The organism is Arthrobacter sp. L77, assembly GCF_000816565.1.
GTDB lineage: Bacteria > Actinomycetota > Actinomycetes > Actinomycetales > Micrococcaceae > Arthrobacter_D > Arthrobacter_D antioxidans.
On the sequence record NZ_JWSU01000001.1, the window covers coordinates 1 to 56,516 of the forward strand.

Consider the following 56,516-nt stretch of genomic DNA (forward strand, 5'->3'; position numbering starts at 1 on the left):
CCGGGCCCGGGACGGGACGGGTCCGAGCACACACCCGGTCCATGGGGAGGCAGACGCATACCTCCGCCACGTTCTGGGTGGATCCTGCGGCGGGGGCGTAGGTGGCGGGGTGGCCACGGCGGTACCACTCGGTGATCCCGCCGGCGACATTCACGGTGGTGTACCCGTGTCCGTCGAGCATCCGCGCAGCCTGGCTGCTGCGCTTACCGGAGCCGCACACCAGGTACAGCGTGGTGTCGGTGGGTCCGCGAGGCGCGAGGGCAGTTGATCCAGCGGGATGTTCAGGCTGCCGGGGATGAGGGCCGTGGGATGCTCTTCCCTGCTCCGCGCATCCACCAGTGCGGCGTCGGACCAGAGGCCGGCGAGGCCGTCGGCTGTAATGGTACGCACTGGTGCGGGCGGGAGCGCCCGCGTCAGGCCTGTGGCGTGGTTGCATCCGCACGGAGTGTGTCCAGGTCCAGGTTCTTCACGCCCTGGATGACTTCCTCCAGCCCCGTGGCGTTCAAGGCCCCCGGCTGGGAGAAGACCAGCGTCTTGTTCTTGAAGGCCATCAGGGTGGGGATGGAGGTGATGCTCGCTGCTGCGGCGAGGGACTGCTCCGTTTCGGTGTCCACCTTGGCGAAGACGATGTCCGGGTGCCTTTCCGCGGCGGCCCCGTAGGTGGGGGCGAACATGCGGCAGGGTCCGCACCATGCTGCCCAGAAGTCGACGAAGACGATGTCGTTCGTCTCCAGGGTCTCAGCGAAGCTTTGTTCCGTGACGTCGATGGTTGCCATGGTTTTTCGTGTCCTTCCGGGTTCTTGGGGCGGGGGCTGTGCGGTTGTGGCTGCTCAGGTGGTTGGGAGGCCTGCGCGGGTCCAGGCGGTCATGCCGCCTGTCATGGTGTCGGCGGTGAAGCCGGCGCCGTTGAGGGCGTCCGCGACGCGGGCGGAGCGGTTCCCGCTGCGGCAGACGGCGATGATCGGGACCGAGGGATCGAGTTCGGACAGTCGCGCCTGCAGCTGGCCCAGGGGGATGTGCAGGGCGCCGGGGATCATGCCTTCGACGATCTCGAAGTCCTCGCGGACGTCGAGGATGCGGGCCGTGGGGCGCCGTTGCTCGGTTTCGGTGATGGTGATGTCAGCCATTGGATTCTCCTTCCGGTGTGGTGGTGTCAGCGGACGGTTTCGCCGGCGTGCCGCCAGGCCGTCATCCCGCCGCGGAGGGAATAGGATTCGTAGCCCTTGGCTGCCAGCAGCTGTGCTGCCGATGCGGAGCGGACCCCGGACTGGCACATCGCGATCACCGGCCGGCCCTGCGGGATTCCGGCGGTGCCTGCCTGGAGTCGGTCCAGGGGGATGTGCCTGGCCTTCGGTGCCCGACCGGAGCGCCATTCCTGGGTGGACCGGACATCGACGAGGGTGGCGCCGGAGTCCAGGAGTTCCTTGGCCTCGGCGACCGAGATCGTCGCGTAGGGCTTGGTGAAGGCTTTCTTCAGGAAATCGATGAGTCCCATGGTGTTCTCCTGTCAAGGGGGTTTCAGGCGGTTGAGGGAACGGTGTCAGGCCGGCCGCTGCGTTTGCGCAGCGGGCATGAGCTGATGAAGAACCAGCAGATGCCAGCGGTACCTGCGGCGAGGGCTGCGATCCCGGCGGCGATGAACCACCGGAGGTCGGCTGGGGCCTGCTGGATGAGGACGAAGGTTCCCATCATGAGGACAAACCAGCCGAAGGCCTTGCGCAGGGCGGCTTCGGGAATGCGGCCGGCCAGCTTGGATCCGGCAAGGGTGCCGACGATGGCAGCGGCGGTCACGCCGAGGGTGATGCCCCAGTCCAGCTGAACCGTGGTGAGGTAGCCCGCGAGCCCCGCGAAGGACTTCATGGCGATGACCACCAGCGAGGTGCCCACGGCGACGGACATCGGCAAGCCGCCCAGGAGCGCCAGGGCCGGGACCACAAGGAATCCTCCGCCCGCGCCGACGAGGCCGGTGACGAGACCGACGACGGCGCCGTCCAGCAGCACTCTTCCAAGGGGGAGCTCGTGCTTGACCGGCGGCGCGTCGCCGTTCTTCTTCCGTCCACGAAGCATGGCCACGGAGGTCGCCACCATCATGATGGCGAAGGCGATCAGCAGGATCTGACCCGGGATCTGGCCGCCGAGCAGGCCGCCCACGAATGCGCCGGCCATGCCGGCCGCACCGAAGATCAACCCGGTCCGCCACATCACCCTGCCTCCGCGGGCGTGGCTGATCACGCTCACGGCAGAGGTGACTCCGACGACGAAGAGCGAGGCGGCTATGGCTTCCTTGGCTTCGAAGCCGGCCACGTAGACCAGGATCGGGACGGTCAGGATCGACCCGCCGCCGCCGAGGACGCCGAGCGACAGTCCGATGAGGACCGACAGGGCCAGGACCAGGATCAGGGTGGCGGTCATTACGCGGCGGCTTCCGAGCTCTTCGTGGTGGCGACGGGCAGGGTCAGGATGGCGCTTTCGCGGGTGGGATCCGTTGCGGCCCTGTTCCACGGCATTGCCGAAAGCGCCTGGCCCATGGCGCAGGTGTTGGTCGCCGCGGAAAACGTCAAGCCCGTCCCGATGGCGCCGGCGAGCATGCGGATCTTGGGCGAGATGAACTTCCCGCCCGCCAGGCCCAGGACAACCAGGGAGCCTGCGGCGAGCCGGACCTGACGCTCCAGATCCCAGCGATCTGCGCCCTTGACGACGTCGCCGCCGGCAGCCGCGAAGCCGGGCGCCCCACCGGTCAGGACGTAGGTGCCGTCCATGCCGGACGTGCCGAGGCGTTGGCGTGCCTGCTCGGCGCGAACTCCGGACTGGCAGACCAGGACCACGCGGGAGCCCAGGCGTGCGGCGAGCTCATCGGTGTGCTCGGACAGCAGCGGCAGGGGCACGTTGTAGGAGCCCTTGATGTGCATGGATTCGTACTCGGCGGCCGATCGGACGTCGATCACGATGAGGTCCTCGTGCTCGGTGATCCAGGTGCGCAGGGTCTCGGGAGCAAGGGCGGTGACGGCCGGAGCCGTGGAAGGGGAAGTCATTGCTGGCCTCTCGGTAGGGGAAAGATGAATACCCCCCCGAGTATTGCAGATACCCCCGGGGGTAGTCAAAATACCCCCAGGGGTATAACTTCGAGTCCCTCGACCCATGGAGAAGCCGTGGAACTCAATCCCTCAGAACTCACGCCCGTCATCAACCGGCTGAAGCAACCCCGGAGCCGGGGCTCGCCGCCATGACCCGCATGCTCGACCGGGCAGCGTCAGCCATCATCGCCACGGGTCTGGGGCAGTGCATCCGTCCAGCAGGACGCGGGCATGGACTCGAAGGACCGGGAGAAGCTGTTCCTGTCGCTCGCCTGACCGGCACCGCATCCGAGAATGCCAGGAAAGGTCAGGGAGTCCACACGCCACACCCCATCTCTCGTCCACGGGCCTGGTCCCCGCGAGATCTTCCGGACCGTCATCACGGACGAGCGGATAGGCCGGCAGTCCTGCACCTGAGCAGGTGCAGGACTGCCGGCCGTCCACCTCTGTGGTGTTGCCGACCGCCACACGCGGTGCTGCGGTCGACTCCTGTCAGCGGCTACTTCGTCCGTTTCCGAACGACGACGGTCCACTTCGTCGTCGGATGTCGTCGGATGTCGTCGGATGCAGTCGGCGAAGAATGCTGCCGTGCGCCCCGGGTGCGGAGGACAGCGGACGCGACCCGATGCGGAGGCCGGTGCGAAGTGCGGGTCTCCCTGGCGGGGTCGGGCTCAGCGCCGAGCCGGAGGAATCTCTCCACTGCCCCGGATGATGAGCGTGGTGGGGACGATGCACGTGCGAGGTGCCGCCTCTTCGCCGTCGAGCCGTCCGATGAGCCGTCGTGCTGCGGTATGGCCGATGTCCTCGGGGTTCTGGGCTACGACGGTGACCCCTGGATCGAGGAGGTCGGCGAGCTGGAAGTCGTCGAACCCGACGAGTGCCGTTGTCCGGTGTGCCCCGCGGGCACGCATCCCCCTGATCGCGCCGATCGTGACCAGGTTCTGACTGGTGAAGACTGCCGTGGGTGGCGTGGGGGAGTCGAGCAGCGTGAGCATCGCCTGCGCGGCCGAGCGTTCGTCGTGAAGATCCTCGATGACGGGGATGTCCCCGGTGGGAACACCTGCTCGACCGAGGGCATCGAAGAATCCGAGGCGCCGCTGGGTCGCCGTGTAGATATCACTGCGATCTCCCAGATAGGCGATCCGTCGATGACCGTGCTCGAGAAGATGGTTGGTTGCCGTCATGGCTCCCTCGCGGTTGTCGCTCACGACGCAGTCGCCGGTGATGCCCGCCGGTTCGCGGTCGACGAAGACGATCGGGGTGCCGTGCTGCATCTCTGACGCCAGATACGACTGGTCACGGGAGATCGTGGTGAGGATCAGGCCATCGACGCGCCTCCGCAGGAAGGCGGTCACGGACGCCTGTTCCCGCTCCGCGTCGTCATCGAGGCTGGAGGCGAAGACGGCGATGCCGCGCTCCAGGGCCAGGTCCTCGATCGCGCGGTGCATGGCTCCGGCGAAGGGGTTGTCCACGCTGCTGACGAGCAGGCCCAGTGTCCGGGTGCGTCCGTCTGCGCGTCGCAGATTCCCTGCCTGTTCGTCGGGGTGATAGTTCAGCGATCGTGCAGCATCCATCACTTTGGCGATCGTCGCCGCCGAGACGTTGGGTTCCTGGTTGATGACACGTGACACAGTCTTGATTCCCACGCCGGCCAATGCAGCGACATGGCGCATCGTAGGCCGTGACCGCGGAGGGTGCTGGGCGCCTTGTCCTGACATCGATGTCACGTTTGATGCTCCATCATTTCTGAATGGTTGACTGTGAGCCAGATCATAGTCTATATCTGACGTGACATCGTTGTCAGGGAGCAGCTCCCGCCACCTAAGGAGATTCAAGGATGAATCGAATGACATCACAGCCATCCCACTCGTTCCGTCGGCGTGTGACGACAGCGGGTTCGATCGTGACCCTCTCGCTCCTGGCCCTCACGGCCTGCGGAGGAGGAGACTCGTCCTCCACCTCCGGCGATGCCGCTGCGTCCGGTTCGGCAGAGGGGCCGATCGGCGTCTCGCTCATCGTCAAGACCACGACCAATCCCTTCTTCGTCGCCATGCAGGAAGGCGCAGAGGCTGCAGCCGACGCCGAAGGGGTGGAGCTGACGCTCGCTGCCGGTGAGGAGGACGGTGACGAGGACACCCAGATCCAGGCGATCGAGAACGCCATCTCCAAGGGGGACGCAGGCATCCTCATCACGCCCAACGGTCCCGCTGTCGAGGACGCGCTCCTTCGTGCACGCGATGCGGGTCTGTTCGTCATCGCCCTCGACACCCCGCCGACGAATCCGGACGCCGCAGACATCACGTTCGCCACCGACAACTTCGTCGCGGGCCAGGAGATCGGGAAGTGGGCCGCCGCCAAGCTGGACGGCGAGAAGGCCACGATCGCCCTGATCGATCTCTTCGATGACAAGATCGTCTCCGTCGATTACAACCGCGACCAGGGCTTCCTCGACGGAATGGGCATCGACACCGCGGACGCCGAGAAGAACGGGGACGAGGAGAAGACCGGTTCCTACAGTGGAGGCGAGTACGAGATCGTCGGCAATGAGGCCTCCCAGGGCGCCGAGGACGGCGGCCGCACCGCGGCAGAGACCCTGCTGAGCGCCAACCCCGACATCAACGTCGTCTACACCATCAACGAACCGGCCGCATACGGCGCATACGAGGCCTTCAAGGCCGCGGGCAAGGAAGACGTCATCGTCGTCTCGGTCGATGGTGGCTGTGCGGGCGTGGGGCAGGTCGACGAGGGCATCATCGACGCCACCAGTCAGCAGTACCCCGTCAAGATGGCCGAACTCGGTGTGCAGGCGATCGCCCAGCTGGTCGAAACCGGTGAGGCGCCCGAGCCGACGGACGGCAAGGACTTCTTCGACACCGGCGTGGCCCTGGTCACCAACGAGTCCCAGGACGGCCTCGAGTCCATCGACGCCGCTGCTGCCAGCGACATCTGCTGGGGATAGAACACCTCTCGACACGGTCGGTCCGCGGGTCAGTATCCTCCCGCGGACCGACTGTCAGTCACGACCAACGGAGTTCCTCCATGAACCAGCCAGTAAGAACTGCACCCGCGTCGGGCAGTCACGACCTCGCCAGCGAGTTCCTCGACCGCACCACACCGCTCACACGAGTGCGCAACACCCTGCATCGCTATCCTGCCCTCAGCCCCGCCATCGTGCTGGTCATCGCCATCATCGTGTTCGGCCTGCTCAACGAACGCTTCCTCGCCCCGGCCAACCTGTCACTGATCACCCAGCAGGTCGCGGTGGTCGGCACCCTCGCGGTCGCGCAGACCCTCATCATCCTGACCGCCGGCATCGACCTCTCCGTGGGAGCGGTCATGGTCCTGAGTTCCATGGTGATCGCCCAGACCACCTCGCAGAACGGCGTTCCGGGGTTCGTCGGACTGCTGCTCGGGTTGGTGGTCGGCCTCGCCGCGGGGGCGTTCAACGCCTTCCTCGTCACCAAGTTCCGCCTGCCGCCCTTCATCGTGACCCTCGGCACGCTGAACATCTTCATCGCCCTGACCCTGCTGTACTCGTCCGGCGCCACCGTCCGAGGATCGGAGATGCCCGGCGTGCTGACCGCCACCGGGACGACCTTCAGCATCGCGGGCGTAAACATCACCAACGGCGTCGTCCTCATGCTCATGCTCTACATCGCCGTCGCCCTCATCCTCGGGAAGACCGCGTGGGGCCGGCACGTCTACGCCGTCGGCGACGACAAGGAAGCCGCACGCCTTGCCGGTATCCGTGTCAATCGCGTCCTCGTCAGCGTCTACCTCGCTGCCGGCGCCATCCTCGCCGTCGGCGCCTGGATCCAGATCGGCCGCAGCAATGCGGCATCGCCCAATGCCGGTGCCGACCTCAACCTCGATTCCATCACCGCTGTCGTCATCGGCGGAACCAGCCTCTTCGGCGGGCGGGGCACGGTCTGGGGCACCCTCCTCGGCGCCCTGATCGTCGGAGTGTTCCGCAACGGGCTCTCCCTCGCAGGCCTCGACGTTCTCTGGCAGACCTTTGCCGTGGGCGTCCTCATCATCATCGCTGTCTCCGTGGACCAGTGGATCCGAAAGGTACGCACATGAGCGACGCAGCAAGCGCAACCCTTCCCTCGCCGCCCGATGATCCCGGCCGCCGGCCCATCCTCGAGGCCCGCGATCTCGTGAAGACGTTCGGCAAAGTCGTGGGACTCGATGGAGTGTCCCTCGCGCTGTACCCGGGAGAGGTGCTGGCGATCATCGGGGACAACGGGGCCGGCAAGTCGACCCTGATCAAGTGCCTGACAGGAGCCGAGGTGCCGGACCAGGGCGAACTGCTGCTCGAAGGCCAACGCGTCTCCTTCAAGCGTCCCCAGGACGCGCGTCAGGCCGGCATCGAGACCGTCTACCAGAATCTCGCTGTGTCACCGGCCCTCGATGTCGCCGCCAACCTCTTCCTCGGACGTGAAGAACGCCGCAAGGGCATCCTCGGGTCCGTGTTCCGGGTCGTCGACACCAAAGGCATGCGGGAGAAGGCGCGAGCTGAACTCAACGAGCTCGGAATCAGCACCCTCCAGGACGTCACCGTGCCCGTGGAGAACCTGTCCGGCGGCCAGCGACAGGCCGTCGCGGTCGCCCGAGCCGCAGCCTTCGGATCGAAGGTGGTGGTCCTCGACGAGCCCACAGCAGCGCTGGGCGTGCGTGAATCGAAGCAGGTCCTCGAACTGGTGAAGAACCTTCGTGCCAAGGGCATCCCGGTGATCCTCATCAGCCACAACATGCCCCACGTCTTCGAGGTCGCAGACCGGATCCACATCCAGCGCCTCGGCAAATGCGCCACGACCATCACTCCGCAGAGCCACACCATGACCGAGGCGGTCGCCATCATGACGGGAGCACAGGCAGCATGACCGCTGACGCATCGGGCGCCGTCGTGCTCTACGCGGAGTTCACCGCACAGGACGGCAAGGCCGACGACGTCCAGGCCCTCCTCCTCGACCTCACGGGCAGGGTACGCGCCGAACCGGGGAACATCGTCTTCGACCCCCACCGCCGCACGGAGTCGCCGAACGACTTCTTCGTGTACGAGGTGTATCGGGACGATCAGGCCTTCCAGGCGCACATCACCGCCGACTACGGACGAGAGTTCAACGACGTCCTCACCGAACTCATCGTCGGTGACGGCTCTCGGCTGACGTGGCTCTCGCCTCTGGCATAGGTGGTCGAGGAGGCAGCGAGGTCCGGACCCCGACCGCTGACAACCGGGCCGGCGGTTGGCGCAGCATCACCAAGCGTGCAAACCTAGGCGGATGAGCGCGCTCCAGGACATCCCGACCACCGCCGGCCCGCTTTCGGCCTACGTCGCGCGACCCGACGGACCGGTGCGGGGCGGCCTCGTCCTCATCCACGAGGTGTGGGGGCTCGTCTCCCACACCCGGGATGTCGCGGACCGGTTCGCCCGCGAAGGCTACGTCGTCGTCGCGCCCGATCTCCTCGCCGATCAGGGCATCACCGAGGAGGCCACCGCCGGGATCGGCGAGGCCCTCTTCGGACCGGACGAGGCGGCGCGCAACGAGGCTCAGCCGAAGCTCCGTGCGCTTCTCGCACCGCTCCGGAGTCCCGCATTCGGGGCGCTCACCACGGAGCGCGTCCGGGCCTGCTTCACCTTCCTGCACGACGACGCCGCGGTGGCCGGACGCGTGGGCATCACCGGTTTCTGCTTCGGCGGGACCTACAGCTTCTCGCTCGCCGTCCACGAGCCGCGTCTGCGCGCCTGCGTGCCGTTCTACGGCCATGCCGACTTCTCGCGCGAGGAGCTGTCCCGCATCACGGCACCCGTCCTCGCCTTCTACGGGGAGGAGGACGAGGGCCTGATCGCCGGCCTCCCGGCGCTCGAGACCGCGATGTCCGAGGCGGGCGTCGACTTCACCGCCGTCAGGTATCCGGGGGCGGGCCACGCGTTCTTCAACGACTCCAACCGCTTCGCCTACCGCGCAGGACCGGCCGGGGACGCATGGGCCCGGACCCTGGACTTCCTCGCCCGCTACGTTGCCTGATCCGGGCCGCCCCCGTCGGGGTGAGATGCCACCGCACCTCCGACCCGCATACCTCGGACTGGTGTTCCTCGGCGGCATGGGTGGGACCCTCGCGCGGTTCGGGCTGTCCGAGGTCCTGCCGACTCCGTCGGGTCTCCCGTTCGGCATCTTCCTGATCAACATCTCAGGGGCATTCGCCCTGGGCCTGCTCCTCGAGGTCCTGGCGCGGCGGGGCCCCGATGCCGGCCGGCGTCGGGCGCTGCGGCTCCTGGTCGGCACCGGCTTCCTCGGCGGTTTCACCACCTACAGTGCGCTCGCCGTCGACTCCGCGCTCCTCCTGGACACCGGCCGGGTTGCGGAGGGCCTGGGCTACCTCGCGCTGTCCGTGGTCGTAGGACTCGGGGCGACGGCGCTCGGGATCGGCGCGGGACGACTGGTCCACCGTCGATCGCCGACGCTCTCGGGGGGACCATCATGAGCCTCGCCCTGGCGCTCGCGCTCGGTGCCGCGGGCGGGCTGGGCGCGGTGGCACGCTTCGTGCTCGACGGCGTCATCCGGGGTCCCCTCCGGGGAGTGGTCCCCATCGGCACCATGACGGTCAATATCACCGGATCCTTCCTGCTCGGCCTCGTGACCGCGCTGGGCCTGACCTCGGTCCTCCCGTCCGAGTGGACGCTGATCTGCGGCGTAGGCTTCCTCGGCGCCTACACCACCTTCAGCACGGCGAGCAGCGAGACGGTGCGCCTGCTCCAGGCGGAGCGTGTCGGCGCCGCGGTGCTCTCGGGAGCGGGCACGGCGCTGGCAGCGCTGGCGGCGGCCGGGCTGGGATTGTGGGTGGGGTCCCTTGGGACCGGGCTGGGCGGGAGCTGACGTCGTCTGCCCGGCGGGCGGGGCCGGAACCGCGAGGCCGAAACCGCCGGGCTGGGCCGAAACCGCCGGGCTGGGCCGAAACCGCCGGGCTGAAGCCGCCGGGCCGGAACCGCGGGGCCGGAACCGCCGGGCCGGAACCACTTGGCGGAATCGCCGGGTTGGAACCGCGGGGCCGAAACCGCGGGGCCGAAACCGACGGCCGGGGCTGGAACCACAGGACTGAAACCACCGCGCCGAAACCGCCGGGCCGGAACCGCCGGGCCGAAACCACGGGGCCGAAGCCGCCGGGCCGGAACCGCCGGGCAGGGGCCGGTGCCGCCGGCAGGTAGCACCTGGGAGGGTCGGCACCAGGATGGCGCAATGGCTGCGGCGTTCGCCCACGTCACCCCGCCCCTGTGTCCATCCTGTCGGGAGCAGTCGGCTGGTGGGACGGGCTGCACTCAGGTGCAGCGGAGAGTTCGCTGCGAACTGCACGTCCTGCCTGCCAGTACAGATTCCGTCGGGGGGTGCCGGTCCGTCGTCGATGAGCCGGTGGAGTGAACCACGGGATGCCACCACGGGATTCGACAGTCCACGAGTCCTCATGGATGACGTGGTGGTGACGCGAGCACAGCAACACCCCGTTGTTGATGCTGGTCGCGCCACCCTGCGACCACGGTGTCAGGTGGTGTGCCTCGCACCAGCTGGCCGGAATGAAGCAGTCAGGGAAGGCACACCCCTTGTCCCGGGCAACGAGCGCCCGCCGGAGGTGGGGAGGGAAAAGGCGTTGCGCACGTCCGAGGTCGAGCACCTGCCCGTCGCCGCCCAGGACCAGCGGCACGATGTCCGCATCACAGGCGAGCCTCCTGATGTTCCGTGCACTGATCTGTCCGGAGAAGATGGCGTCGCCGGCCCGCTCGGTCTCGCCCATCAGGTCCTGGTAGTCGATCGTTACCATCACCTGCGGACGATGCCCACCCGTTGCGGGCAGGCCGCCGGTCGACAGGGCGATCCTGCAGGCCGAGACCAGACCGTCGAGGAGTTGCTGCGCCCGGGTCGGACCGCCGTGACCGACCGACGGCTCCTGCGACGTGGGTGCTGTTCCGAATGCTGACGTGGCTGCTGACGTGGGTGCTGATGTGGGTGCTGCACGGTCTGGCACATCCGGTGCCGCGCCGTCGACAGGATGGTCGGCATGCCCCGAGGATCCCCGCGGGTTGGCGGCAGCGTTCATGACGGTTGCGAGCTGTTCGAACTGCTCGTCGGTGGCGCCGATCTCCAGAACGTGCAATCCATGGCGTCGTCCCTTGAGGAAGACGCCCTGACGCGCCCGAAGCACCTTCTCCGTAGGTTCCTGTCCGTCCTGGTCGAGTACTGATTCCCAGCGGCGTGCCAGGATGCGCAGGATGTCCTCGTCGGACTCGACCGCTTGCCGGGTGAGGTGCTGCTCCATCGACGCGAGCTGATCCGGCGTCGCGAAGGACTGCACCCGCTCGATCGCCTGCGCCACGATGGTAGCCGCACGCCCGCTGATGATGAGGGAGCCCACGGCGTCGCCCAGCGCCTCCAGTGGGGGAGGAAGCGGGTTCCCGGTGAGTGACACGCTCGGCAGCACGACCGCAGCCAGATGCAGACGGCGTCGTGCCTCGCTACGGCTGATGCCCAGCGTCTCCCGAAGGAAATCCGCGCAGTCCCTGAAGCCATGACCGGTATCGGTGGACGAAACGGACGAAACGGACGAGCTGGACGACGTGGCCCCAGGATCTTCCGCGACTGATGCCGCTTCTGCGGGAGGGGATGCGCCCGGGCTGCCGCCCTGTTCCGAGGCAAGGCCATGGTGATCGGCCACTCGGGCAGCGAGGATCTGCAGGTGATCGACGACTTTCGACACCTGCCCCACGTCGATGACGAACTGGAGGGCGTCCTGCCGTGACAGGAGATGGTGGTACTGGGCGAGCCCGAGTGCGCAGTCGCTGAGGACGCTACGGGCCTCCTCCAGGGAGGAAGCCGGCCGGGAGAAGTGCTTCATCGGTGTGACGGTCATGACTCGATATTATCGAACACGTATTCTAATAATCGAGGCGGGAGGGCCATTGTGGAGGGGTAGTGCAGCCCCGAATTCCACCCGGCTCCGCATGGTGCGCACAGGGAGATGAGTGGCTGTGCGACGCGGCCCGTCGATCGTCGCCTGCGGATCCCCCCGCCGAGCACGGCGAGCTCCCCCGGTGGAGCACCTGGTCGGGGCTGCGCACCGCGTAGGGCAGTCGCGCCGGTACAACGCCGGATGGATGGTACGCAGTGCCCCTGCCGATGCTGTCTGACCGGAACGACGGGCGGCCGCCCTGCCCACTACGCTGGACGGGTGCCCCAGGAAACCTTCGACCTCCGCGCGATCGCCGTCGGCGCCTACGGCCCGTCGCTGCTGTACGGGGTCGCCACCGGTGCCATCCTGCCGGTCATCGCGCTGACCGCGCGCGACCTCGGCGCGGACGTGGCGACAGCGGCCCTGGTCATCACGCTCTCGGGCATCGGCTCCCTCGTCACCAACGTCCCGGCGACGCTGATCGCCACGCGATTCGGCGAACGGAAGGCGCTCGTGGGAGCAGCGCTCTGGTGCGCGGCGGCCATGTTCCTCGCGCTTGCGGCCCCCACCCTGCCCGTCTTCGCCGCCGCCGTCTTCATGGTGGGGATGGCGGGTGCCGTGTTCGGACTCGCCCGGCAGAGCTACCTCACCGAGGCCGTGCCCGTGCACTTCCGCGCCCGGGCGCTGTCCACGCTCGGGGGCGTCACACGCATCGGGGTCTTCGTCGGTCCGTTCGCGGCGGCCCTCGCCATGAGCGCCGTCGGGCTCGACGGCGCCTACTGGGTGGGTGGGGTGGCGAGCCTCGCCGCGGCGGCCCTGAGCTGGCGTGTGCCCGAGCTCGACGCCCCGGGGCGGGTCGCGATGACGGCCCGGACGCCGATCGAGGCCGCACTCGTCCCGCCGACGGTGCGCTCCCTGATACGCAGTCACGCCCGGATCTTCCTCACCGTCGGGATCGGGGTCCTGCTGATCGCGGCGGTACGCGCCACGCGGCAGGCGGGCCTGCCGCTGTGGGCCGAGAACATCGGTCTGGACGCGTCCGCCACAGCCCTGATCTACGGTCTGTCGGGCGCGATCGACATGCTGATCTTCTATCCGTCCGGCAAGGTCATGGACGTCCGGGGCCGCCGCTGGATCGCGGTCCCGTGCATGCTCATCATGGGTGTGGCGCTCACGCTGCTGCCCCTCACCGGGGATGCCACGGGCCTGCTCCTGGTGGCCCTGCTCATCGGGTTCGGCAACGGCATCGGCTCGGGCATCGTCATGACGCTCGGAGCGGACTTCTCGCCGTCGCCCGGCCGTCCGCAGTTCCTCGGCATCTGGCGCCTGTTCACGGATGTGGGGACCATGGCCGGCCCCGGACTGCTCGCCCTGGTGACCGCACTCGCCACCCTGTCGGCCGGGATCTGGGCGACGGCGGTCCTCGGCTTCCTCGGGGCCGGGGTCCTCTGGTACTGGATCCCGCGGGCGGCGCCCGGGGCGGCCGAGCCGGCACGTTCCCGGCGCTGACGCGCGGGTCCACCGGGCGGTTCCTCCCACCGGGCGACCCGTGGGGTGGGCATGTTCGACCATGCCCACCGGGTGACGCCGTGGAGTGGGATCGACGCGGTGGTCCCGGACGCTACCGGGCGCGCGGCGGGCTGGTCACGCGGGCCTGGGCGGAGAAGAGCCACCCCGCGGCGGCCGCAAGGGCGAAGCCGGCTCCGATGATCCAGGTGAGCCCCCACCAGAAGAACAGCGGGATGTTGGCGGTGCCGGGCTCCGGGGCAGGCCCGATGGCCAGGACGGAGAGATAGAGCACCATGGACAGCGCAAGCCCGCCGATCCCCAGCACCCAGCACACCACCAGCCAGCCGCGTGATGACGCCCAGTGCGCTCCGTAGCCGTGCCAGTTGTTCCAGTGGTCGCCGGTCCGCATGATGATCAGGCCGCCGATGAGCGTCCACGTCCCGACGGCGAGGAGCGCGGCGACGACGTCCGCCGGGCGGTGCCAGAGGTTGATGAACGTGGCCGCGCCGGCGAGGACCGAGTAGGCGCCGCCGGCAGCCGCTGCGAACGGGCGCCAGCGCGGGGTCACGATGATGAAGACGGCGGCCGCCGCCGACGCCGCGAGCGTTGTATGCCCTGAGGGTAATGAATTGAAGGCCAGCGTCGCCACGCCCCGGTCCGGGCGGTCGAACACGATGTTCTTGAGCAGCTGCGTGGTCAGGTTCGCGGCGAGGATGACGCCGACGGCGGTCACCGCGGCCGCGATCCGCCGGCGCACCACGGCGACGAACAGGATGGCGGCGGCAGCGACGACCACCGAGACGAGCGGCAGGGTGTCGAGGAACCGCAGGAAGGGGAGCTGGGTGTCGGGCGCGGCGACGTCGGCCTCGCGCCAGGCGGACTCGTCCGCGAACTGGCCCCTGGTGGTCCTGACGAAGGCCCAGTAGGTCCAGCCGAGCGCCGACGCGCAGAAGACGGCGGCCAGCACGAACAACAGCGGCGATCGTGCTGCCCGCGCCGATCCGGAAGAGGTTCGCTGGGACGTCATCCCGTCCATCGTTCCATACGATCCGCCCGGCCCCGACACCGCCCCGTGACCTCCGCGGGGGCCGACGCGGGGGCCGCCGGCTCCCGTACCCTGAGGGCGTGCACACCTCGGACCCGCCCCCGTCGGACGCCCTCTCCCTGCCGACCCTCGACGAGGTGGCGGCCTCCGCGCGGATCGTCTCGGTGCCCATGCGCGTGAAGTTCCGCGGTGTCCTCGTCCGGGAGGCCCTGCTGGTCCGTGGGCCGGCCGGGTGGGGTGAGTTCTGCCCGTTCCTGGAGTACGACGACGCCGAATCCGCTCCATGGCTCGCGGGTGCCCTCGAAGCGGCGTGGTACGGATTCCCGGACCCGGTGCGGTCCGTCGTCCCGGTGAACGCGACGGTGCCGGCCGTCGGTGCGGCCCACGTCGAGGGGGTGCTGGCCCGGTTCGGGACCGTGAGCGCGGTCAAGGTGAAGGTGGCCGAGCGGGGGCAGTCGCTCGCGGACGACGTCGCGCGGGTCGCCGAGGTGCGCCGCCTCCTCCCCGACGCCGGCATCAAGATCGACGCCAACGGCGGGTGGACGGTGGAGGAGGCGCTCGACGCCCTCGACGCCCTCGGCCGGTTCGGTCTGCAGTACGTGGAGCAGCCGGTGGCGGACATCCCCGGGCTCCGCGCGGTCCGGCTCGAACTGCGCCGCCGGGGGGAGGCGGTCCTCGTCGCGGCGGACGAGAGCGTGCGGCGCCAGGAGGACCCGCTGCGGGTGGCACGGGAGGATGCGGCCGACGTCCTCGTCATCAAGGCTCCGCCGCTCGGCGGCGTGCGGAGGGCCCTCGACATCATCGGCCGCGCCGGGCTGCCGGCCGTCGTCAGCTCCGCCCTCGACACCTCCGTGGGCATCCGCGCCGGCGTGGCCCTGGCCGCCGCGCTCCCCTCACTGCCGTACGCGTGCGGCCTCGCGACGGTCTCGCTCATGGACGGTGACGTCGTCGAGGACTCCCTCGTCCCCGAGCACGGGTACCTCCCGGTGCGGGACGTCGAGGTCTCCCAGGAGCGGCTGGAACGCTACGCGGCCGGCGACGAGCGGCGGAGCTGGTGGCTGGACCGCCTGGCGCGGTGCTACGGGGTGCTCGCGGCGGCGGAGCCCCGCTGATGCGTGTTCCGGTCCCGTTCACCGGGGGTTCACCGACGGGCACCGCGGATGTTCAGGTGCCCTCGACAGGGTGAGGACGAACACTGTTCATCCTGTCGAGAGGTACCTCCATGACTGACACCGCGCGCCGCCTGCTGCCCATGCTCGGCCACACCAAGGGAAAACGCAGCGCCGTCACCTGCGCCCTGAAGTGTGACAATGCCTGTGCCGACGCCGTCTGCAACACGTCGGGCAACAACTACTTCCGTGACATCGTCTCGCGTGAGTTCTCACGCCGCAGCGCCCTCGGCACGGGAGCGGCGGGTGCCCTGACGCTCCTTGTCGGTTCCCAGGCCGGGGCCGGATCCGCCGTCGCGGCGCCCGGTGGACCCCGGGCGTCGAACGCACTGGCCTTCAACGCCATCGCACCCGTGGACGCGCTGGTGGACGACATGACCGTGCCGCAGGGCTACGGCTGGAAGCCCGTCATCCGGTGGGGCGATCCGATCTTCCGCACGTCGCCTGCCTTCGACGCGAACAAGCAGACCGCCGCCGCGCAGGCGCTGCAGTTCGGCTACAACTGCGACTACACCGACGTCCTCGAGATCGAGGGCAGCAAGGGCCGCCGTGCGGTGCTGTTCGCCAACCACGAGTACACGAACGAGAACATCATGGTGCCCCCGACGACGCCCGCGGCGGAGGTCCGGGGCATCGGCAAGGCGGCCCATGGGCTGTCCGTGGTCGAACTCGAGCGCAAGAACCGGAACAAGCCGTGGTCCTACGTCCAGGGCGCCCCGCTCAACCGCCGCTACCTGACCACCACCGCCTACGAGGTGACCGGCCCTGCCGCCGGGTCGGACCTGCTGAAGACCAAGGACGATCCGGCCGGCCGCAGCATCCTCGGCACGCTCGGCAACTGCGCCGGGGGAACCACCCCGTGGGGCACCATCCTCTCCGGCGAGGAGAACTTCAACGGCTACTTCGTGGCCGCAGGCACCAGCGACGGCGACCGCCGCTACGGCATCACCAGCAAGCCGACGGCACGCGGCTGGGAGATCGACGAGCCCCGCTTCGACACCCGCAACGCAGGCTACGAGAACGAGAAGCACCGCTTCGGGTACATCGTGGAAGTCGATCCGTTCGACCCCACGTCGACGCCGCGGAAGCACTCCGCGCTGGGACGCTTCAAGCACGAGGGCGCGAATGTGACCGTCGCCGCGGACGGCCGCGTGGTGGCCTACATGGGCGACGACGAGCGCTTCGACTACCTGTACAAGTTCGTGTCCACGAAGAAGGTCCAGCCGGGCAGCAGCCCCGCGGCGCGCAAGGCCAACATGACCCTGCTGAGCGAGGGTTCGCTGTACGTGGCCCGCTTCCAGGGCAACTCCGTCGCCGAGATCAACGGCACGGGCACGCTCCCGTCCGACGGCGCGTTCGACGGCGTGGGCGAGTGGCTGCCGCTGCTCATCGACAACACGTCCGTGGTCGCGGGCATGAGCGCGGCCGAGGTCTCCGTCTTCACACGGATCGCCGCGGACAAGATGGGCGCCACCAAGATGGACCGGTGCGAGGACGTCGAGCCGAACCCGCGCACCGGGAAGGTCTACGTGGCGTGCACCAACAACACGAACCGCGGCGTCGGCACCAACGCCGTCGCCGACGAGGCCAACCCCCGCACCGCGAACCGCGACGGGCACGTCGTCGAACTCACGGAGGCCGGCGGCAACGCGACCGGGACGCGCTTCACCTGGAACCTGCTGCTCGTCTGCGGCGATCCGGCCCGCAACCCCTCCACCTACTTCGCCGGCTATCCGACGGACAAGGTCTCCCCGATCTCCTGCCCCGACAACGTGGCCTTCGACTCTGCGGGCAACCTGTGGATCTCGACGGACGGCCAGCCGAGCACGGTGGGCTTCGCCGACGGCCTGTTCAAGGTGGGGCTCGAGGGCGCCGAGCGCGGCCGCGTGCAGCAGTTCCTCGCCGTGCCCCGCGACGCCGAGACGTGCGGCCCGATCATCCACGACCAGGACGGCAGCGTCTTCGTGGCGGTGCAGCACCCGGGTGAGGACGGCGACTGGGCCGCCCAGTCGTCGCTGTTCCCCGACTACGTCCCCCTGGGCGGCAACCCGCGCAAGGGCGACGCCGCGCTGCCGCGCCCGTCGGTCGTCCAGGTCTACAGGGCGTCCGAGGGTCGCCGCGACGAGGACCACAACGGACGCGGTCGTAAGCGGCAGGGCAAGCCGCGCCGCTAGCCGTTCCGCACGAGTGCCGGGACGGCGGACAGCCCGCTGATGCCATGAGGACGCGCCCCCACCCCCCGGGTGGGGGCGCGTCCTCGTCGGGGTGGAAGGATGGAACGGTGACAGACCCAGCGACCGGACCCGCAGCGACACCACTCGACTCATCGGCGTCGGCCGCACGTGCCGTCCGCGCCCTCGTGGCCGGCGGGGTGAGGGACGTCGTCGTCGCCCCCGGCTCGCGCAGTGCCCCCCTCGCCTACGCGCTCGCGGAGGCCGAGGCGGCAGGCCTCGTCCGGCTCCACGTGCGCATCGACGAGCGGTCCGGCGCCTTCACCGCCCTGGGGCTCGCGCTCGGCGCGCAGCGTCCGGCGGCGGTGGTGACGACGTCGGGCACGGCCGTGGGCGAACTCCTGCCTGCGGTCATGGAGGCGAACCACGCCGCGGTGCCCCTGGTGGTGATCTCCGCCGACCGGCCGGGCGAACTGCGCGGCACCGGGGCCAACCAGACCACGGTGCAGCCGGGACTGTTCGGCGTGCATGTGCGCGCGGGCGCGGACATCGCTGCGGGGGAGGACCCCACGGGCGCGATCGGGGACGCACTGCGCGCCGCCCTGGGGCATCCGGCGGACGGGCGGGCCGCACGGCCGTCCGGTCCCGTGCACCTCAATCTCGCCTTCCGCGATCCGCTGGTGCCCGGCGGGACCAGGGACGAGCCCGCCCCCGACGCCCGCCCCCTCATCGCCGCCCAGGCCCTCCGGGAGGAGACACCTGCCGCCCGTGCGGTGGACCCGACGGGGCCCACCGGCCGGACCGTCGTCGTCGCCGGTCACGGAGCGGGGGAACTCGCCGCGGTGTTCGCCGCGCACCTCGGCCTCCCGCTGCTCGCGGAGCCGTCCTCCAACGCACGGTTCGGCAGCAGCGCCATCGCCCCGTACCGGCTGCTCCTCGAGCACCTCGGCCCCGCCGTCACGCGCGTGGTGACCTTCGGGCGCCCCACGCTGTCCCGCCCGGTCACCGCACTGCTGGCACGGCCCGACGTCGAACACGCGCTGTACCTGCCCGTGCCGGTCGCCTGGTTCGAGGAGGGGCGGCGCCCCGAGCGCATCATCGGCACCCTGCCGGAGCTGCTCGCGTTCGCCGGGCGCGGCGAGGAGGGGTGGCTGCGGTCCTGGCGGGAGGCGGGCGCAGCGGCGGAGGCCGCGATCCAGTCGCTGCTGGCGGACGAGCAGCGCATCACCGGCCTGCACGTGGCCGACGCCGTCTGGGACCACACGGACGGGAACCTGGTGCTCGGCTCGTCCAACCCCATCCGGGACGTGGACCTCGTCGCCGCGACGGACTGGCATCCGCTGGAGGTCTTCGCGAACCGCGGGCTCGCCGGGATCGACGGCACCATCTCGACGGCGACCGGCGTGGCCCTCGCGGCGGGCATCCCCACGCGCGCGCTCCTGGGCGACCTCACGTTCCTGCACGATGTCGGCGGCCTGCTGCTTGGCAGCGGCGAACCGCAGCCCGATCTGCAGCTCGTGGTCCTCAACGACGGCGGCGGCGGGATCTTCGGCCTGCTCGAGCACGGGGCGGAGAGCACCACGGCGCGCTACGGCCCCGCCGTGGAGCGGCTGTTCGGCACGCCGCACACCGTGGACCTCGCCGCGCTCGCCGCCGCCTACGGGCTGCGCCACGAGCGGGCGGCGACGCTGGAGGAGCTGGATACGGCGATGGAGCGGCCCATCAGGGGCCGCTCCATCCTCGAGGTCCGGGCGGAGCGCTCGATGCTCCGGGACCTCCATGCGCGCGTCCGCCGGGCGGTGGCGTCCGCGGTGCGTCCTGCCTAGAGCACCTTCGAGAGGAAGAGCTTCGTCCGCTCGTTCTGCGGGTTCCCGAGCACGTCCTCGGGCTTGCCCTGCTCCACGACGACGCCGCCGTCCATGAAGACCACGCGGTCGCCGACCTCGCGGGCGAAGCCCATCTCGTGCGTGACCACCATCATGGTCATGCCCTCCTGGGCCAGCTGCTTCATGACCTCGAGGACGTCCCCGACGAGTTCGGGGTCCAGGGCGCTGGTGGGCTCGTCGAACAGCATCATGTCCGGGTCCATCGACAGGGCGCGGGCGATGGCCACGCGCTGCTGCTGGCCGCCGGAGAGCTGCGCGGGGAAGGCGTCGGCCTTCTCCGCGAGGCCCACCTTGGCGAGGTTGCGGTGGGCCACCTCGATCGCCTCGGCCTTGCCGCGCTTCTTGGCACGCTGCTGCGCGAGCGTCAGGTTCTTCAGGACGCTCAGGTGCGGGAAGAGGTTGAACTGCTGGAAGACCATGCCGATGCGCGTGCGCACGTCGTCGAGGTCCGTCTCGCTGTCCGTGATGTCGACGCCCTCCACCATGACCGTGCCGCTGGTGGGCTCCTCGAGCCGATTGACGCAGCGGAGCAGGGTGGACTTGCCGGAGCCGGAGGGCCCGATGACGCACACCACCTCGCCGTGGTCCACGTGGAAGTCGATGCCCTTGAGCACCTCGTTGGTGCCGAAGTTCTTGCACAGTGCGCGGACCTCGATCGCGGGGACCGCCGTGGAATGCGCAGGAGCCGATGCTGGGTGTGACACCGGAATCACCGGCCTCTCTTGTTGTGTCGTTCGAGCTTCGCGACGAGCTGGGTCAGCGGCAGCGTGATGACCAGGTACAGCAGGGCCGCGACCACGAGCGGCGTCGCGTTGGCCTGGCTGGTGAGGGCGTCCCGCGAGAACGTGGTCAGCTCACGGTCGCCGATGGCCATGCCGGCGATGAAGAGGAGCGACGTGTCCTTGATGAGGATGACCAGCTCGTTCGTCAACGGAGGAGTGATGATGCGGAAGGCCTGGGGGAGGATGACCGTGAGCATGGTCCACGGCCCGTTCATGCCGAGGGAACGCGCCGCCTCGACCTGCCCCTGGGGCACGGCCTCGATGCCGGCCCGGATGGTCTCCGCGATGTAGGCGGACGAGACGATGATGAGGGCGATCAGGCCCGCACCGGCATTCCCGCCGGGGGCTCGCCACTGGAAGGCGATGGGGATGGCGTAGGCGAACCCGAAGATGACCAGCAGCGCCGGGAGGCCGCGGAACAGTTCGATGTAGCCCGTCGCGAACCAGCGGTACGGCAGCACCGGGGAGAGTTTCATGAGCGCCAGCAGGAGGCCGAGCAGCAGTCCTCCGACGAAGGCGATGGCCGTGTAGACGACCGTGTTCTTCGCCGCGATCGTGACGATCTCGGGGAAGACAGCCAGGGCTACGTCGAGGTCGAAGAAGTACGCCCGGATCGTCGCCCAGTCGGCGGCGAGGAGCACGAAGACGACGACGGCGGCGAAGACCGCGTAGAGGACGCCTTGGGTGAGGCGTCTGCGGGTTGAACGTTTCACGCGGGGATCTACCTTCCTTCGGGAGGTGGCACCCGTGCGGCCCCGGAGTCGTCGGACATCCGGGGCCGCACGGGCAGGGTGGGGCTACTCCGCGAAGTAGGTGTCGTAGATTTCCTGGTACGTGCCGTTCTCACGCAGCGTACCCAGCTGTTCGTTGACAGCGGCGACGAGTTCCTCACTGCCGGTCTTGGCCATGATGAAGCCGTACTGCTCGTCGGTCGGCAGTTCCTCGGCGATCGTGAACGCGCCGTCCTCGGTGTGGCCGATGTTCACCGGGAGATCCTGCAGCAGGGCGTCGACGTTTCCGGCCTGGATGGCGGCGTACATCTCGGCGTCCGAGGGGAACTGGACCAGTTCCGCCTCGGGTGCGTTCTCCGCGGCGTAGGTGGCACCGGTGGTGCCCTGCTGGACGCCCACCTGCTTGCCGGCAAGATCGTCGATCGAGGCGATGTCCGAGTCGGTCGGCACGAGGATGGACTGCAGGGAGTCGTAGTACGGGTCCGAGAACGTGAGGTTCGCCTTGCGCTCCTCGGTAATCGTGACGGCGCTGGCGCCGATGTCGCACTGGCGGGCTCCGAGGACGGCGCCGCTCTGGAGGCCGTCGAAGCCGACGTCCTGCACGGAGAGCTCGAGGTCCATGCCCGCGGCGATCTCCTTCATGAGATCCATGTCGAAGCCGGTGTACTCGCCGTTCTCCTCGTACTCGAAGGGCGGGTAGGGGATGTCCGAGCAGACGGTGAGCGAGCCCTCGGAGACGAGGTTCAGGCCGGTCGCCTCGCCGGACCCGGCGTCGTCGGAGCCTCCGCCACAGGCGCTCAGCGCGAGTGCGCCGGCGGCCATGGCGGCCAGCAGTGCTGATTTCTTGGAAAGCATGGGTACCTCACTTGGGCGGACGGGGTGGAACGGGGAACGGTCCTGCTGATTCTAGCGTCAGGGAGAGGTGCATCACAGGCGACAGGGGTTGCCCGACGGTCACCGGGGTTCGGTCATCGGGACAGGCCGAGGGCCTCGATCATCGGCCTGAACTTGCTCCACGTCTCCGCGAGTTCGGCTGCGGGCTGCGAACCCTCCACGATTCCGCACCCCGCGTAGAGCCGCACGCGCGTGGGCGTCTCGACGACGGCGCCGCGCAGGGCGATGCCCCACTCGCCGTTGCCCCCGGCATCGATCCAGCCCACGGGCCCCGCGTACGGTCCGCGCTGCAGATGCTCCAGTTCGCGGATGAGTGCTCCGGCGACCGTCGTGGGGGTGCCGCAGACCGCGGCGGTGGGATGGAGCGCCTGGACCAGGGCGAGCGACGTCGGGACGCGGCCGTCCTCGTCCGCCGCCAGCTGCGCCGTGACGTCCGAGGCGAGGTGCCACACGTTGGGCAGCTGCAGCACGAACGGCTCGCTGTGGGAGGTCATGGAACTTGTGAACGGCTGGAGGGTCTCGGTGAGCGAGTCGATCGCGATCTGGTGCTCGTGGAGCTGCTTCTCGGACCCTGCGAGGACGCGGTCGGCGTAGCCCGGGTCGCCGGCCGGGGCGTTGGCGCGGTCCAGGGTCCCGGCGAGCACGCGGGCGCGGGCCGTGTTGTTCTCCACCTTGATGAGCATCTCCGGCGTCGACCCGATCAGGCCGTCCACGGCGTAGGTCCAGCAGTCCTCGTACCGCACCGCGAGGTCCCGCAGCACCTGCGCCGTCGCGACGGGCGTCTCGAGGTGCGCGACGACGTCCCGCGCCAGCACGAGCTTGCTCAGCTCGCCGGCCTGGACGTGCTTCACGCCCTCGGCGACCGCGCGCTCGTACTGGTCCTCGCTGAGGACGCCCGGGCCGAGGCGGTCGCCCGGGCCGGGGGAGCGCCCGGCGTCGGGCTCCGCGAGGTAGGCCGCGAGCGCCGCCTCCGCGGCCTCGGCGCTCAGCTCGGCCTCGGCGTCGTCGGTGATGAGGGTCAGCCACGCACGGCCCTCGCTGCAGCCCACCACCACGGCGGGGACGATCAGGCGCGACTCGTGGGGCGAGGTCTTGGAGAAGGCGAAGGAACCGAAGGCGATGAGCCCGGTGCCGGGGACGCCGAGATCGTCCAGCACCTCAGCGCCGGCGAGTTCACGACGCCACCACTCCTGGGCCTGCGTGAAGCGGTCGGGGCCGGTGACGGTGAAGCGGGCCGTCTCGCCGTAGGCCACGAGGCCGCCTCCGCGGCGGATCCAGGTGTGGGCGTCGTTGCGGACCACGTAGTCGAGCAGGCCCGTCCGCGGGTCCATGTCCGCCTGTGCCACGGTGATGCTGCGGAGCCCGCGGGACTGTCCGGGCGCAGGGGGCAGCGCAGTGAGGGACGGAGTGCTCATGATGCCTCAAGCGTACTCCGCGGCGCCGGGCCCTATCCGTGCCGTATTCGTGCCGGGTCGTGAGGTTCGGCACGTCGGGCAGTCGCGGGTCGGGTGGTCGGGGTTTGTTTGAGACAATGAGCGAGTGAATCGCGCATCGCTGGAGAAGCGGCCTGACGAAGTAGCAGCCATGTTCGACGACGTGGCGCCCAAGTACGACGTCGTCAACGACGTCCTGTCGATGGGGCAGACGCGCCGATGGCGCCGCATCGTCGTGGACGCCGTCGGCGCGGAGCCCGGACAGCGCGTCCTGGACCTTGCCGCCGGCACCGGCACGTCGAGCGAGCCGTACGCGGACGCGGGCATCGACGTCGTCGCCTGCGATTTCTCCCTCGGCATGCTGAAGGTGGGCAAGCGCCGCCGCCCGGACATCGACTTCGTGGCCGGGGACGCCACCAATCTGCCCTTCGCTGACAACTCCTTCGACGCGTGCACCATCTCCTTCGGCCTGCGCAACGTGAACGAGCCGAAGAAGGCGCTCGCCGAGATGTTGCGCGTCACGCGGCCCGGCGGCCGCCTGGTCGTCGCGGAGTTCTCCCAGCCCACCGTCGCGCTCTGGCGCACCACCTACACCGAGTACCTGATGCGCGCGCTCCCCGCGATCGCCCGCAGGGTCAGCTCCAACCCCGACGCCTACGTGTACCTCGCCGAGTCCATCCGGGCCTGGCCGGACCAGGACCGGCTCGCCGGCTGGATCGGCGACAGCGGCTGGAACGACGTCGCGTACCGGAACCTCAACGGCGGCATCGTGGCCGTGCACCGCGCCACGAAGGCGCCCGCAGCGCCGGGCGAGGAGCCGCTGCTGCCCGGCCAGGTGCGGTTGCGCCGACGGACGTCGGCGGTCGACTAGATGTCGGTCCTCATCGTCGGGGCCGGCCCGGCCGGCTCCACCGCCGCCTACTATCTCGCGAGCGCCGGGATCGAGGTGACCGTCCTCGAGAAGACGTTCTTCCCCCGGGAGAAGGTCTGCGGCGACGGCCTGACGCCCCGCGCCACGCGGGAACTGCAGCTGCTCGGCCTGCCGCACGACGAGAGCGAGGGCTGGCGCCGCAACCGCGGCCTCCGCCTGATCGCCGGCAGACGCACCGTCGAGGTGCCCTGGCCCGAGCTCAGCGACTTCCCCGACTACGGCCTGGTCCGCACGCGCCTCGGCTTCGACGAAGCCCTCGCCCGGCATGCCCGCTCCGCCGGCGCCACCATCCTGGAGGGTCATTCCGTGTCCTCCGCCGTCCGTGACGACGCCGGACGCGTCACGGGCGTCACCGTGAACCTGCTCGCCGCCGACGGCCGCAAGACGGGGGAGACCCGCACCTTCACGGCCGACGTCGTCCTCGCCGCCGACGGCAACTCGACGCGGACCGCCGTCAGCCTCGGGATGCAGAAGCGCGACGACCGCCCGCTCGGCGTCGCCGTCCGCACCTACTTCACGAGCCCCCGCACGAACGACGACTGGATGGAGGGCTGGCTCGAACTGCCGGACGCCACCGGCAGGCCCCTGCCCGGGTACGGCTGGGTGTTCGGCGTCGGCGACGGCACCTCCAACGTGGGCCTCGGCATCCTGAACTCCTCCGCCGAGTTCGGCAAGCTGGACTACAAGCAGGTGCTGCGGGACTGGACCGCGGGGATGCCCGCCGAGTGGGGTTTCACGCCGTCGAACATGGTGGGCGGGATCCGCGGCGCGGCGCTGCCCATGGGCTTCAACCGGACCCCGCACTACAGCCCGGGGCTCCTGCTCCTCGGCGACGCCGGGGGCATGGTGTCGCCGTTCAACGGCGAGGGCATCTCCTACGCGATGGAGTCCGCCCGTTACGCCGCGGAGTTCATCGAACGGGCGCAGGGCGTCGCGTCGCCGCTCGGCCGCGACCAGGTGATGTCCGGCTACGCGCCCTACATCCGTGGACAGTGGGGCAGCCACTTCACGCTCGGCCGTGTCTTCGCGCAGCTGATCGGCAAGCCCGCCATCCTCTCCCTGGCCCTGCGGACGGGCATGCCCGTCCCCCTCCTCATGCGGTTCGTGGTGCGCATGCTCGCCAACCTGACGGACACCGGCGGGCGGGGCTTCGAGGACCGCGTCATCCACCTGCTCGAGTCCCTGGTGCCGCCCACCTCCAACCAGCCGTCCCTGGCCGGCCATCTGCGTGCGCAAAGCGCCGCTTCACTTCGTTAGTCTTAGACCGTGACACAATCCTTCGACTCCGGGTGGGCCAGCGCGGGCGTCAACAGCGCGCTGGACACGGCGGACACGCCCGGCGACGCCCTGCGCCTGCCTCCCGGTTTCGCCCTCATCGCCGAGGACCCGGAGCTCGGACCGTCCGTCTCGTCCTGCCTGGCCGAGGTGGAGAAGCAGCTCCGCAGCGCCATCGCCAACTCGGACCCGCTGGCCGACGCGACGAGCCGCCACCTGGTGGAGGCCGGCGGAAAGCGCATCCGGCCGCTCCTGACCATCCTCGCCTCGCACCTCGGCAACCCCACGCGGGCCAAGGTGGTCCAGGCCGCCGTCGTCGTCGAACTGACGCACCTCGCCACGCTCTACCACGACGACGTCATGGACTCCGCCCCCTACCGCCGCGGCGCCCCTACCGCGCACGAGGTGTGGGGCAACTCCGTCGCCATCCTCACCGGGGACCTCATCTTCGCCCGGGCGTCCATCCTCGTCTCCGAGCTCGGCGGCGAGGCCCTCGGCATCCAGGCACGCACCTTCGAACGGCTCTGCCTCGGCCAGCTCCACGAGACCGTGGGCCCGCGCGACGGCCAGGACGCCCTCGAGCACTATCTCTCCGTGATCGCCGACAAGACCGGCTCCCTCGTGGCCGCCTCCGGGCAGCTCGGTGCCCTCTTCGCGGACACCCCGCGGGAGGTCGTCGACATCATGGTCTCCTACGGCGAGAAGGTCGGCGTCGCGTTCCAGCTGGCGGACGACGTCATCGACGTGACGGGCCGCAAGGTCAAGTCCGGCAAGGCCCCCGGCACCGACCTCCGCGAGGGCGTGCCCACCCTTCCGGTCATCCTGCTGCGCCGCGCCGCAGCGGCGGGCGACCGGTCCGCGGCCGACGTCGTCGCGCTCGTGGACGGTGACCTGTCCTCCGACGAGGCCCTCGCCGCCGCCGTCACCGCGGTGCGCGAGCACCCGCAGACCCAGGAGGCGTGGGCCGTGGCCCAGCAGTGGGCGGACGAGGCCGTGGCCGCGCTCGAACCGCTCCCGGACAGCGTGGTCAAGCAGGCGCTCGCGAGCTTCGCGCAGGCCGTCGTCAGCCGGGACGTCTGACCTTCCCCGGACGGCGGCCACGCGCCGTCGTGCACGAACCGCAGGAACGACGCGTAGGAACGATCGCGCGAATGACGCGCAGGAATGCCGCACGACGGCGGGTGGCGGCCAGGGCGGGGTCAGCGGGGGAGGAACGCCCTCAGCTCGTCGGCCTTCCGCGCCCTGATCTCCGGGTCCACGATCGGCCGCTTCGGCGTGAAGTAGAAGCCGTCGTCGTGCCAGCGCGGCAGGACGTGCTGGTGGTAGTGCCACACGTGCTGGCTGCCGGCCGGCTCGTTGTGCTGCCGCGTCGAGATGCCGTCGGGCTCCCAGGCGCGTTTGATGGCGATCGCGATGTCGCGGGTCAGCGTCATGATGCGCGCGGCGGCGTCGTCCGGCAGTTCGTACAGCAGTTCCACGTGCGCCCGCGGCGTGATCAGGACGTGGCCGGGATTCGGGTCGAAGCCGTGCGACGCGATGAACGCGAGCGCGAGGTCGTCGGCGTAGACGACGTCCCCCGGACGGCAGAGGTTCTGCGGGTTACCGAAGTCCGACCGCGCGAGGTCGCAGAACGGGCACCGGTACCCCTCCGGGGCGTGGTGGACGAACGGCATCAGTCCTCGTCGTCCGCCTCGAAGACCCACTCGAACAGATCGAGCACGTACTCGCTGAACGTGCCCTCCTCGCTCTGCCATTCGCCGCGCACGTTGTTGCGCCGCCAGACGATCGGGTCGGGGACGTCCAGCTGGTCCGCCCGCATGCCCCAGGTGTACTCCTCGTCCTCGTCCTCGAGGAACAGGAGGAAGCCGTCCTCGATCTCGAGTTCGTCGGGATCCCAGAAGAAGTGGAACGCCTCCATGATGTCCTCGGTGGCACCGACGGCGCGGTAGAAGTCGCGCAGGGCCAGGGGCAGGTCGAAGTCCTTGCCCTCGAGCATCTCGGCCAGTTCGTCGTCGGACAGGCCGTCTTCCTCGGCCCACTCGTCCTCGAAGTACTGGGGCACCAGGGCGCGGAATTTGTCGGAAAACAGCTCAGTCACAAGTACTCCAGGCGTGGGGTTGGGGGATACCCCCATCCTAGCGGCCGGGTCCCCCGCCCGGGCTACGACCGCGCGTCCCATGTCCGCGCGGCGAGCGGCGCGTGCCAGCCGTAACGCCAGGCGAGGACCCGCAGGGAGAACACGAGGGACGCGGCGAGGGTCCCGGTGACGAGGGTGAAGGTACCGGTCAGGTAGAGCCCGGTGACGACGACGGCGCCCAGCATGGCGGGGAGCGCGTAGATGTCCCGTGGATCGAAGAGCTGGGGGACCTCGTTCGCGACGACGTCGCGCAGCAGGCCGCCGCCGACGGCGGTGGTGACGCCCAGCAGGGCGGCGGAGACCGGGTGGAGGCCGGCGTCGAGCGCCTTGAGGGTGCCGGTGATGCAGAACAGGGCCAGTCCGCCGGCGTCGAAGACGACCAGGACGCGCATGCCGCGCTCCACGCCGGAGAACACGAAGTACACCAGCACGGTGGCGAGCAGCGGAGGCACCAGGTAGGCGGGATTCGTGAAGGCGGCGGGCGGGACGTTGATGATGAGGTCCCGGGCCACCCCTCCGCCGAGCGACGCGAGGGACGCGAGCAGGAGCGACCCCACGAGGTCGAAGCCCTTGCGGGCCGCCAGCAGGGAGCCCGAGACGGCGAAGAAGAAGACGCCGAGGAGGTCGGCGCCGAGCGCCACGTGTGAAGCGGTGTCCATCTCATCCTTCGGCATTCCGGCGGGGCACCCGCGGGCCCCGTCGACGGGGCCGGGAGGGCATGTCCAGCATGACAGACGGGACGTGCGGGCCCGGCACTAGGCTGGGCCCATGACGAGCAGAGACGCGGACCGCACGGAGACGATGGAGCCGAGTGCGAAGGACGGCTCGCGCGCGATGCGCGTGGCCGCACGGCTGATCGGGCTCCTGCCGACGAAGAGGAACCTGAGCGGCACCGACTGGGTGAACGCGAAGTACCCGGGCCGCAGCTACCCGACCGTGGCCGCCATCCCCTGGACCCTGAAGCGGACGCACACCATCCAGGAGAAGCGGATCGACGGCATCAGGACCATCACGGTCCGCCCGCTCCTCGGAGCGACCCGCTCGCACATCGTCTACACGCACGGCGGGATCTACATCAACGAGCTCGCACGGCCGCACTGGTGGATCATCGCCGAGCTGACGAAGCGGACCGGTGCCGCCGTCACGGTGCCCCTGTACCGGCTGGCGCCCGAGAGCACCTACCGGGAGGCTTTCCCGTACCTCGTGTCCGTGTACCGCGACGTCCTCAGGACGGCGGAGCCCGACGACATCACGCTGATGGGGGACTCGGCCGGCGGTGCGCTCGCCGTCGCGCAGGCCTGGGCGTTCCGGGAGGCAGGGCTTCCCGCGCCCGGACGCGTCGTCGCCTTCTCGCCCTGGTTCGACGTCACGGCCACCAACCCCGACATCCCCGCCTACGACGCCGTCGACCCGATGCTCTCCGTGGCGGGCGGGGTCCAGGCGGGGCTGTGGTGGGCGGACGGCGACGACCCCCGGACTCCGCTGGTCAGCCCGGCCTGCGCGCCGGAGGACCTGCTGGCCGCCCTGCCCCGCACGCAAATCTACCAGGGCACGCGCGACGTCTGCATGGCGGATGCCGCGGTCTTCCGGGACCGTGCCGCCGCGGCCGGTGCCGCCGTGGAGATGAAGGTCTATCCCGGCGGCTTCCACGTGTTCCCGGCGTTCCCCCGCCTCCCGGAGTCCCGGGACGTCTACGCGGACGTCGCCGCGTTCCTCGGCCGGCCGGCCCTCCCGTAGGCGGCTCCCGGAAGCCGGGCCCCACCCCGACGGCCGGAAGCCGGGCGCTGCGCCGACCCCGACGGCCGGAAGCCGGGCGCTGCGCCCACCCCGACGGCCGGAAGCCGGGCGCTGCGCCGACCCCGACGGGAGGTCAGCCCTGGTCGGAGTCCCGGGACAGGACCCACACGTTGGTGTCACCCTCGCGCTCGACCGTCACGGTGGTGACGAGGGCGCGGATCATCGAGAGCCCGCGCCCGGACTCGTGGTAGTCCTCCAGCAGCGCGTCGTCGTCCGGGGCGGGGAAGTCGGCGGGCCCCGCGAGATCGGGTACCGGGTCCAGTGGCGCGGCGCCGATCTCGCTGATGACGGCGCGCAGCCGCCCGACGGCGACGGTGAGCTCGACGCCGAGGACGAGCGTGGCGCCCTCCGCGGGGACGCCGTGCTGGACGACGTTGCTCGCGGCTTCGATCACCGCCGTGGTGAAGGCCATCTGGTCGGGCGCCGGCACGAAGGCGGCATCCAGCCACAGCTGCTCCAGAAGGACGTGCAGGTTCTCGATGGCCTGCTCCGCTGCGGGTTCCTCGAGAGTGCGCCGCGCCAGGACGTCAGTCATTGCGGAAGGCTTCGTCCGCCGCCGCGTGCGGCGTGAGGACACGGTTCATGCTGGTGAGTTCGAGCACCATGGTGACCTGGGGCTGGACGGCGGCGATCCGCAGGTCGCCGCCGGACTGCCGGGCCAGTTTGAGGCAGCCGATGAGCGCGCCGAGGCCCGAGGAGTCCATGAAGCTGGTGTCCGCCAGGTTCACGACGATCCGCTTCCCGCCCCCGGCGACCACCTCGTCGACGACTTTGCGCAGCTTCGGTGCCGCGACCATGTTCAGGCGTCCGTTCGCCGCGACCTCGGTGTAGTGCCCTTTGTCCTGGACCGTGAATTCCATGTGTTCTTCCCTCTTCCGCTGCCTGTCGGCGTGTGCTGGATCTCTGTGGCGTGGATCGTCGCGCCCGTCGGGGGCGGGCCGGGTCCTCCCGGCCCGGTTGGTCAGCCGCGCGAGTGCCGCAGGATGACGACGGTGACGTCGTCGGCGACCTCGGGGACGTCGGCCAGGTCCAGCAGCACCGCGCAGGCCTCCTCGGCGGTCGCCGCCCCGGACACCACGCCCGCGACCGCCTCGGTGAACTGGTCGACCGTCTCGTAGATGTCGAGCAGGCCGTCGCTCACGATGGCGAGCGCGTCGCCCGGCTCGAGGCGCAGGGAGGCTGCGGGCCAGGTCTGGTCCGGCCAGGCGCCGACGGGCGGGCCCGCGGAGGGGAGGCGGGTCACCGTGCCGTCCGCCGCGATGTGCAGCGCGAGGCCGTGCCCGGCGTCCACATAGCCGACGACGCCGGTGGCGGCATCGAGGCGGCCGTGGAACAGCGTGACGAAGGAACTCGTGTGGTCGAGGTCTGCCTCCGTGGCCCGCGCCGCCGTGGCGAACGCGGTCTCGAGGCTCGGCTGGGACGCGACGGAGCGCATGATCGCGCGGACGGTCGCCGCGACCAGCGCGGCGCCCATGCCCTTGCCCATGGCATCGGCGACGGTGAAGTGCAGGCCCTCCGGCGTCGGGTACCAGTCGTAGAAGTCGCCGCCGACGCTCCTCGACGGCCTGAAGCGTCCGGCCAGTTCGAAGCCGTCGAGGGTGAGCCGGTCGCGGGGGAGCAGGTTCTGCTGCACCTCCGCGGCGCGCTGCCGCTCGTCCGCATTCGCGACGTCGACGGCGGATTGCTGGCTCTGGCGGCGGAACAGCGAGTTGATGCGCGCCACCAGCTCCCGGGGGCTGAAGGGCTTGCTGATGTATTCGTCAGCGCCCGTCTCGAGGCCCGTGAGGCGTTCGATCTCGTCGGTGCGGGCCGTGATCATGAGGATGTAGGCGTCGGAGAAGGTGCGGACCTCGCGGCAGACCTCCACGCCGTCGCCGTCGGGGAGGTTGAGGTCCAGGGTGATGAGATCGGCGCCCGCGCGGGCCAGGCGGAGCCCCTCGCGCGCGGTCGCGGCCTCGGTGACCTCGAAGCCCTCGCGCTTCAGGATCTGGACGAGCAGGCCCCGGATATCGACGTCGTCCTCGACGACGAGGGCACGGCGGATCTCCGGGGGGACAGTCATGATCCTCATTAAACGCCACGGAGCACGGCCGTCCGGCCGCGGCACACGGCTTCTCCCGAATCACCGGATTGTTGCGGCGAACTTGATGCGATCTTGAGGGGTCAAGCGACTTTCGCCACCCGGAATCACGGGGCTGTCGCGTTATTCTTTCGCTGGCGCGCCATGAATCGCGTGTCATTCCGACGGACGATCTCGACGACCACCAGGGGGCGCGGCCAGCAGATGGACAGAGTGCTCTCCCACCTGACGCTCAACACGCGGCAGTTCCACGAACTCACGCTGCGCTCGCGCGTGATCCTCAGCCAGCTGCCGCTGTCGCTCACGGTCCTGCTGATCCTCGTCGGAGGGCTGCTCTTCCACCCGGACCTCTTCGCCAGCCGGTCCTTCATGATCGGGCTCTGGATGCAGGCCGCGCTGTTCGCGCTGTGCCTCCTCGTCCCGTGGGACCGGCTTCCGTACGTCAGCTTCCTCGTCATCCCGCTGCTCGACTTCATCCCCATCGGGTTCATGCGCTACGGGGCGGGCACCGTCATCACCGGCGTAGGCCTCCTCGCCGTGTTCCCCATCATCTGGCTCGCCGCCTCCGGGCTGTACCCGCGGGCGCTCCTCGCCGCAGGGTTCCTCGCCTCCCTGGCCATCGTCTGGGTGCCGGTCTTCGTCACGGACATCGAGGTCACCTCGCAGTCGCTGACGCAGTCCTTCCTCCTGCCCTTCATCATGCTCGCCATCGGCGTGACGATCCGCGTGATGACGTCGAGCATGATGGCGCAGCAGGCCGAGGTCGAGGAGAAGGACCGCGCCCTGCGGCTGCTGCTCGAGGAGAGCGCACGCCGCGAACGGCTGCTGGACACCGTGGTCAACAGCGTGGACATCGGTGTGACGGCCGTCGACGAGGCGGGCCGGACGGTCCTCGCGAACCGCAAGCTCGAGCAGTTCCGCGCGCTCGCCGGCGGGACCCGTGACACCGACGAGGCCGCCCTGCGCATCTTCCAGCAGGACGGCGAGACGGCCCTTCCGGTGACCCGGCGACCGACACGACGCGCCGCGGAGGGCCATGTGTTCTCCGACTACCTCCTGTGGTGGGGTGAGCGGCCCGGCCAGCGGGTGCTTTCCACCTCGTCCCGGCTGATGACCAACCAGGCCGGGGAGCGCGAGGGGTCCGTGGTGACGTTCAACGACGTCACGGAGCTCGTCACCGCCCTGAACGCGAAGGACGAGTTCGTGGCGACCGTCTCGCACGAACTGCGCACCCCCCTGACCGCGATCCGCGGATACCTCGAACTGCTGCTGGGGACGCCGGACCTCGACCCGGAGGTCGCCTCCGGCCTCGAGGTGGTGTCCAGGAACTCCGAACGGCTGCACAAGCTCGTGGTGGACCTGCTGTCCACCGCGGAGGGGGCGCCCGAGATCGAACCCGTGCCCACGGACTTCTCCGACCTCGTCGGGCTCCGTGTCGCCTCGGCCCGGCAGGGCAATACGAACCCGCTGGTGCGGTTCGAGGACCTCACCGACCCCGGGCTCGTCGCGCTGTGTGACGCCTCACGGATCGGCCAGGTCCTGGACAACCTGCTGTCCAACGCGATCAAGTACTCGCCGGCGGGCGGAAGCGTGACCATCCGCGCCCGCGAGGTCGGGGCCGAGGTGGAGTGCAGCGTGAGCGACCAGGGCAGCGGTATGAGCGCGGAGGAGCAGAAGGGCGTCTTCTCCAAGTTCTTCCGCACCGCGGGAGCCCGCAACGCGGCGATCCCCGGGGTGGGCCTCGGGCTCGCCATCTCCCAGGCGATCGTCCAGCGCCACGGCGGCAGCATCACGTGCCGGAGCGTCATGGGCGAAGGGTCCACGTTCGCGTTCCGCCTCCCGATCGCCCGCGCGGACCAGGTCCAGGAACTGCAAACGCAGGGACTCTGACGGGCCGGAAGGCTCCGTGTCAGGCAGGCCCGAGATCCACGGTCGCCGTGATGCCACCGCCGGGCGTCTCCGTGAGGCTGATCGACCCCCCGTGTGCCGCCGCGATCCGTGCGCACGTCGCCAGGCCGATCCCGCTCCCGGTAGGGTCGCCGTCCCGCTGCAGCCGCACGAGGGGTTCCAGGACCCGCTGCCGGTCCGCCGGATCGATGCCCTTGCCGTGGTCGATGACGCGCAGCACCTGCGTGTCCCCGACGCTCGCGATCACCTCCACGCGAGGGGGGCACCCGGGTGTCGAGTACTTGATCGCGTTGGCCACCAGGTTCTGCAGCAGCGCGGTGACCTGCGCCGGATCGACGGTCAGCTCGGCGTCCTGCACCGTCACCAGGGCGTCGCAGGCGCTGCTGAGCGGCAGGACGTCCTGCAGGACGGCGTTCATCATCGTGTTCAGGCGCACCGTCCGGCGGCTGATCGTCCCGCCGATGCGGGAGAACTCGAGGACCTCCTCCACGGTGGACAGCATGCGGCTGGCACTGCCCCGGATGATGCTGAAGTAGCGCGCCGCCGACCCGGCGGCCGCGACGTCGTCGTCCTGCTCGCTGAGCTCGGTGTAGCCGAGGATCGCCGTCAGCGGGTTCCTGAGATCGTGGCTCACCCGCGCGGCGAACCCCGCCAGGTCCTCGTTGCTGCGCCGCACCACTTCGAGCGCCTCGACGAGCTGACGCGTCTTGAACTGCAGTTCCAGGACCTCCACCACCTGCCGTGCCAGGATCTCGAGCCCTTCCCGCTGCTCGGCGTCGATCGCCCGCACGGTCGGCGAGAACACGCAGAGGGAGCCGAGGGCTGCGCCCTGCTCGGTCACGAGCGGGACCGACGCGTACGAGCGCACGTGGGCGATGCCGCCGTTGACGAAGGGGTTGTCGGCGAACCGCGGATCGAGGGAGGCATCCGCCAGGGCGGTGATCGCCCCGCTGGTGAAGACCTTGGAGCACATCGAGTCGTCGCGCGAACAGACTGCGGCCTCCACCCCGACGGCCGCGATCTGGTGCTGCTGGTCCGCGGTGATGATGTTGATGACGCCGAGGTCCATGCCGCTCACGCGGACCGCGAGCTTTACGAGGTTGAGCAGTTCCGGCGGTGTCGCGTAGTCGGGCTTCTCCACCGGCAGCCCCCCGGTCTGGCCGTAGGGGAGCCCGTAGTCCTGCAGGACGGCCTGGCGGGCGAGCTCCTCCAGGTCGAACTCGTCGGTAGAAAGCAGAGACACGAATACCCCCGTAGAACTGTGAGACCGGTGTGCGTGCGTCCACTATCCCACGCGGGCGGGTCGTGCCGGGGCAGGCGCGGACCTCGTCAGCCGAGCGCCCGGACGCGCAGGGCCAGGTACAGGTGCACGCGGTCCGCGGTGACCGCCGGGTCGTAGCCCGTGAGCGCCACGACCTGCTGGAGCCGGTAGCGGATGGTGTTGCGATGCAGGTCGAGGTCAGCGGCGACGGCGGCCACGGAGCCGTCGAGGTCGAGGTAGCGCTGCAGGGTGGTCAGCAGTCCCGCGCCGTGCGCGCTGTCGAAGGCCTCGAGTGGCCGGAGGGTCTCCGCGGCGAGGTCGGCGAGCGGCACGTCCGCGCTGGCCATGAGCAGGGACGTCAGGCTCAGGCGGTCCGCGATGTTGAGTGGCTGTCCCCGCTGGAGCGCCTCGCGTGCCTCGAAGTAACTCCACCGCAGGCCGCTCGGCTGGGCGTAGCTGCCGCCGACGCCGATGCGCGCCGTCAGCCCGGCCCCGTGCAGGTACCGGCCCAGCCCGGCGGGATCGGGCATGGCCCCGGCAGGGAGGACGAGCACGAGCCGTTCGTCGACGAGCCCCGTGGCGCCGCCGTTCCAGCCGTCCGGCAGCGGGAGCGTCCGCAGCGCGCGCCGCTGCCCGGAGGCGACGTCGACGATCAGCACGCTGTGCCGGAGCGTCGTGTCGATGCCGGAGCCGGCGAGCCGTGCCGCTGCCTCGGCGCCGCCGAGCGACCCGCGCACCACGTCCTCGAGCAACTGGCCCGACGCGGCGCGGGCACCGGTCCGGTTCCTGGCCTGATTGGTGAGCTCCACCGAGATCAGGCTCTGCGCGTAGTCGACGACGGCGGTCCGCCCGTAGGGCTCGGCGATGGCGAGGGTGCAGCGGTCCTTGAGGCCGGTGGCGACCGGCAGCCGATGCCATGTCACCGGATCCGGATCCCCTGCGTCGGCCCGGGGAGCGGCTGCGACGCCAGGACCGTCGGGACTGCGGGCGGCCCGGCCCAGGGCGCGGGCGATGCACGCGCCGTACTGGAACAGTGCGACGTCGGTGCCGAGCATCCGGGCGAGCTCACCGAGGAGCGCGGCGAGGCCTCCCGGGCCCAGCAGCGCGGAGGCCAGGACGGCGTGCCCCTCGAGGAGGTCCTCGAGTCCGGCGTAGTGATCGGCGGAGAGGGCGTCCGCCACCCTCTTGCCGATGGCGATGAAGGGGACCTCGTACGGGACGCGGAAGGCGGGGAGGCCCACGGCGTCCGCCTCGGCGAGCAGTGCCGCGGGGATCCTCCGGTGGGTGAGTCCGACGCCGAACCCGATGGCCAGGGCCCCGGCGTCGTGCGCCCGCCGGACGAAGGCCCGCTGGGCGGCGCCCGTCTTCAGCCGCACGCCCGTGGTGAGCACCACCTCTGCCCCGTTGAGGAACGGCCGCGGGTCCTCGAGCTCGGTCACGGCGACCCACTGGATGGGCTGGGCCGGCGGCTCCGAACGGCCCTCCAGGACCAGGCCCAGGGCGGGATCGGACAGCAGGTCGGCGAGCGTGATGGCCATGGATCCAGCTTAGGTTGCACTGTGCCCTTGCACGCTCGCAAGGGGCAGACGCTGTGCAGATAGCTCTGGCACGCCCCGCGGCGTCCCGGTACCGTCATGTCGATACCCCGTGGCCGGCGGCACCCGCACGCGCCGCGGACTCCATCCTCGTGAAAGGCACTGCAGCGTGGCTGAGACCCTTCAGAACTACATCGACGGAGCGTTCGTGACGCCCGCCGGGACCGAGCTCCTGGACATCGTCAATCCGACCAACGGCGAGGTGGTCGCGCAGTCGCCCGTCTCCACCGCGGCGGACGTGGATGACGCCATGCGCGCCGCAGCGCGTGCCTTCACCACCTGGAAGCGGACCACGCCGAGCCGGCGACAGCTCATGCTGCTGAAGCTCGCTGACGCCGTCGAGGCCGCCAGCGACGAACTCGTCGAGGCGCAGCACCGCAACACGGGACAGGTGCGCGCGATGATCGCCGCCGAGGAGGTTGCCGTCGGCGCCGACCAGCTGCGGTTCTTCGCCGGAGCCGCGCGGCTCATGGAGGGCAAGTCCGCGGGCGAGTACATGGAGGGCCACACCTCCTACGTGCGCCGCGAACCCATCGGCGTCGTCGCCCAGGTGGCGCCGTGGAACTACCCCTTCCTCATGGCCATCTGGAAGATCGGCCCCGCGCTCGCCGCGGGCAACACGGTGGTGCTGAAGCCGAGCGACACCACGCCGGAATCGACCCTCGTCCTCGCGCGCCTCACGCAGGGCATCCTGCCCGACGGCGTCCTGAACGTCGTGCTCGGCACCGGTGAGACCGGCGCCGCCATGACCGAGCACCCTGTGCCCGGGCTGGTCTCCATCACCGGGTCCGTGCGGGCGGGCATCGCCGTCGCGACCAGCGCCGCGAAGGGCCTCAAGCGCGCCCACCTCGAACTCGGCGGCAAGGCTCCCGCCGTCGTCTTCGCGGACGCGGACCTCACGAAGAGCGCCGAGGCGATCGCCGAGTTCGCGTTCTTCAACGCCGGCCAGGACTGCACCGCCATCACCCGCGTCCTCGTGCAGGAGCAGGCGCACGACGAGTTCGTCGCCGCGATGGTCGCGCACACGGCCACCCTGAGGACCGGCAGCGCGGAGGACTCCGAGAACTACTTCGGGCCCCTGAACAACATCAACCACTTCAACGCCGTCAACGCCGTCATCGACGCGCTGCCCGCCCACTGCAGCATCGCGACGGGCGGCAGGCGTGCCGGGGACAAGGGCTACTTCTTCGAGCCGACGATCGTCACCGGCGCCCGGCAGGACGATGCCGTGGTGCAGCAGGAGACGTTCGGGCCCGTCGTGACGGTGCAGTCGTTCGCCACCGAGGAGGAGGCCGTCGAGCTCGCCAACGGTGTGGACTACGCGCTGGCCTCCAGTGTCTGGACCTCGAACCACGGCACCGCGATGCGTGTGTCCCGCGACCTCGACTTCGGTGCGGTCTGGATCAACACGCACATCATGCTGACCGCCGAGATGCCCCACGGCGGCTTCAAGCACTCCGGCTACGGCAAGGACCTCTCCATGTACGGCGTGGAGGATTACACCCGCATCAAGCACGTCATGAGCGTGCTGGACGTCTGACAGCCCCCTTCTGGATAGGAACCCCTGATGACCACCATCGCAACCACCCCCGGTGCCGTCGCGCCGACCTTCCGGCTCGAGCAGAAGCGCCGCATCACCGGCGACTTCCCCGGCCCGAAGTCCACCGAGCTGGCCGCGCGCCGCTCCGCCGTCGTCGCCAAGGGCGTCGCCTCGGGCGTGCCCGTGTACGCCGCGGACGCCGACGGCGGGATCATCCGGGACGTCGACGGGAACTCCTTCATCGACCTCGGCGCCGGCATCGCCGTGACGAGCGTCGGCGCCTCGGACCCCGCCGTGGTCGCTGCGGTCCAGGAGCAGGTGCAGCACTTCACGCACACCTGCTTCATGGTCACGCCCTACGAGGGTTACATCGCCGTCGCGGAGCAGCTCGCCGAGCTGACGCCGGGCGATTTCGAGAAGCGGACGGTCCTGTTCAACTCGGGCGCCGAGGCGGTCGAGAACGCGGTCAAGGTGGCGCGGCTGGCCACGGGCCGGGATGCCGTCGTCGCGTTCGACCACGCCTACCACGGCCGCACCAACCTGACAATGGCGCTGACCGCCAAGTCGATGCCGTACAAGGCGAACTTCGGTCCCTTCGCGCCCGAGATCTACCGCGTCCCGATGAGCTACCCGTTCCGCGAGGAGAACCCGTCCATCACGGGCCCCGAGGCGGCGCAGCGCGCCATCACCATGATCGAGAAGCAGATCGGCGCCCAGTCCGTCGCCGCGATCATCATCGAACCCGTCCAGGGTGAGGGTGGCTTCATCGTGCCCGCCGAGGGCTTCCTCCCGGCGCTCGCGGAATGGGCCGAGGCCAACGGCGTCGTGTTCATCGCCGACGAGGTGCAGTCCGGGTTCTGCCGCACCGGCGAGTGGTTCGCCGTGAACCACGAGGGCGTCGTGCCCGACATCATCACCATGGCCAAGGGCATCGCCGGTGGCATGCCGCTCTCGGCCATCACGGGGCGCGCGGACCTGCTCGACGCGGTGCACGCCGGCGGGCTCGGCGGCACCTACGGCGGCAACCCCGTGGCCTGTGCAGCCGCGCTGGCTGCGATCGGCACCATGAAGGAGCACGACCTCGCCGGCCGCGCCCGCAGCATCGAGGCCCGGGTCTCCGAGCGCATCGCCGCCCTGCAGACCGAGCTGGGCGAGCGGAGCATCGTGGGCGAGCTCCGCGGCCGCGGCGCCATGCTGGCCATCGAGTTCGTGGAGCCCGGAGGCAGGACCCCCAACGCCGAGGCCACGAAGGCGATCGCCGCCCGGTGCCTTCGCGAGGGCGTCATCATCCTCACGTGCGGCACCTACGGCAACGTGGTCCGCCTGCTGCCGCCGCTCGTGATCACCGACGAGCTGCTCGAGGACGGCCTCGACGTCCTCGAGGCCGCGATCCGCGCGGTCAGCGCCGGCTGATCTCCGCTCCGGACGAGAGGGCCCTGCAGCAGTGCTGCAGGGCCCTCTCCACGTTCCGGGGAGGTCAGTCGACCGGGATGAGTGCCTGGAAGTGGGGGTTCTCGGTCAGGAAGGCCTGCGCGTGGGCGCAGTACGGGACGGGCGCGAGGCGGCGTCGGTGGGCATTCAGGAGCGCCTTGCGGACCAGGACCGGCTCCAGGCCCTGCCGGTGGTGGGCGGACCCGACGACGGTCTGCAGCAGGCGCAGCCGGCCCGCCCGCAGGTCGTACTTCACATAGCCGACCAGGACGCCGTCGTGGAACAGCTCGAAGCGCGAGGCCGCAGGATTGTCGCGGAACTTCTCGCGGAGCTGCTCCGCCTCCGCGCGTTCTGCGGCGCGGGACTCTCGATCCGTGATGGCCGCGACGACCGCCGCGTAGTCGTCCAGCACGCCGTAGGCCGGGAAGTCGGCATCCAGTGCCCGGTAGAGCTCGTTGCACAGGATGCGCAGCTGGCGGGTGGAGACCGACGAGAGGTCGCGGGGGGCCTCGGGAGTCCCGGCATCGGGTGCTTCCCGGGCCGCCGGATCGGGGAAATCGAGGACATCGGCCCAGGTGCCGGGCGCAGGACGGTCCGCAGGACCGGACGTCGGGGGGAGGGGGTCAACGGACATGGCATACCTCGAATGGATCGGGGAGTGGCGGGGCCGATGCTTGACCTGACACAGACCGTAACAGCCACGTCGGGATCCGTAAAGCCAGGCGCGCCGGCGATCAGTGCTCCGAGGAACGAGCAGGTATCTCCGCCACGCCCTCGGGCCGCACCCGGGGCTCCGGGGTCAGGAGGAGCGGGCGGCGAGCTGCTGGCGGAGGCCTGCGATCATGCCGTCGAGCCCGGCCCGGAAGGCGGCGTCCGCGGCCCGTTCGGCCCCTGCCGACTCCGAGGCGCTGCGCACGGCGGACGTGAAGACCGGGAACTCGTCAGCGAGCGTGCCGGAGTCGAAGATGTCGCCGGGTGCGGCGACGTCGAGCGCGGAACCGTAGATGAAGGACTCGAGGGCCACGATCGCGGGCACGATCCGGTCCTCGGGCCAGCCCGCCGCGGCGAAGCCGCGGGCCACCTCCTCGTACATGCGCAGCGTCTCCGCGGCGTCGGTCACCGGCATGACGGCGATCACCGGGACCAGGGGGGCGTGCCGTGCGAAGACCTCGCGGTAGGACCACGCCCACTGCCGCACGGCCTCGTCCCACGGCTCCACGGCGAACGCGCTGAAGTCCACCATCGTCATGACGTGGTCCTGGACCCAGCGGAGCACCTCCTGCTTCGACGCGGCGTGGTTGTAGAGCGCGGAGGGTGCCACCCGGAGCCGGCGGGCGAGGGCGGACATCGTCAGCCCCTCGTAGCCCTCGGCCGCGATGAGGTCGAGCGCCGCCGCCGTGATGCGGTCCCTGGACAGGACGCTGCGGGGCGGGCGCCCGGCGCGCCGGGGGGTCGGTAGTGCTGAGGTCATCGAGCCTGTTCTCCCTGTTGCGATGGCGTTAACTCTACGGGCGGGCCCTTCCCTCCCCGAAGCCCGGTGGCTATAGTGGGTCGCAATAATGAATACCATTCATTTTGTGGCCTGCGTCATGCAGCACTAGGAGGATCACGTGAACACCATCGAACGCGACGTCGTCATCATCGGAGCAGGACCCTCGGGCCTCACGGCCGCACGCGAGCTGAAGAAGGCCGGCCACTCGGTCGCCGTGCTCGAGGCGCGGGACCGCGTGGGCGGTCGCACCCACACGGACATCATCGACGGCGCCGTCTTCGAGGTCGGGGGGCAGTGGGTGTCGCCGGACCAGACCGCGCTCATCGGCCTCCTCGACGAGCTGGGCCTGACGACGTTCTCCCGGTACCGGGAGGGTGACTCCGTCTACATCGGGCCGGACGGCGAGCCGATCCGCTACAGCGGGGAGATGTTCCCCGTCAGCGACTACACGCGCGAGGAGATGGAACGCCTCATCGTGATCCTCGACCGGCTCGTCGACGAGGCCGGCCCCGAGGCACCCTGGAACCACCCGGACGCCCGGGCCCTCGACACCATCTCCTTCCACCACTGGCTCCGCCAGCAGTCCGACGACGAGGAGGCCTGCGACAACATCGGCCTGTTCATCGCGGGCGGCATGCTGACCAAGCCGGCGCACTCGTTCTCGACCCTGCAGGCGATCCTCATGGCGGCGACGGCCGGGTCCTTCTCGAACCTCGTGGACGAGGACTTCATCCTCGACAAGCGCGTGATCGGCGGGATGCAGTCCGTCTCGGAGCGCATGGCGGCCGAGCTGGGGGAGGACGTCATCCTCTCGAGCCCCGTGCGCACGCTCCGCTGGAGCGGCATGGAAGGCCCCGACACCACCGAGGGTGTCACGGTGGTCTCGGACACCACGACGGTGCGGGCGCGGTACGCCGTCGTCGCCGTCCCGCCGAACCTGTATTCGCGCATCAGCTACGACCCACCGCTGCCGCGCCGCCAGCACCAGATGCACCAGCACCAGTCGCTCGGCCTGGTGATCAAGGTCCACGCCGTCTACGCCACGCCGTTCTGGCGCGAGGACGGGCTCTCGGGGACGGGCTTCAGTGCGGGGTCGATCGTCCAGGAGGTCTACGACAACACGAACTTCGAGGACCCCCGCGGCACCCTCGTGGGCTTCGTCTCCGACGAGAAGGCCGACGCCATGTTCGAGCTGCCCCCGCACGAGCGCCGCGAGCGCATCCTCTCCGCGATCGCGAACTTCCTCGGCCCGAAGGCGCTCGAGCCGGAGGTGTACTACGAGTCGGACTGGGCGGCGGAGGAGTGGACCCGCGGCGCGTACGCCTCGAGCTACGACCTCGGCGGACTGCACCGGTACGGCCGCGACCAGCGCACGCCCGTGGGCCCCATCCACTGGTCCTGCTCCGACATCGCGGCCGAGGGCTACCAGCACGTCGACGGCGCCATCCGGATGGGCCGGCGCACCGCGGTCGAGCTCCACCGTGCGCTGTCCACCGGTGTGCAGGCCGCCGCGACCGGTCGGGGGGCCTGATCATGCGTTACGTGGTGGGATACACCGCCGACGAGCGCGGGCACGACGCCGTCTGCCTCGCCGTCGCCCTCGCCCGCCGCCAGGACGCCCGCCTCGACCTCGTCCTCGTCACCCCCGAGCATTCCCCCTATTCGGGGATCTACCTGCCGGGCAAACCCTTCGAGAGCCTCCTGACGGACCAGCTGCAGGAGTGGATGGAGCAGGGCCTCGCGCTCGTGCCGGACGACGTCCCCGCGCGCGGCGTGATCGTGCGTGCGGAATCCAACGCCGAGGGCCTCATCCGGGCCGCCGAGGACAGCGAGGCGTCCCTGATCGTGATCGGGGCCAGCTCCCGCGGCCTCACCACCCTGTTCAGCATCGGCAACGTGGCCCGGAGCCTCCTCCACGCCTCACCCGTCCCGGTGGCACTGGCGCCCAGGTCCTATCGCCGTACCGATCCCGTCACCCGCATGACCTGCGCGGTCGGCAACCGGGCGGGAGCTGACGACGTCGTCTCCGTGGCCGTGGCCTCGGCGCAGCGCCGGGGCCTCCCGCTGCGCCTCGTGTCCCTCGTTACGCTCGACGCCGGGCAGTCGGATTCGGAGGGTGTGGAGGACGAGGCGAACCGCCGGCTCGCGGAGGCCGCTTCCGCTCTCGCCGCCGGCGGACGGGTGAGCGTCGAGACGGCGCATGGCTCCTCCATCGAGAAGGCCATCGAGGCCCTGGCCTGGGACGAGGGTGAGGTGCTGCTGGTCGGCTCCAGCCGCCTCGCGCAGCACATGCGCATCTTCCTCGGCTCCACGGCGAACAAGATCCTGCGTACGCTGACCATCCCCATGATCGTCGTCCCGCGTACGTACGCCACGCCCGGCACCACCACCGGCCCGGGCACCCTGACCCACGAGGCGGACGCATGAGTATCGAGGAGACAACACAGAAGGAGTCAGGGCTCAGCAAGAAGGGCCTTGATGCCGGAACCGTCGGACTGCTGGGCGCCGTCGTCATCGGGGTGTCCTGCGTGGCCCCCGCGTACACGCTCACCGCGGCCCTCGGTCCCACGGTCGCCGAGGTGGGGGTGAACCTCCCGGCCATCTTCCTGGTGGGCTTCATCCCCATGCTGCTCGTGGCGTTCGGCTACCGGGAACTCAACAGCGCCATGCCCGACTCCGGCACCACCTTCACCTGGGCCACCCGCGCGTTCGGGCCCTGGATCGGCTGGATGGGCGGGTGGGGGCTCATCGCCGCCACCGTGATCGTGCTCTCCAACCTCGCCGCCGTCGCCGTCGACTTCTTCTACCTGCTGCTCGGGCAGGTGTTCGACAACCCGGACCTCGCCGACCTCACGCTCAACCTGCCGGTGAACATCGCCACGACGCTCGTCTTCGTCGCGCTCGCCTGCTACGTCTCCTACCGGGGCATGGAGACCACCAAGGCGGTCCAGTACGTGCTGGTCACCTTCCAGGTCGTCGTCCTCGCCTGGTTCGCGATCGCCGCGTTCGTCCACGTGGCCAACGGGACGGCCTTCGACGCGACACCGATCAGTGCCGAGTGGTTCAACCCGTTCGCCGTCGGCTCCTTCTCCGCCTTCGCCGCGGGTGTCTCGCTGTCCATCTTCATCTACTGGGGGTGGGACGTGACCCTCACGATGAACGAGGAGACCCGGAACCCGGAGAAGACCCCGGGCCGCGCGGGCGCCCTGACGGTCGTCGTCATCGTGGTGATCTACCTGACGGTCGCCCTCGCGACCCTCTCCTTCGCGGGCGTGGGCGAGGGTGAACTCGGCACCGGCAACCCGGACAACCAGGAGAGCATCTTCGCGGCGCTCGCCGGTCCCGTGATGGGCCCGTTCGCCATCCTGATGTCGATCGCGGTCCTCAGCTCCTCGGCCGCGTCACTCCAGTCCACGTTCGTCTCCCCGGCGCGCACCCTGCTCGCCATGGGCCACTACAAGGCCCTGCCGAAGGGGTACGGCCGCATCAGCCCGCAGTACAAGTCGCCCAGCTACGCCACGATCGCCGCCGCCGTCGCGGCCGCCGCCTTCTACGTGTTCACGCGGCTGGTGTCCGAGAACGCGCTCTGGGACACCATCACGGCCCTCGGCATGATGATCTGCTTCTACTACGGCATCACCGCGCTCGCGTGTGTGTGGTACTTCCGTGCCCAGGCCTTCAGCAGCGCCAGGAACGTGCTGTTCCGCTTCCTCGCGCCGCTGCTCGGCGGTGTCATCCTGCTCGTCATGTTCTTCAAGACCGCCACGGACTCGATGGACCCGGCCTACGGTTCCGGCTCCGAACTGTTCGGCATCGGCATGGTGTTCATCCTCGGGGTCGGCGTGATCCTGCTCGGCGTCGTCCTCATGCTCGTCTGGTGGCGCATCAACCCCGCGTTCTTCCGCCAGGAGGTGATCACCAAGGGGTCGGCTCCGAGCCGATAGCGGGACGGACGGTGGCGCTGCTGCGTTAGAGTGAACCGACTCCGCGGTGCTCCCGAAGGCCGCACTGCCTTCGCACCGAACGAGGAAGAGGACCGCCGTGCGCTACGTCGTTGGCTACACCGGGAATGACCGCGGGCAGGACGCCCTCGAGCTGGCCACGTCGCTCGCCCTCACGCAGTCGGCGGCCATCGACCTCGTCACCGTCCTCGACTGGCCCCAGGACGGCAGCGTGGCGCCCGGCCGCCAGCGCGCACAGGACGCGCTCGACCGCGCGGCCGCCGGCGTCCCCGAGGGCGTCGAGGTCGCCACGCACGTGCGGCTCGCCGACTCGTTCGCCCAGGGGCTCCTCGAGGTGGCGGCCGACGTCGACGCCGGCCTGATCGTGGTCGGTGCGTCCAGCAACGGCCTCCTGCGGCGCTTCACCGTCGGCAGCGTCGCGAACGCCGTGCTCCACAGCTCCAGCGTCCCCGTGGCCCTCGCCCCGCGCGGCTACCGGCACCGGTCCGCCTTCACCCGGATGACGAGCGCGGTCGGCACCCGTGCCGGGGCGGACGGCGTGCTCGACGTCGCCGTCGAATCCGCGGCACGCCGCGGCCTCCCGCTGCGGCTGATCTCCCTCGTCGCCCTGGACGTCTACGAGGCGTCCGACTCCGGCGAGGCCATCAACCAGGCCCACCGGCACGCCCACTCGGTGCTGGCCCGCGCCGTCGAGCAGCTGCCCGACGGCCACGAGGCCTCCATCGCCGTCGCCCACGGCCGGACGATCGAGCAGGCCATCGACGAGATCGAGTGGGATCCCGGGGAGCTCGTGATCGTCGGGTCGAGCCGGCTCGCCCAGCGCCGCCAGATCTTCCTCGGCACCACCGCCAACCAGATGCTCCGTGCCCTCCCGGTGCCCATGGTCGTGGTCCCCCGGGACTGGGTGCGCGCGCCGCGCTGATCCTCACTGCCGCCCCGGCTCGCGCCGTCATGCCGCGTAATGCTGGGGATTCCGGGTCGGAACGGGCTCCCTCCGGCCTACGATGCGGCGATGGAAGCACTCCAGGACAGCGCGGGCGGGGGTCCGCCCCCTGCCGATCCCGGCGAAGGCGAACGCCATGCCGCGCTCGACGTCGTCGAGGACACCGCCGCCTCGATGTGCCGTAGCGAACAGCGGGTGTGCTGGGCGCTCGCCCGCGGCATCGACCCGGCGATGGAACCCGCGGCCTACAGCCTGCTGTGCGCGGTGCGCCTGGCCGGCTCCTGTCGGGTGACCGACCTCGCGGCGACCCTCGGCATGAGCGCCTCGGCCGTGAGCGGGCACGTCGCAGCCCTGCGGCGCCTCGGACTCGTGGAGCGCGGTGCGCCCCTCGATGACGAGCGGTCCCACCCGGTCCGACTGACGCCCGAGGGACTCCGGCGCATCGACGAGGCGCGTGCCGACCGTCGCCGGCACTTCCGCCGGCAGCTCGAGGGCTGGAGCCGCACCGACGTCGTCGACCTGGTGGGTCTCCTGACGCGCTTCAACGCGGCCTATCTCGGGGGAGCGGACGGGCCCTTCACCTGAGGCGCCGGACGCCCCGGGCCGGCAGGCTCAGTATCGGATGGTCCCCACGAGTGCGATGATGCGGTCGATCGTCGCCGGGTCGGTCTCCGCGGGCATCGCCCCCGTGCCGGTGAGGGACGCGTTGAAGTAGATGCCGTCGCCCAGCAGCATCACCAGGTGCACCATGTCCTCGTGCCCCATCGCGTCCATCAGCACCTCGAACCACCGCGTCCGGCACTGCGCCAGCAGTTCGTTCGCCTCGGGGTGGGAGCCCTGCGCCAGCCGTGTCACCGCCACGTTGCACCGCTCCAGCGGACTGCGGACGTCGAGCGAGCTCGTGACGTAGTAGGTGGCCGCCGTCGCCGGGTCCGCGCGCATGATCGCCACGTCCTCGTCCACGAGGAGGCGGAGGCGGTCGAACAGCGCGGCTACCAGTTCGTCCTTGGACCTGAAGTGGTAGGTGAGGCCACCCTTGGACACCCCTGCCCTCAGGGCGATCGCATCGAGGGTCGCGGCCCGTTCCCCGTCCGTGAGGAGGATGTCCTCGTAGGCGTCGATCAGGCGCTGGGCGGTGGTCGGAGGCGTGGCCATGATGGGCAGTCTAGAACTCTTTTCAAAAAACCGACTGGTCGGTATAGTGACGCGTGCCACACGGTGTGGCGGCAGTGGTCCCTTCCAGAGTCGAGGCACCCCATGAATTCGATCCCGTCCGAGACGAGGGCTTCCGGCGGCGGAGCGGCGGAGCCCGGCAAGGGTCTGGCGGCCGGCACGCTGGGGCTCTGGGCCTCCGTGGTGATCGGGCTGGCCTCGACGGCGCCCGTCTACTCCCTCGTGGCGACCCTCGGCTTCGTGGTCCTCGCCGTCGGGGCCCAGACGCCGATCGCGTTCATCCTCGCGTTCATCCCGATGCTGTTCATCGCCTTCGCCTACCGGGAGCTGAACCAGGCCATCCCCGACTGCGGAACGTCCTTCACCTGGGCCACCAAGGCGTTCGGTCCCTGGGTGGGCTGGATGGCCGGGTGGGGGGTCGCCGTCGCCGGGATCGTCGTCCTGGCCAATCTCGCGCAGATCAGCGGCCTCTATCTCTGGCTGCTCGTGGGAGACGGGTCCCTCGCCGGGAATCCACTGCTGGTCACGATCACGGGCGTCGCGTTCATCGCCCTCATGACGTTCGTGAGCTACCGCGGGGTGGAGATCGGCGCCAAGCTGCAGAACGTCCTGCTCGGCATCCAGTACCTGGCGCTGGCCCTCTTCGTGATCGCCGCTCTCGTCTCCGTGGCACGCGGGACCGCGGAGAATGCCACGCCCGTGTCCCTCGAGTGGTTCAACCCCTTCGCCTTCGGGAGCGTGGAAGGCTTCACCGAGTCCATCCTCCTGGCCCTGTTCATCTACTGGGGCTGGGACGCGTGCCTGGCCCTCAACGAGGAGACCAAGGACCCGCGCCGCATCCCGGGCCTCGCGGCCCTCATCTCGACGGTCCTGCTGCTCATCACCTACGTGGGCATCAGCGTCGCGGCGATGATGTACGCCGGCGTGGGGGACGAGGGGATCGGCCTCGGGAACGAGGCCAACTCCGAGGACGTGTTCCTGGCGCTGAAGGACGCGGTGCTGGGACCGTGGGCATGGCTGCTCGTCGTCGCCGTCCTCGTGTCCGCGGTCTCCTCCACCCAGACGACCATCCTCCCCACGGCCCGCGGAACGCTCTCCATGGCCGTCTACCGTGCGCTGCCGGCCCGTTTCAGCGTGGTGCACCCCCGCTTCAGGACCCCCTCGTTCTCCACCCTGGTGATGGGGATCTCCGCGATCGCCTACTACGTGGTCATGACCATCATCAGCGAGAACATCCTGGCCGACTCCATCCTCTCGCTCGGCCTGGCCATCGCCTTCTACTACGCGATCACCGGCTACGCCTGCGTCTGGTATTTCCGGCGCGAGCTGTTCACCTCGCGCCATAACGTGATCTTCCGGTTCCTCCTGCCGCTGCTCGGTGCGCTCATGCTCACGGCGGCGTTCATCAGGTCCGCCGTGGACATGGCCGACGTCGACTACGGCTACAGCGTGCTGCTGGGCATCGGTGGGACCTTCGTGACCGGCGTCGGCTCGCTGGCGCTGGGGCTCGTCCTGATGGTGCTCTGGCGGACCCGCTCCGGCTCGCTTCCCTTCTTCCGCGGGGAGAGCCTCAACGAGGACACCCCGGTCCTGGTGCCGGATTCCCCGGACATCCCCACGCGTTCCACCGATGGAGGTCCTTCCTGATGCGCTTACTCATCGTCGGAGCCGGCGGCGTCGGCTCTGCCGCCGCCCGGATCGCGGTCCGCCGGTCGTTCTTCGAACTGCTGGTGGTCGCCGACTACGACCCCGCCCGTCCGCAGCGCCTCGTCGAGGAGCTGGGCGACCCCCGGCTGCTCGCGGCGCGGATCGACGCCTCGTCCGCGGAGGCCGTGGCCGCCGTCGTCCGCGCACACCGGATCACCCACGTGCTGAACGCCGTGGACCCGCGGTTCGTGATGCCGGTGTTCAACGGCTGCTTCGACGCCGGCGCCACCTACCTCGACATGGCGATGAGCCTTTCATCGCCGCACCCCGACCACCCGTACGAGAAGACGGGGGTGATGCTCGGCGACGAGCAGTTCGAGGCCGCCGGTCGCTGGTCGGATGCAGGGCGGCTCGCGCTGGTGGGCATCGGGGTGGAGCCCGGACTGTCGGACGTCTTCGCCCGGTACGCGGAGGACGAGCTGTTCTCCTCCATCGACGAACTCGGGGTCCGCGACGGTGCCGACCTGACCGTGGAGGGATACGACTTCGCGCCGTCGTTCTCCATCTGGACCACCATCGAGGAGTGCCTGAACCCGCCGGTGATCTTCGAGCGGGACCGCGGCTGGTACACGACCGCACCGTTCAGCGAGCCGGAGGTGTTCCACTTCCCGGAGGGGATCGGCCCCGTGGAGTGCGTGAACGTGGAGCACGAGGAGGTGATCCTGATGCCGCGATGGACCGGGGCCCGGAAGGTGACCTTCAAGTACGGGCTCGGCGAGGAGTTCATCGGGGTCCTGCGGACCCTGCACAAACTGGGCCTCGACTCCACCGAACCGGTGTCCGTGAAGGGCGTTGCCGTGGCCCCCCGGGACGTCGTGGCCGCCGCGCTCCCGGACCCTGCCACCCTGGGCGACCGGATGAAGGGCAAGACCTGCGCCGGGCTCCTCGTCACGGGCCTCGGCAAGGACGGGGAGCCCCGCTCGGTCTACCTGTACCACGTGGTGGACAACGAGTGGTCGATGGCGCAGTACAACTCCCAGGCCGTGGTGTGGCAGACGGCCGTCAACCCGGTGATCGCCCTCGAACTGCTGGCCGCGGGTACCTGGCGGGGCTCAGGGGTCCTCGGACCCGAGGCCTTCGACGCGCGGCCCTTCCTGGACCTGCTCGCCGCGGACGCCCCGGTGGGCTACGGGTCCCCCTGGGGGATGGAGGAGCGCTGACCTCCGGGGGAGGGCCGGCGTCGGGCCTCAGGCGGCGGTCGCGGCGGGTTCCTGCACCCGTGAGGGCTTCGGCTGGCGGCGCACGGTGCGGAGCATGTCCACGGTGAGGAGGATGAGCCCCACCCATACGAGGCTGAAGCCGATCCATCGCTCGAACGGCATCTCCTCGTGGAGGACGAGGAGCGCGAGCAGGAACTGGAGCACGGGCGCGAGGTACTGGAGCAGCCCGATGGTGGTGAGGGGCAGACGGCGCGCCGCCGCGCCGAAGAAGATGAGGGGGACCGCGGTGATGACGCCCGAGGCCGCCATGATCCAGAAGTGCCCCGCGCCCTCGGTGGTCAGGGTGGCCGTGCCCGTGGACCCGAGCCACAGCATGACGGCGAGGGCGATGGGCGCCAGGACCACGGTCTCGATGCTGAGGCTCGAGATCGCGTCCACGCGGGACCCCACCTTCTTCTTCGCGAATCCGTAGAGCCCGAAGGAGAAGGCGAGGGTCAGGGCGATCCACGGTACCGCGCCGTACCCGATCGCCAGCACGATCACGGCGAGGATGCCCATGCCGATCGCCGTCCACTGCAGCGGGCGCAGCTTCTCGCGGAGCACCACGACGCCCAGCAGGACGGAGACGATGGGATTGATGAAGTATCCGAGGGAGGCCTCGATCGCCTGGCCGCTGGTGACCCCGTAGGTGTAGACCAGCCAGTTGACCGCGATCAGCAGTGCGGCGATGGTCAGGGTCCCCACGATCCGCGGCGTGCGCAGGGCCGTCAGGACGGGCCGCCAGGAGCGCAGCGCCGTGAGGAGCAGGGCGCAGAAGAGCAGTGACCAGAGCACGCGGTTGGCCACGATCTCGACGGGGCCGGCAGGCGCCAGGACGAGGAAGTACAGCGGGAGCAGCCCCCACAGCCCGTATGCGCCGATGCCGAAGAGGACGCCCGTGGAGTTCTCGCTCCGTGCCGGCCTCGGTGTCTTCCCGCCTGTTGCAATCACGACGGCGTGAACGGGGCCCGGAAGGCCTTTATTCCCCCGCCGGTCCGATCCCGTACGCGCCCGGCGACGAATACCGGGGGAGATGCGCGCCACTGTTTTCGTCGGCGTCGCCCTGCGCCATTTAGAATAGGGAACTGTGCGCTTATTTGCACCGCGGTAACCATCGGGAGCATTCCACCGGGAAGAAGGCTAATCAGTGTCTACCTCAGCTGCGGCACGACCGCTGCGGGTCGCGATCATCGGCGCCGGTCCGGCGGGTGTCTACGCTGCCGACATCCTGACGAAGTCGAACGAGGTCCAGGGGGGCGACTTCGCCGTCAGCATCGATCTCTTCGACCAGTACCCGGCACCCTACGGCCTGATCCGTTACGGGGTCGCCCCGGACCACCCGCGCATCAAGGGCATCGTCAACGCTCTCCACAAGGTGCTGGACCGCGGCGACATCCGTTTCCTCGGGAACGTGAACTACGGACGCGACCTCACCCTCTCGGACTTCCGGCGCTTCTACGACGCCGTCATCTTCGCGACCGGCGCCATCAGGGATGCGGACCTGGACATCCCGGGCATCGGGCTCGAGGGCTCCTTCGGGGGAGCCGACTTCGTGTCCTGGTACGACGGGCACCCCGACGTGAGCCGTGACTGGCCGCTCGAGGCCCGCGAGATCGCCGTGATCGGCAACGGGAACGTGGCGCTCGACGTCGCCCGCATCCTGTCCAAGCACGCCGACGACCTCCTCTCCACCGAGATCCCGGACAACGTCTACCAGGGGCTCAAGGCCTCGCCCGTGACCGACGTCCACGTCTTCGGCCGTCGCGGACCCGCTCAGGTGAAGTTCACGCCCCTGGAACTGCGGGAACTCTCGCACTCGCGCGACGTCGACATCGTCCTCTACCCCGAGGACTTCGACTTCGACGCCGGCTCGGAGGCGCAGATCGCCTCGAACAACCAGACCAAGACCATGGTGAAGACGCTCACCAACTGGCTGGTCGAGGACGAACCGACGGGTGCGTCTCGGCGCCTCCACCTGCACTTCCTCCATTCGCCGGTCGAGGTCCACGATTCCCCCGAGACCCCGGGCAGGGTCGCGGGGATGCGGTTCGAGCGCACGGAGCTGACCGGGGACGGCAGTGTCCGCGGGACCGGCGAGATCATCGACTACCCGGTCCAGGCCGTCTACCGGGCCATCGGCTACTTCGGGTCGGAGCTGCCCGAGGTGGGCTTCGACGCGAAGCGAGGCGTCATCCCCAACGAGGGAGGGCGCGTCATCGACGAGGACGGCAGGCCCGTGCCCGGCGTCTACGCCACCGGCTGGATCAAGCGCGGACCGGTGGGGCTGATCGGCCACACCAAGGGTGACGCGCTCGAGACCATCGGGTACCTCCTCGAGGACCGGCTGAACCTCCCGCCGGCCGAGGACGGGTCGGAGGACGCCATCATCGCGCTCCTCGAGGAGCGCGGCGTCCGCTACACCACCTGGGAGGGATGGCTGAAGCTGGACGCCCACGAGATGAAGCTGGGAGCCAACTTCGTCAACACGTCGGGCAACGCCGAGCTCGTCAGGGAGCGCGTGAAACTCGTGCCCCGCGAGGACATGGTGACCATTTCCCGCGGTGAGTAGTCCGGCTACACTGTGACCTGTCCCACGCCATCCACGGGACAGGTCACGAAGCGGAGTGCCGATGTCGCCGTCCCGTTCACTAGCCGAAGCCGAGCTCTCCTCCGACGCGCTGCAGCGAAGAGCCTATGCAGCGCACGAGGCACTGGGGCGGGGCGCCGGAGTCGACGGTGACCTCCGCGGCGTCGTCCGGGAATCGTGGCGGAGGTCGCTCGGTTTCCTCCGTGATCCCGCCGCCGCCGAGGCCCGCCTCTTCTGCTCCGAGGAGGAGCTCGAGACCTACCGTCAGGGCCACCCCCTGGCCGCCGTCATGCCCGTGATCGACCGCCTGCTCGTCCAGCCGAGCCTGGAAGCGGGGATGCTCGTGGCGGTCGGCGACGAGAACGGGCGCCTCCTCTGGGTCGACGGCGATCGCGAACTGCGGCGCCGGGCGGAGGGCATGCTCTTCGTCCCCGGAGCGGACTGGTCCGAATCGACCGTCGGCACGAGTGCACCCGGCACGGCGCTCGCCGTCGACCGCAGCGTGCAGATCGCCGGGGCAGAACACTTCAGTCACAAGGCCCATCCCTGGAGCTGCACGGCGGTACCCGTGCACGACCCCGACTCCAGGACGGTGCTCGGCGTCGTCGACATCACGGGCACCCACGATGCCGTCGCCACCCACACGCTGGCTCTGGTCGAAGCCGCGGTCGCGGCCGCGGAGGCGCAACTGAGCATCCACCGGCTGCAGGACCGGCTGCCGCGCACGAAGCGCCGGAGGCCGGGGCGTCCCCAGACGGCCCTCTACCGGAACAGCCTGCAGATCCTGGGTATCGACCACGGGGTGGTCCACACCGGCGGCGCCTCGCTGGAGCTGAGCCTCCGGCACGCGGAGCTGCTGACCATCCTCGCCCTGCATCCGGAAGGGCTCACCGCGGACCAACTGGCCACCATGGCCTACCCGGAGGAGGCGTCCGGGACGACGGTCCGGGCGGAGATCCTGCGGCTGCGGAAGGTCCTGGCGCCGTACGGGGACGCCACGGTGCCGCAGTCCCGCCCCTACCGGTTGCCGGGCCAGCTGGTCGTGGACGCGGTGCAGGTCCTGAGCTACCTGCAGCGTGGCGCCCACCGCATGGCACTCGGGATCTACCGCGGGCCAGTCCTGCCGCGCTCGCAGGCACCCGCGATCATGAGGCTGCGCAACGAGGTGTCGGTCCTCTTGCGCGATGCCGTGCTCAACGACGGCGCACCGGAGACCGTGCTGCAGTACCTCGCGCTCGCGGAGGCGGAGTATGACGCCGAGGCGTGGCAGCTCGCCCTGCGCGTGCTGCCGCGGCGCTCCCCACGGCGGGCCGCGGTCGTGGCCCACGCGGAATGGCTCGACACCGAACTGGGGACGCCCTCGACGTCCCCCTCAATTTCTCCTAAAGTTTGTTAGCCAATCGCAATAATCCGTCGTCGTTCGGGCGGAGGCCGGGTTAACGTTAGGCCAGATGGCTGAAGAATCCGCCGGACAGAATTTCCCGGCGGCTGTACTGACGCAGCAGACGGGCAAGGGGGGATACTCATGGCGCAATCCACTAGGCATCCGGCCGGGTCGGCCCGGAGCGCCCGGTCATCGCGCACCACCATGCATGCCAGCCTGGCGATCGTCGTCTGCTTCGTCGGCTTCCAGGGCTTCGTGCCGCAGTCGTGGGAGGCTGCCTCCGTGATCTCGTCCGGGCCGGTGTCCGCTTCGACCGTCGGCCGGTCCGGGAACGACGCCCTGTCGCCGACGGGCATCGTGGGCCCGTCGCTGCTGATGCCCCTCGAGGCCATCGACCCCCTGGGGGCCCTCGCTCCCGGTCGGCCGTCGCTCGGCCTTCCGTCGCCCGGCCTTCCGCCGGTCAGCGTGCCGCCGATCAGCGGCAGTGAGCCTGCCGGCCCCGAGGTCTCGACGACGTCCGCCCTGCGTCGGCCGATGGCGGGCACCCTCTTCGCACCCCTCGACGGACTCGTGCCCAGCTCATCCTTCGGTCATCGGACCAGCCCGATCTCCGGGGAAGCGGGAGAGTTCCACACGGGCCAGGACTACGCCGCTCCCTGCGGCACACTCGTCTACGCCGCCGACGCCGGCACGGTGCGGGCCGTGGGCTGGCATCCGTGGGGTGGCGGCAATCGCGTCGAGATCGACCACGGCAACGGCCTGATCACGAGCTACAACCACCTGCAGGGCATCTCCGTGGAGAAGGGCGATGCCGTCAACGGCGGCGACCCGATCGCTGAACTCGGAACCACGGGATCCTCGACCGGCTGCCACCTGCACTTCGAGACGATCCTCGACGGCGAGCACGTGGACCCCCTCGAATGGAGGATGGCCCCCATCCACCACGGGAAGCGCGCCGGGGTGTTCAGGGACTACAGCCCCGAGGGCAGCAGCGCCATGGTCATTCCGGCTTGGGCGCAGTCCACCACACGGTCCGACCAGCCCGTACAGGGTGTTCATCCGGTCCACGCTGCGCCGTGGGGCGGCAACGCCATCGCTGATGCGGGCCGTGCGGCCGGTGGCGCTGCGCCGGGACCTGGGAAGTGGACGCCGTCTCCCGGCGTCTCCACAGGATCGTCGGGCAGCAGGCCCGCGCCGAAGCCGGTGGAGAAGCCTGTCGAGAAGCCCGCGCCGAAGCCGGCGGAGAAGCCTGTCGAGAAGCCCGCGCCGAAGCCGGCGGAGAAGCCTGTCGAGAAGCCCGCGCCGAAGCCGGCGGAGAAGCCTGTCGAGAAGCCCGCGCCGAAGCCTGTCGAGAAGCCTGCGGAAAAGCCTGTTGAGGACTCGGTCGAGAAGCCTGCGGAAAAGCCTGTTGAGGACTCGGTCGAGAAGCCCGCCGAGAAGCCCTCGGAAAAGCCTGTTGAGGACTCGGCCGAGAAGCCCGCCGAGAAGCCCGCGGAGAAGCCCGCGGAAAAGCCTGTTGAGGATTCCGTCGAGAAGCCCGCCGAGGAACCGGCCGGGAAACCGGACGAAGATCCCGCCGTGAAGCCCACGCCGACCGAGCCTGCTCCTGCTCCTGCTCCTGCTCCTGCTCCTGCACCTGCACCTGCACCTGCTCCTGCCCCGGCTCCCGCTCCCGCTCCCGCTCCCGCTCCTGCGCCCGCTCCTGCACCTGCCCCTGCGCCCGCTCCTGCACCTGCCCCGGCTCCCGCGCCGGCTCCGGCTCCCGCACCGGCTCCTGCTCCCGCACCCGCACCACCGGAAGCGCCATGCGACACGGATCCGTCGACGCCGGAGAACCCGGAGGCGGGGACGTCCGTCGACGGTGCCGATCCCGCAGCGCAATCGCAGCCGCCCGCCGGAACGCCGGACCCCGCGGTGGAAGCGGCCCCGGGCGACGGCACCGAGCCGAAGCCCGGCGACGAGTCGGACCCTGCCCAACCGTCGTGTGACGACCCGGACGCCCCGACCGACCCCGCTCCCGCCCCGACCGACCCCGCCGCGGCCGCACCCGGCCGACCGGCCGAGGACCAGGCGGTGCCCGCAGGCGGGTAAGGCTGAAGCAACGGCGCAGTGACCCGACGGGACCTCGGCGCCCTCGCTCCCATGCAACGTCGATGCAACCTTTGCGCTCCTAGTGTGGGATCCAGGGACGACGACGTCCTGCATCCACGGAGTTCAAGGAGTTCGACGATGACTGTTTACGCCCAGCCTGGCCAGGATGGATCGAAGGTCAGTTTCAAGCCGAGGTACGAGAACTGGATCGGTGGTGAGTGGGTCCCCCCCATCAAGGGCCAGTATTTCGAGAACATCTCCCCGGTGACGGGTAAGGCCTTCTGCGAGGTGGCGCGTGGCACCGCCGAGGACATCGAACTGGCGCTGGACGCAGCCCACAAGGCCGCCCCGTCCTGGGGCAAGACCTCAGCCGCCGAGAGGGCCAT

The 56,516-nt window shown here is 70.1% G+C and carries 54 protein-coding genes (1 of these 54 running past the window's edge); 29 read left to right on the top strand and 25 right to left on the bottom strand.

The genetic code is table 11. The features are described from left to right. The 7 genes from RY94_RS18595 to RY94_RS00035 all read right to left on the bottom strand — a co-directional run. Positions 1-436, bottom strand: a 436-nt coding sequence (locus RY94_RS18595) for a rhodanese-like domain-containing protein (protein ID WP_331374228.1), incomplete at its 3' end; no start/stop codon positions are given. Next, positions 414-776 carry a thioredoxin gene (gene trxA, locus RY94_RS00010; protein ID WP_043440331.1) on the bottom strand — a complete coding sequence of 121 codons (363 nt, stop codon included), beginning with the start codon at positions 774-776 and terminating at the stop codon, positions 414-416. The genes RY94_RS18595 and trxA, both read right to left, overlap by 23 nt. A 54-nt stretch (positions 777-830) precedes the next feature. Then, on the bottom strand, positions 831-1,127 hold the full coding sequence (locus tag RY94_RS00015; RefSeq protein ID WP_043440334.1) for a rhodanese-like domain-containing protein: 297 nt from the start codon (positions 1,125-1,127) through the stop codon (positions 831-833). Positions 1,128-1,153: 26 nt separating this feature from the next. Next, the gene (locus RY94_RS00020) at positions 1,154-1,495 is read right to left on the bottom strand and encodes a rhodanese-like domain-containing protein (RefSeq protein WP_043440335.1); all 342 of its coding nucleotides are present in this window, start codon (positions 1,493-1,495) and stop codon (positions 1,154-1,156) included. Positions 1,496-1,518: 23 nt separating this feature from the next. Continuing rightward, entirely contained in the window at positions 1,519-2,412 is an 894-nt protein-coding gene (locus RY94_RS00025; protein WP_043440337.1) for a sulfite exporter TauE/SafE family protein, read from the bottom strand. Beyond that, positions 2,412-3,032, bottom strand: coding sequence for a rhodanese-like domain-containing protein (locus tag RY94_RS00030; RefSeq protein WP_043440340.1), 621 nt, complete (start codon positions 3,030-3,032; stop codon positions 2,412-2,414). Before RY94_RS00030 ends, RY94_RS00025 begins: the two co-directional genes overlap by 1 nt. A 713-nt stretch (positions 3,033-3,745) precedes the next feature. Continuing rightward, the gene (locus tag RY94_RS00035) at positions 3,746-4,792 is read right to left on the bottom strand and encodes a LacI family DNA-binding transcriptional regulator (RefSeq protein ID WP_331374237.1); all 1,047 of its coding nucleotides are present in this window, start codon (positions 4,790-4,792) and stop codon (positions 3,746-3,748) included. A 128-nt stretch (positions 4,793-4,920) separates the two neighbouring features. Here RY94_RS00035 and RY94_RS00040 point away from each other — a divergent pair, with 128 nt between their 5' ends. From RY94_RS00040 to crcB, 7 genes are all read left to right on the top strand, one after another. Beyond that, positions 4,921-6,033 carry a substrate-binding domain-containing protein gene (locus RY94_RS00040; RefSeq protein ID WP_043440344.1) on the top strand — a complete coding sequence of 371 codons (1,113 nt, stop codon included), beginning with the start codon at positions 4,921-4,923 and terminating at the stop codon, positions 6,031-6,033. Positions 6,034-6,113: 80 nt separating this feature from the next. After that, complete coding sequence (locus RY94_RS00045; RefSeq protein WP_043440346.1) at positions 6,114-7,157, top strand: ABC transporter permease; 1,044 nt, start codon at positions 6,114-6,116, stop codon at positions 7,155-7,157. After that, a complete protein-coding gene (locus RY94_RS00050; RefSeq protein ID WP_043440349.1) occupies positions 7,154-7,960 on the top strand; it encodes an ATP-binding cassette domain-containing protein in 807 nt (268 codons plus the stop codon). Before RY94_RS00045 ends, RY94_RS00050 begins: the two co-directional genes overlap by 4 nt. Next, the gene (locus RY94_RS00055; RefSeq protein ID WP_043440352.1) at positions 7,957-8,268 is read left to right on the top strand and encodes a putative quinol monooxygenase; all 312 of its coding nucleotides are present in this window, start codon (positions 7,957-7,959) and stop codon (positions 8,266-8,268) included. Before RY94_RS00050 ends, RY94_RS00055 begins: the two co-directional genes overlap by 4 nt. A 91-nt stretch (positions 8,269-8,359) precedes the next feature. Next, on the top strand, positions 8,360-9,106 hold the full coding sequence (locus RY94_RS00060) for a dienelactone hydrolase family protein (RefSeq protein ID WP_043440355.1): 747 nt from the start codon (positions 8,360-8,362) through the stop codon (positions 9,104-9,106). A gap of 25 nt (positions 9,107-9,131) precedes the next feature. Further along, positions 9,132-9,563 (top strand): fluoride efflux transporter FluC, encoded by a 432-nt coding sequence (locus RY94_RS00065; RefSeq protein ID WP_052273753.1) that lies wholly within the window; start codon positions 9,132-9,134, stop codon positions 9,561-9,563. Then, positions 9,560-9,955: a fluoride efflux transporter CrcB gene (gene crcB, locus RY94_RS00070; RefSeq protein WP_043440357.1), complete on the top strand. Its 396-nt coding sequence runs from the start codon at positions 9,560-9,562 to the stop codon at positions 9,953-9,955. Before RY94_RS00065 ends, crcB begins: the two co-directional genes overlap by 4 nt. Positions 9,956-10,337: 382 nt before the next feature. On the opposite strand, the gene RY94_RS00075 is transcribed toward crcB, so the two are convergent. Then, entirely contained in the window at positions 10,338-11,978 is a 1,641-nt protein-coding gene (locus tag RY94_RS00075) for an HNH endonuclease signature motif containing protein (RefSeq protein ID WP_052273754.1), read from the bottom strand. A gap of 318 nt (positions 11,979-12,296) precedes the next feature. On the opposite strand from RY94_RS00075, the gene RY94_RS00080 reads away from it, so the two are divergent. After that, positions 12,297-13,526 carry an MFS transporter gene (locus tag RY94_RS00080; protein WP_043440359.1) on the top strand — a complete coding sequence of 410 codons (1,230 nt, stop codon included), beginning with the start codon at positions 12,297-12,299 and terminating at the stop codon, positions 13,524-13,526. Positions 13,527-13,638: 112 nt separating this feature from the next. Here the strand turns inward: RY94_RS00080 and RY94_RS00085 are convergent, their stop codons facing one another. Beyond that, positions 13,639-14,553: a phosphatase PAP2 family protein gene (locus RY94_RS00085; RefSeq protein WP_043441159.1), complete on the bottom strand. Its 915-nt coding sequence runs from the start codon at positions 14,551-14,553 to the stop codon at positions 13,639-13,641. A 98-nt stretch (positions 14,554-14,651) separates the two neighbouring features. Here RY94_RS00085 and RY94_RS00090 point away from each other — a divergent pair, with 98 nt between their 5' ends. The 3 genes from RY94_RS00090 to menD all read left to right on the top strand — a co-directional run bounded on the left by RY94_RS00090 (position 14,652) and on the right by menD (position 19,737). Then, on the top strand, positions 14,652-15,683 hold the full coding sequence (locus tag RY94_RS00090) for an o-succinylbenzoate synthase (RefSeq protein WP_082045943.1): 1,032 nt from the start codon (positions 14,652-14,654) through the stop codon (positions 15,681-15,683). A gap of 110 nt (positions 15,684-15,793) precedes the next feature. Next, positions 15,794-17,914 (top strand): PhoX family protein, encoded by a 2,121-nt coding sequence (locus RY94_RS00095; RefSeq protein ID WP_082045944.1) that lies wholly within the window; start codon positions 15,794-15,796, stop codon positions 17,912-17,914. 44 nt (positions 17,915-17,958) lie between these two features. After that, positions 17,959-19,737 carry a 2-succinyl-5-enolpyruvyl-6-hydroxy-3-cyclohexene-1-carboxylic-acid synthase gene (gene menD, locus RY94_RS00100; protein ID WP_082045945.1) on the top strand — a complete coding sequence of 593 codons (1,779 nt, stop codon included), beginning with the start codon at positions 17,959-17,961 and terminating at the stop codon, positions 19,735-19,737. On the opposite strand, the gene RY94_RS00105 is transcribed toward menD, so the two are convergent. The 4 genes from RY94_RS00105 to RY94_RS00120 form a co-directional block, all read right to left on the bottom strand. After that, entirely contained in the window at positions 19,734-20,501 is a 768-nt protein-coding gene (locus RY94_RS00105; RefSeq protein WP_052273847.1) for an amino acid ABC transporter ATP-binding protein, read from the bottom strand. The genes menD and RY94_RS00105 overlap by 4 nt on opposite strands. A 5-nt stretch (positions 20,502-20,506) precedes the next feature. Then, positions 20,507-21,292: an amino acid ABC transporter permease gene (locus tag RY94_RS00110; RefSeq protein WP_043440363.1), complete on the bottom strand. Its 786-nt coding sequence runs from the start codon at positions 21,290-21,292 to the stop codon at positions 20,507-20,509. 84 nt (positions 21,293-21,376) lie between these two features. After that, positions 21,377-22,165: a transporter substrate-binding domain-containing protein gene (locus RY94_RS00115; RefSeq protein ID WP_043440365.1), complete on the bottom strand. Its 789-nt coding sequence runs from the start codon at positions 22,163-22,165 to the stop codon at positions 21,377-21,379. A gap of 113 nt (positions 22,166-22,278) precedes the next feature. Next, positions 22,279-23,619, bottom strand: a complete 1,341-nt coding sequence (locus RY94_RS00120; protein WP_052273756.1) for an isochorismate synthase — start codon at positions 23,617-23,619, stop codon at positions 22,279-22,281. Positions 23,620-23,743: 124 nt separating this feature from the next. Between RY94_RS00120 and RY94_RS00125 the strand changes: the two genes are divergently transcribed. The 3 genes from RY94_RS00125 to RY94_RS00135 are packed head-to-tail and all read left to right on the top strand — an operon-like array spanning position 23,744 to position 26,923. Next, entirely contained in the window at positions 23,744-24,508 is a 765-nt protein-coding gene (locus RY94_RS00125) for a demethylmenaquinone methyltransferase (RefSeq protein WP_043440368.1), read from the top strand. Further along, positions 24,509-25,825: a geranylgeranyl reductase family protein gene (locus tag RY94_RS00130; protein WP_043440370.1), complete on the top strand. Its 1,317-nt coding sequence runs from the start codon at positions 24,509-24,511 to the stop codon at positions 25,823-25,825. Between the two features lie 9 nt (positions 25,826-25,834). Next, complete coding sequence (locus RY94_RS00135; protein ID WP_043440372.1) at positions 25,835-26,923, top strand: polyprenyl synthetase family protein; 1,089 nt, start codon at positions 25,835-25,837, stop codon at positions 26,921-26,923. A gap of 119 nt (positions 26,924-27,042) precedes the next feature. Here the strand turns inward: RY94_RS00135 and RY94_RS00140 are convergent, their stop codons facing one another. The 3 genes from RY94_RS00140 to RY94_RS00150 are packed head-to-tail and all read right to left on the bottom strand — an operon-like array spanning position 27,043 to position 28,639. Next, positions 27,043-27,516 (bottom strand): HIT family protein, encoded by a 474-nt coding sequence (locus RY94_RS00140; RefSeq protein WP_043440374.1) that lies wholly within the window; start codon positions 27,514-27,516, stop codon positions 27,043-27,045. Beyond that, complete coding sequence (locus RY94_RS00145; RefSeq protein WP_442853427.1) at positions 27,516-27,977, bottom strand: hypothetical protein; 462 nt, start codon at positions 27,975-27,977, stop codon at positions 27,516-27,518. Before RY94_RS00145 ends, RY94_RS00140 begins: the two co-directional genes overlap by 1 nt. 26 nt (positions 27,978-28,003) lie before the next feature. Beyond that, positions 28,004-28,639, bottom strand: coding sequence for a trimeric intracellular cation channel family protein (locus tag RY94_RS00150; protein WP_043440377.1), 636 nt, complete (start codon positions 28,637-28,639; stop codon positions 28,004-28,006). A gap of 109 nt (positions 28,640-28,748) precedes the next feature. Between RY94_RS00150 and RY94_RS00155 the strand changes: the two genes are divergently transcribed. Continuing rightward, a complete protein-coding gene (locus RY94_RS00155; protein ID WP_082045946.1) occupies positions 28,749-29,717 on the top strand; it encodes an alpha/beta hydrolase in 969 nt (322 codons plus the stop codon). 133 nt (positions 29,718-29,850) lie between these two features. Here RY94_RS00155 and RY94_RS00160 read toward each other — a convergent pair whose 3' ends face one another. The 3 genes from RY94_RS00160 to RY94_RS00170 form a co-directional block, all read right to left on the bottom strand. Further along, complete coding sequence (locus RY94_RS00160; protein WP_043440380.1) at positions 29,851-30,312, bottom strand: ATP-binding protein; 462 nt, start codon at positions 30,310-30,312, stop codon at positions 29,851-29,853. Further along, a complete protein-coding gene (locus tag RY94_RS00165; protein WP_043440382.1) occupies positions 30,305-30,637 on the bottom strand; it encodes an STAS domain-containing protein in 333 nt (110 codons plus the stop codon). The genes RY94_RS00160 and RY94_RS00165 overlap by 8 nt, the downstream gene beginning before the upstream one ends. 101 nt (positions 30,638-30,738) lie before the next feature. Beyond that, positions 30,739-31,839 carry a PP2C family protein-serine/threonine phosphatase gene (locus tag RY94_RS00170; protein WP_043440385.1) on the bottom strand — a complete coding sequence of 367 codons (1,101 nt, stop codon included), beginning with the start codon at positions 31,837-31,839 and terminating at the stop codon, positions 30,739-30,741. Between the two features lie 162 nt (positions 31,840-32,001). On the opposite strand from RY94_RS00170, the gene RY94_RS00175 reads away from it, so the two are divergent. Then, positions 32,002-33,747: a sensor histidine kinase gene (locus tag RY94_RS00175; RefSeq protein WP_231554354.1), complete on the top strand. Its 1,746-nt coding sequence runs from the start codon at positions 32,002-32,004 to the stop codon at positions 33,745-33,747. A 19-nt stretch (positions 33,748-33,766) separates the two neighbouring features. Here RY94_RS00175 and RY94_RS00180 read toward each other — a convergent pair whose 3' ends face one another. Beyond that, positions 33,767-35,008, bottom strand: coding sequence for a sensor histidine kinase (locus tag RY94_RS00180; RefSeq protein WP_052273759.1), 1,242 nt, complete (start codon positions 35,006-35,008; stop codon positions 33,767-33,769). Between the two features lie 86 nt (positions 35,009-35,094). Continuing rightward, positions 35,095-36,564, bottom strand: coding sequence for a PucR family transcriptional regulator (locus tag RY94_RS00185; RefSeq protein WP_043440388.1), 1,470 nt, complete (start codon positions 36,562-36,564; stop codon positions 35,095-35,097). 166 nt (positions 36,565-36,730) lie between these two features. Here RY94_RS00185 and RY94_RS00190 point away from each other — a divergent pair, with 166 nt between their 5' ends. Next, positions 36,731-38,161 carry a gamma-aminobutyraldehyde dehydrogenase gene (locus tag RY94_RS00190; RefSeq protein ID WP_043440391.1) on the top strand — a complete coding sequence of 477 codons (1,431 nt, stop codon included), beginning with the start codon at positions 36,731-36,733 and terminating at the stop codon, positions 38,159-38,161. Between the two features lie 27 nt (positions 38,162-38,188). Beyond that, complete coding sequence (gabT, locus tag RY94_RS00195; protein ID WP_043440394.1) at positions 38,189-39,574, top strand: 4-aminobutyrate--2-oxoglutarate transaminase; 1,386 nt, start codon at positions 38,189-38,191, stop codon at positions 39,572-39,574. Between the two features lie 64 nt (positions 39,575-39,638). Here the strand turns inward: gabT and RY94_RS16510 are convergent, their stop codons facing one another. Both RY94_RS16510 and RY94_RS00205 read right to left on the bottom strand, forming a co-directional pair. Continuing rightward, entirely contained in the window at positions 39,639-40,226 is a 588-nt protein-coding gene (locus tag RY94_RS16510) for a GNAT family N-acetyltransferase (RefSeq protein ID WP_052273760.1), read from the bottom strand. Between the two features lie 165 nt (positions 40,227-40,391). Further along, positions 40,392-41,063, bottom strand: coding sequence for a TetR/AcrR family transcriptional regulator (locus tag RY94_RS00205; protein WP_043440396.1), 672 nt, complete (start codon positions 41,061-41,063; stop codon positions 40,392-40,394). A 139-nt stretch (positions 41,064-41,202) separates the two neighbouring features. Here RY94_RS00205 and RY94_RS00210 point away from each other — a divergent pair, with 139 nt between their 5' ends. The 5 genes from RY94_RS00210 to RY94_RS00230 all read left to right on the top strand — a co-directional run bounded on the left by RY94_RS00210 (position 41,203) and on the right by RY94_RS00230 (position 46,574). Further along, a complete protein-coding gene (locus RY94_RS00210; protein ID WP_043440399.1) occupies positions 41,203-42,615 on the top strand; it encodes a flavin monoamine oxidase family protein in 1,413 nt (470 codons plus the stop codon). Positions 42,616-42,617: 2 nt separating this feature from the next. Further along, positions 42,618-43,511 (top strand): universal stress protein, encoded by an 894-nt coding sequence (locus RY94_RS00215; RefSeq protein WP_052273761.1) that lies wholly within the window; start codon positions 42,618-42,620, stop codon positions 43,509-43,511. Then, positions 43,508-45,028, top strand: a complete 1,521-nt coding sequence (locus RY94_RS00220) for an APC family permease (protein WP_043440402.1) — start codon at positions 43,508-43,510, stop codon at positions 45,026-45,028. The genes RY94_RS00215 and RY94_RS00220 overlap by 4 nt, the downstream gene beginning before the upstream one ends. Positions 45,029-45,125: 97 nt before the next feature. Further along, complete coding sequence (locus tag RY94_RS00225) at positions 45,126-45,968, top strand: universal stress protein (RefSeq protein WP_043440405.1); 843 nt, start codon at positions 45,126-45,128, stop codon at positions 45,966-45,968. A gap of 90 nt (positions 45,969-46,058) precedes the next feature. Further along, on the top strand, positions 46,059-46,574 hold the full coding sequence (locus RY94_RS00230) for a MarR family winged helix-turn-helix transcriptional regulator (protein WP_052273762.1): 516 nt from the start codon (positions 46,059-46,061) through the stop codon (positions 46,572-46,574). 27 nt (positions 46,575-46,601) lie between these two features. Here the strand turns inward: RY94_RS00230 and RY94_RS00235 are convergent, their stop codons facing one another. Beyond that, complete coding sequence (locus RY94_RS00235; protein WP_043440408.1) at positions 46,602-47,144, bottom strand: TetR/AcrR family transcriptional regulator; 543 nt, start codon at positions 47,142-47,144, stop codon at positions 46,602-46,604. A gap of 102 nt (positions 47,145-47,246) precedes the next feature. On the opposite strand from RY94_RS00235, the gene RY94_RS00240 reads away from it, so the two are divergent. Together RY94_RS00240 and RY94_RS00245 are read left to right on the top strand one after the other, a co-directional pair. Beyond that, entirely contained in the window at positions 47,247-48,809 is a 1,563-nt protein-coding gene (locus tag RY94_RS00240; protein ID WP_052273763.1) for an APC family permease, read from the top strand. Beyond that, positions 48,809-50,029 (top strand): saccharopine dehydrogenase family protein, encoded by a 1,221-nt coding sequence (locus RY94_RS00245; protein ID WP_043440411.1) that lies wholly within the window; start codon positions 48,809-48,811, stop codon positions 50,027-50,029. The genes RY94_RS00240 and RY94_RS00245 overlap by 1 nt, the downstream gene beginning before the upstream one ends. 27 nt (positions 50,030-50,056) lie before the next feature. Here RY94_RS00245 and rarD read toward each other — a convergent pair whose 3' ends face one another. Next, positions 50,057-51,019, bottom strand: coding sequence for an EamA family transporter RarD (gene rarD, locus RY94_RS00250; protein ID WP_043440414.1), 963 nt, complete (start codon positions 51,017-51,019; stop codon positions 50,057-50,059). Positions 51,020-51,215: 196 nt separating this feature from the next. Between rarD and RY94_RS00255 the strand changes: the two genes are divergently transcribed. The 4 genes from RY94_RS00255 to exaC form a co-directional block, all read left to right on the top strand. After that, complete coding sequence (locus RY94_RS00255; protein WP_043440417.1) at positions 51,216-52,637, top strand: FAD-dependent oxidoreductase; 1,422 nt, start codon at positions 51,216-51,218, stop codon at positions 52,635-52,637. 61 nt (positions 52,638-52,698) lie between these two features. Further along, on the top strand, positions 52,699-54,051 hold the full coding sequence (locus RY94_RS00260; RefSeq protein WP_052273764.1) for a GAF domain-containing protein: 1,353 nt from the start codon (positions 52,699-52,701) through the stop codon (positions 54,049-54,051). A gap of 192 nt (positions 54,052-54,243) precedes the next feature. Next, entirely contained in the window at positions 54,244-56,130 is a 1,887-nt protein-coding gene (locus RY94_RS18235; RefSeq protein ID WP_052273765.1) for a peptidoglycan DD-metalloendopeptidase family protein, read from the top strand. Between the two features lie 138 nt (positions 56,131-56,268). Then, on the top strand, positions 56,269-56,516 hold the 5' end (the start) of the coding sequence (exaC, locus tag RY94_RS00275) for an acetaldehyde dehydrogenase ExaC (protein ID WP_043440419.1). 1,276 nt of this gene lie beyond the right edge of the window; only the first 248 of its 1,524 coding nucleotides appear in the window; the start codon lies at positions 56,269-56,271; the stop codon falls past the right edge of the window.

What these genes read in the sequence shown, in the direction of transcription:
- trxA (WP_043440331.1), bottom strand. Translation starts at nt 776, where the DNA reads ATGGCAACCATCGACGTCACGGAACAAAGCTTCGCTGAGACCCTGGAG.
- RY94_RS00015 (WP_043440334.1), bottom strand. Translation starts at nt 1,127, where the DNA reads ATGGCTGACATCACCATCACCGAAACCGAGCAACGGCGCCCCACGGCC.
- RY94_RS00020 (WP_043440335.1), bottom strand. Translation starts at nt 1,495, where the DNA reads ATGGGACTCATCGATTTCCTGAAGAAAGCCTTCACCAAGCCCTACGCG.
- RY94_RS00025 (WP_043440337.1), bottom strand. Translation starts at nt 2,412, where the DNA reads ATGACCGCCACCCTGATCCTGGTCCTGGCCCTGTCGGTCCTCATCGGA.
- RY94_RS00030 (WP_043440340.1), bottom strand. Translation starts at nt 3,032, where the DNA reads ATGACTTCCCCTTCCACGGCTCCGGCCGTCACCGCCCTTGCTCCCGAG.
- RY94_RS00035 (WP_331374237.1), bottom strand. Translation starts at nt 4,792, where the DNA reads ATGTCAGGACAAGGCGCCCAGCACCCTCCGCGGTCACGGCCTACGATG.
- RY94_RS00040 (WP_043440344.1), top strand. Translation starts at nt 4,921, where the DNA reads ATGACATCACAGCCATCCCACTCGTTCCGTCGGCGTGTGACGACAGCG.
- RY94_RS00045 (WP_043440346.1), top strand. Translation starts at nt 6,114, where the DNA reads ATGAACCAGCCAGTAAGAACTGCACCCGCGTCGGGCAGTCACGACCTC.
- RY94_RS00050 (WP_043440349.1), top strand. Translation starts at nt 7,154, where the DNA reads ATGAGCGACGCAGCAAGCGCAACCCTTCCCTCGCCGCCCGATGATCCC.
- RY94_RS00055 (WP_043440352.1), top strand. Translation starts at nt 7,957, where the DNA reads ATGACCGCTGACGCATCGGGCGCCGTCGTGCTCTACGCGGAGTTCACC.
- RY94_RS00060 (WP_043440355.1), top strand. Translation starts at nt 8,360, where the DNA reads ATGAGCGCGCTCCAGGACATCCCGACCACCGCCGGCCCGCTTTCGGCC.
- RY94_RS00065 (WP_052273753.1), top strand. Translation starts at nt 9,132, where the DNA reads ATGCCACCGCACCTCCGACCCGCATACCTCGGACTGGTGTTCCTCGGC.
- crcB (WP_043440357.1), top strand. Translation starts at nt 9,560, where the DNA reads ATGAGCCTCGCCCTGGCGCTCGCGCTCGGTGCCGCGGGCGGGCTGGGC.
- RY94_RS00075 (WP_052273754.1), bottom strand. Translation starts at nt 11,978, where the DNA reads ATGACCGTCACACCGATGAAGCACTTCTCCCGGCCGGCTTCCTCCCTG.
- RY94_RS00085 (WP_043441159.1), bottom strand. Translation starts at nt 14,553, where the DNA reads ATGACGTCCCAGCGAACCTCTTCCGGATCGGCGCGGGCAGCACGATCG.
- RY94_RS00095 (WP_082045944.1), top strand. Translation starts at nt 15,794, where the DNA reads ATGACTGACACCGCGCGCCGCCTGCTGCCCATGCTCGGCCACACCAAG.
- menD (WP_082045945.1), top strand. Translation starts at nt 17,959, where the DNA reads ATGAGGACGCGCCCCCACCCCCCGGGTGGGGGCGCGTCCTCGTCGGGG.
- RY94_RS00115 (WP_043440365.1), bottom strand. Translation starts at nt 22,165, where the DNA reads ATGCTTTCCAAGAAATCAGCACTGCTGGCCGCCATGGCCGCCGGCGCA.
- RY94_RS00120 (WP_052273756.1), bottom strand. Translation starts at nt 23,619, where the DNA reads ATGAGCACTCCGTCCCTCACTGCGCTGCCCCCTGCGCCCGGACAGTCC.
- RY94_RS00130 (WP_043440370.1), top strand. Translation starts at nt 24,509, where the DNA reads ATGTCGGTCCTCATCGTCGGGGCCGGCCCGGCCGGCTCCACCGCCGCC.
- RY94_RS00140 (WP_043440374.1), bottom strand. Translation starts at nt 27,516, where the DNA reads ATGCCGTTCGTCCACCACGCCCCGGAGGGGTACCGGTGCCCGTTCTGC.
- RY94_RS00145 (WP_442853427.1), bottom strand. Translation starts at nt 27,977, where the DNA reads ATGGGGGTATCCCCCAACCCCACGCCTGGAGTACTTGTGACTGAGCTG.
- RY94_RS00150 (WP_043440377.1), bottom strand. Translation starts at nt 28,639, where the DNA reads ATGGACACCGCTTCACACGTGGCGCTCGGCGCCGACCTCCTCGGCGTC.
- RY94_RS00155 (WP_082045946.1), top strand. Translation starts at nt 28,749, where the DNA reads ATGACGAGCAGAGACGCGGACCGCACGGAGACGATGGAGCCGAGTGCG.
- RY94_RS00160 (WP_043440380.1), bottom strand. Translation starts at nt 30,312, where the DNA reads ATGACTGACGTCCTGGCGCGGCGCACTCTCGAGGAACCCGCAGCGGAG.
- RY94_RS00165 (WP_043440382.1), bottom strand. Translation starts at nt 30,637, where the DNA reads ATGGAATTCACGGTCCAGGACAAAGGGCACTACACCGAGGTCGCGGCG.
- RY94_RS00170 (WP_043440385.1), bottom strand. Translation starts at nt 31,839, where the DNA reads ATGACTGTCCCCCCGGAGATCCGCCGTGCCCTCGTCGTCGAGGACGAC.
- RY94_RS00175 (WP_231554354.1), top strand. Translation starts at nt 32,002, where the DNA reads ATGAATCGCGTGTCATTCCGACGGACGATCTCGACGACCACCAGGGGG.
- RY94_RS00185 (WP_043440388.1), bottom strand. Translation starts at nt 36,564, where the DNA reads ATGGCCATCACGCTCGCCGACCTGCTGTCCGATCCCGCCCTGGGCCTG.
- gabT (WP_043440394.1), top strand. Translation starts at nt 38,189, where the DNA reads ATGACCACCATCGCAACCACCCCCGGTGCCGTCGCGCCGACCTTCCGG.
- RY94_RS16510 (WP_052273760.1), bottom strand. Translation starts at nt 40,226, where the DNA reads ATGTCCGTTGACCCCCTCCCCCCGACGTCCGGTCCTGCGGACCGTCCT.
- RY94_RS00205 (WP_043440396.1), bottom strand. Translation starts at nt 41,063, where the DNA reads ATGACCTCAGCACTACCGACCCCCCGGCGCGCCGGGCGCCCGCCCCGC.
- RY94_RS00215 (WP_052273761.1), top strand. Translation starts at nt 42,618, where the DNA reads ATGCGTTACGTGGTGGGATACACCGCCGACGAGCGCGGGCACGACGCC.
- RY94_RS00220 (WP_043440402.1), top strand. Translation starts at nt 43,508, where the DNA reads ATGAGTATCGAGGAGACAACACAGAAGGAGTCAGGGCTCAGCAAGAAG.
- RY94_RS00230 (WP_052273762.1), top strand. Translation starts at nt 46,059, where the DNA reads ATGGAAGCACTCCAGGACAGCGCGGGCGGGGGTCCGCCCCCTGCCGAT.
- RY94_RS00235 (WP_043440408.1), bottom strand. Translation starts at nt 47,144, where the DNA reads ATGGCCACGCCTCCGACCACCGCCCAGCGCCTGATCGACGCCTACGAG.
- RY94_RS00240 (WP_052273763.1), top strand. Translation starts at nt 47,247, where the DNA reads ATGAATTCGATCCCGTCCGAGACGAGGGCTTCCGGCGGCGGAGCGGCG.
- RY94_RS00245 (WP_043440411.1), top strand. Translation starts at nt 48,809, where the DNA reads ATGCGCTTACTCATCGTCGGAGCCGGCGGCGTCGGCTCTGCCGCCGCC.
- RY94_RS00260 (WP_052273764.1), top strand. Translation starts at nt 52,699, where the DNA reads ATGTCGCCGTCCCGTTCACTAGCCGAAGCCGAGCTCTCCTCCGACGCG.
- RY94_RS18235 (WP_052273765.1), top strand. Translation starts at nt 54,244, where the DNA reads ATGCATGCCAGCCTGGCGATCGTCGTCTGCTTCGTCGGCTTCCAGGGC.